The sequence below is a fragment of the Psychroserpens burtonensis DSM 12212 genome (genome assembly GCF_000425305.1).
Taxonomy (GTDB): domain Bacteria; phylum Bacteroidota; class Bacteroidia; order Flavobacteriales; family Flavobacteriaceae; genus Psychroserpens; species Psychroserpens burtonensis.
Window position 1 is genome coordinate 230,687 of the sequence record NZ_AUDE01000001.1, and the last position, 57,671, is coordinate 288,357.

The 57,671-nt window shown below is 34.0% G+C and carries 50 protein-coding genes (2 of these 50 running past the window's edge); 14 read left to right on the top strand and 36 right to left on the bottom strand.

Features of this window, described 5'->3' with window-relative positions; all coding sequences use genetic code 11:
* A protein-coding gene (locus H593_RS0101090; protein ID WP_028870709.1) for an NAD-dependent epimerase/dehydratase family protein crosses the window boundary here: on the bottom strand, positions 1-85 show its start. 881 nt of this gene lie to the left of the window's left edge; 85 of the gene's 966 nt are visible here — the first part of the coding sequence; its start codon is at positions 83-85; its stop codon lies off the left edge, out of view.
* A gap of 152 nt (positions 86-237) precedes the next feature.
* Here H593_RS0101090 and H593_RS0101095 point away from each other — a divergent pair, with 152 nt between their 5' ends.
* Both H593_RS0101095 and H593_RS0101100 read left to right on the top strand, forming a co-directional pair.
* Positions 238-762: a hypothetical protein gene (locus H593_RS0101095; protein ID WP_028870710.1), complete on the top strand. Its 525-nt coding sequence runs from the start codon at positions 238-240 to the stop codon at positions 760-762.
* Positions 763-875: 113 nt separating this feature from the next.
* Positions 876-2,939, top strand: a complete 2,064-nt coding sequence (locus tag H593_RS0101100; protein WP_028870711.1) for a M13 family metallopeptidase — start codon at positions 876-878, stop codon at positions 2,937-2,939.
* Positions 2,940-3,031: 92 nt separating this feature from the next.
* Here H593_RS0101100 and H593_RS0101105 read toward each other — a convergent pair whose 3' ends face one another.
* The gene (locus H593_RS0101105; RefSeq protein WP_028870712.1) at positions 3,032-3,730 is read right to left on the bottom strand and encodes a hypothetical protein; all 699 of its coding nucleotides are present in this window, start codon (positions 3,728-3,730) and stop codon (positions 3,032-3,034) included.
* 70 nt (positions 3,731-3,800) lie between these two features.
* A complete protein-coding gene (locus H593_RS0101110; protein WP_037051130.1) occupies positions 3,801-4,607 on the bottom strand; it encodes an NAD-dependent epimerase/dehydratase family protein in 807 nt (268 codons plus the stop codon).
* Positions 4,608-4,718: 111 nt separating this feature from the next.
* On the opposite strand from H593_RS0101110, the gene H593_RS0101115 reads away from it, so the two are divergent.
* The gene (locus tag H593_RS0101115; protein ID WP_028870714.1) at positions 4,719-5,186 is read left to right on the top strand and encodes a CBS domain-containing protein; all 468 of its coding nucleotides are present in this window, start codon (positions 4,719-4,721) and stop codon (positions 5,184-5,186) included.
* A 5-nt stretch (positions 5,187-5,191) separates the two neighbouring features.
* Here the strand turns inward: H593_RS0101115 and H593_RS0101120 are convergent, their stop codons facing one another.
* From H593_RS0101120 to H593_RS0101130, 3 genes are all read right to left on the bottom strand, one after another.
* Complete coding sequence (locus H593_RS0101120) at positions 5,192-5,797, bottom strand: DUF4898 domain-containing protein (protein ID WP_028870715.1); 606 nt, start codon at positions 5,795-5,797, stop codon at positions 5,192-5,194.
* Positions 5,798-5,917: 120 nt separating this feature from the next.
* On the bottom strand, positions 5,918-6,268 hold the full coding sequence (locus H593_RS0101125) for a hypothetical protein (protein WP_028870716.1): 351 nt from the start codon (positions 6,266-6,268) through the stop codon (positions 5,918-5,920).
* Between the two features lie 35 nt (positions 6,269-6,303).
* Positions 6,304-6,948, bottom strand: coding sequence for a fused MFS/spermidine synthase (locus tag H593_RS0101130; RefSeq protein ID WP_028870717.1), 645 nt, complete (start codon positions 6,946-6,948; stop codon positions 6,304-6,306).
* 250 nt (positions 6,949-7,198) lie between these two features.
* Between H593_RS0101130 and H593_RS0101135 the strand changes: the two genes are divergently transcribed.
* Entirely contained in the window at positions 7,199-7,531 is a 333-nt protein-coding gene (locus tag H593_RS0101135; protein WP_028870718.1) for a single-stranded DNA-binding protein, read from the top strand.
* Between the two features lie 90 nt (positions 7,532-7,621).
* Here the strand turns inward: H593_RS0101135 and H593_RS0101140 are convergent, their stop codons facing one another.
* The 9 genes from H593_RS0101140 to metG all read right to left on the bottom strand — a co-directional run bounded on the left by H593_RS0101140 (position 7,622) and on the right by metG (position 22,237).
* Positions 7,622-10,015: a hypothetical protein gene (locus H593_RS0101140; RefSeq protein ID WP_157588745.1), complete on the bottom strand. Its 2,394-nt coding sequence runs from the start codon at positions 10,013-10,015 to the stop codon at positions 7,622-7,624.
* 117 nt (positions 10,016-10,132) lie between these two features.
* On the bottom strand, positions 10,133-12,523 hold the full coding sequence (locus H593_RS0101145) for a hypothetical protein (protein ID WP_028870720.1): 2,391 nt from the start codon (positions 12,521-12,523) through the stop codon (positions 10,133-10,135).
* A gap of 5 nt (positions 12,524-12,528) precedes the next feature.
* Positions 12,529-14,925 carry a hypothetical protein gene (locus tag H593_RS0101150; protein ID WP_028870721.1) on the bottom strand — a complete coding sequence of 799 codons (2,397 nt, stop codon included), beginning with the start codon at positions 14,923-14,925 and terminating at the stop codon, positions 12,529-12,531.
* A 105-nt stretch (positions 14,926-15,030) separates the two neighbouring features.
* Positions 15,031-15,933: a histone deacetylase family protein gene (locus H593_RS0101155; protein ID WP_028870722.1), complete on the bottom strand. Its 903-nt coding sequence runs from the start codon at positions 15,931-15,933 to the stop codon at positions 15,031-15,033.
* The gene (locus H593_RS0101160; protein WP_028870723.1) at positions 15,934-18,060 is read right to left on the bottom strand and encodes a Tex family protein; all 2,127 of its coding nucleotides are present in this window, start codon (positions 18,058-18,060) and stop codon (positions 15,934-15,936) included. It abuts the gene before it with no gap.
* On the bottom strand, positions 18,060-18,692 hold the full coding sequence (locus H593_RS0101165; protein WP_028870724.1) for a methyltransferase domain-containing protein: 633 nt from the start codon (positions 18,690-18,692) through the stop codon (positions 18,060-18,062). The genes H593_RS0101160 and H593_RS0101165 overlap by 1 nt, the downstream gene beginning before the upstream one ends.
* A gap of 111 nt (positions 18,693-18,803) precedes the next feature.
* Entirely contained in the window at positions 18,804-19,508 is a 705-nt protein-coding gene (locus tag H593_RS0101170; RefSeq protein WP_028870725.1) for a YiaD family glycine zipper/OmpA-like lipoprotein, read from the bottom strand.
* Positions 19,509-19,518: 10 nt separating this feature from the next.
* Positions 19,519-19,989, bottom strand: coding sequence for a lipocalin family protein (locus H593_RS0101175; protein ID WP_028870726.1), 471 nt, complete (start codon positions 19,987-19,989; stop codon positions 19,519-19,521).
* A gap of 190 nt (positions 19,990-20,179) precedes the next feature.
* Positions 20,180-22,237 (bottom strand): methionine--tRNA ligase, encoded by a 2,058-nt coding sequence (gene metG, locus H593_RS0101180; RefSeq protein ID WP_028870727.1) that lies wholly within the window; start codon positions 22,235-22,237, stop codon positions 20,180-20,182.
* Between the two features lie 86 nt (positions 22,238-22,323).
* On the opposite strand from metG, the gene H593_RS0101185 reads away from it, so the two are divergent.
* A complete protein-coding gene (locus tag H593_RS0101185; RefSeq protein WP_084142235.1) occupies positions 22,324-23,337 on the top strand; it encodes a S66 peptidase family protein in 1,014 nt (337 codons plus the stop codon).
* A gap of 341 nt (positions 23,338-23,678) precedes the next feature.
* Here the strand turns inward: H593_RS0101185 and H593_RS0101195 are convergent, their stop codons facing one another.
* Positions 23,679-23,981 carry a hypothetical protein gene (locus tag H593_RS0101195; protein WP_028870730.1) on the bottom strand — a complete coding sequence of 101 codons (303 nt, stop codon included), beginning with the start codon at positions 23,979-23,981 and terminating at the stop codon, positions 23,679-23,681.
* A gap of 245 nt (positions 23,982-24,226) precedes the next feature.
* Here H593_RS0101195 and H593_RS0101200 point away from each other — a divergent pair, with 245 nt between their 5' ends.
* Positions 24,227-24,586, top strand: a complete 360-nt coding sequence (locus H593_RS0101200; RefSeq protein WP_028870731.1) for a YraN family protein — start codon at positions 24,227-24,229, stop codon at positions 24,584-24,586.
* A gap of 432 nt (positions 24,587-25,018) precedes the next feature.
* Here the strand turns inward: H593_RS0101200 and nadD are convergent, their stop codons facing one another.
* The 3 genes from nadD to H593_RS0101215 are packed head-to-tail and all read right to left on the bottom strand — an operon-like array spanning position 25,019 to position 27,077.
* Complete coding sequence (nadD, locus tag H593_RS0101205; protein ID WP_028870732.1) at positions 25,019-25,597, bottom strand: nicotinate (nicotinamide) nucleotide adenylyltransferase; 579 nt, start codon at positions 25,595-25,597, stop codon at positions 25,019-25,021.
* A gap of 3 nt (positions 25,598-25,600) precedes the next feature.
* Positions 25,601-26,191: a guanylate kinase gene (gmk, locus tag H593_RS0101210; protein ID WP_028870733.1), complete on the bottom strand. Its 591-nt coding sequence runs from the start codon at positions 26,189-26,191 to the stop codon at positions 25,601-25,603.
* A gap of 25 nt (positions 26,192-26,216) precedes the next feature.
* Positions 26,217-27,077, bottom strand: coding sequence for a YicC/YloC family endoribonuclease (locus H593_RS0101215; protein ID WP_028870734.1), 861 nt, complete (start codon positions 27,075-27,077; stop codon positions 26,217-26,219).
* A 104-nt stretch (positions 27,078-27,181) separates the two neighbouring features.
* Between H593_RS0101215 and H593_RS0101220 the strand changes: the two genes are divergently transcribed.
* Entirely contained in the window at positions 27,182-27,679 is a 498-nt protein-coding gene (locus H593_RS0101220) for an acyl-CoA thioesterase (RefSeq protein ID WP_028870735.1), read from the top strand.
* Positions 27,680-27,681: 2 nt separating this feature from the next.
* On the opposite strand, the gene H593_RS0101225 is transcribed toward H593_RS0101220, so the two are convergent.
* Entirely contained in the window at positions 27,682-28,584 is a 903-nt protein-coding gene (locus H593_RS0101225; RefSeq protein ID WP_028870736.1) for a DMT family transporter, read from the bottom strand.
* Positions 28,577-28,936, bottom strand: a complete 360-nt coding sequence (locus H593_RS0101230) for an arsenate reductase family protein (RefSeq protein WP_028870737.1) — start codon at positions 28,934-28,936, stop codon at positions 28,577-28,579. The genes H593_RS0101225 and H593_RS0101230 overlap by 8 nt, the downstream gene beginning before the upstream one ends.
* A gap of 75 nt (positions 28,937-29,011) precedes the next feature.
* Between H593_RS0101230 and H593_RS0101235 the strand changes: the two genes are divergently transcribed.
* The gene (locus H593_RS0101235; protein ID WP_028870738.1) at positions 29,012-30,259 is read left to right on the top strand and encodes a cation:proton antiporter; all 1,248 of its coding nucleotides are present in this window, start codon (positions 29,012-29,014) and stop codon (positions 30,257-30,259) included.
* Here H593_RS0101235 and H593_RS0101240 read toward each other — a convergent pair.
* Positions 30,256-30,978, bottom strand: coding sequence for a DUF3298 and DUF4163 domain-containing protein (locus tag H593_RS0101240; protein ID WP_028870739.1), 723 nt, complete (start codon positions 30,976-30,978; stop codon positions 30,256-30,258). The genes H593_RS0101235 and H593_RS0101240 overlap by 4 nt on opposite strands.
* A gap of 150 nt (positions 30,979-31,128) precedes the next feature.
* Between H593_RS0101240 and H593_RS0101245 the strand changes: the two genes are divergently transcribed.
* Positions 31,129-32,268 carry a cystathionine gamma-synthase gene (locus H593_RS0101245; protein WP_028870740.1) on the top strand — a complete coding sequence of 380 codons (1,140 nt, stop codon included), beginning with the start codon at positions 31,129-31,131 and terminating at the stop codon, positions 32,266-32,268.
* Between the two features lie 65 nt (positions 32,269-32,333).
* Here H593_RS0101245 and H593_RS0101250 read toward each other — a convergent pair whose 3' ends face one another.
* Positions 32,334-33,152: a THC0290_0291 family protein gene (locus tag H593_RS0101250; protein WP_028870741.1), complete on the bottom strand. Its 819-nt coding sequence runs from the start codon at positions 33,150-33,152 to the stop codon at positions 32,334-32,336.
* 220 nt (positions 33,153-33,372) lie between these two features.
* Here H593_RS0101250 and gdhA point away from each other — a divergent pair, with 220 nt between their 5' ends.
* From gdhA to H593_RS0101270, 4 genes are all read left to right on the top strand, one after another.
* Positions 33,373-34,716 (top strand): NADP-specific glutamate dehydrogenase, encoded by a 1,344-nt coding sequence (gene gdhA / locus H593_RS0101255; protein WP_028870742.1) that lies wholly within the window; start codon positions 33,373-33,375, stop codon positions 34,714-34,716.
* A 126-nt stretch (positions 34,717-34,842) separates the two neighbouring features.
* Positions 34,843-37,209 carry a type IX secretion system anionic LPS delivery protein PorZ gene (porZ, locus tag H593_RS0101260; protein ID WP_028870743.1) on the top strand — a complete coding sequence of 789 codons (2,367 nt, stop codon included), beginning with the start codon at positions 34,843-34,845 and terminating at the stop codon, positions 37,207-37,209.
* Between the two features lie 12 nt (positions 37,210-37,221).
* Complete coding sequence (gene recO / locus H593_RS0101265; RefSeq protein ID WP_028870744.1) at positions 37,222-37,941, top strand: DNA repair protein RecO; 720 nt, start codon at positions 37,222-37,224, stop codon at positions 37,939-37,941.
* 5 nt (positions 37,942-37,946) lie between these two features.
* Entirely contained in the window at positions 37,947-40,355 is a 2,409-nt protein-coding gene (locus tag H593_RS0101270; protein WP_028870745.1) for a TonB-dependent receptor plug domain-containing protein, read from the top strand.
* 57 nt (positions 40,356-40,412) lie between these two features.
* Here H593_RS0101270 and H593_RS0101275 read toward each other — a convergent pair whose 3' ends face one another.
* Positions 40,413-45,857, bottom strand: a complete 5,445-nt coding sequence (locus H593_RS0101275; RefSeq protein ID WP_028870746.1) for a choice-of-anchor D domain-containing protein — start codon at positions 45,855-45,857, stop codon at positions 40,413-40,415.
* Positions 45,858-45,978: 121 nt separating this feature from the next.
* Here H593_RS0101275 and H593_RS0101280 point away from each other — a divergent pair, with 121 nt between their 5' ends.
* Positions 45,979-46,452 carry a regulatory protein RecX gene (locus H593_RS0101280; RefSeq protein ID WP_028870747.1) on the top strand — a complete coding sequence of 158 codons (474 nt, stop codon included), beginning with the start codon at positions 45,979-45,981 and terminating at the stop codon, positions 46,450-46,452.
* Between the two features lie 52 nt (positions 46,453-46,504).
* Here the strand turns inward: H593_RS0101280 and H593_RS0101285 are convergent, their stop codons facing one another.
* The 12 genes from H593_RS0101285 to H593_RS0101345 form a co-directional block, all read right to left on the bottom strand.
* The gene (locus H593_RS0101285; RefSeq protein WP_028870748.1) at positions 46,505-46,996 is read right to left on the bottom strand and encodes a DUF6646 family protein; all 492 of its coding nucleotides are present in this window, start codon (positions 46,994-46,996) and stop codon (positions 46,505-46,507) included.
* Between the two features lie 102 nt (positions 46,997-47,098).
* Entirely contained in the window at positions 47,099-47,962 is an 864-nt protein-coding gene (locus H593_RS0101290) for a cupin-like domain-containing protein (RefSeq protein ID WP_028870749.1), read from the bottom strand.
* Between the two features lie 140 nt (positions 47,963-48,102).
* Positions 48,103-48,417, bottom strand: a complete 315-nt coding sequence (locus H593_RS0101295; RefSeq protein WP_037051142.1) for a DUF3784 domain-containing protein — start codon at positions 48,415-48,417, stop codon at positions 48,103-48,105.
* The gene (gene bioB, locus H593_RS0101300) at positions 48,418-49,512 is read right to left on the bottom strand and encodes a biotin synthase BioB (protein ID WP_028870751.1); all 1,095 of its coding nucleotides are present in this window, start codon (positions 49,510-49,512) and stop codon (positions 48,418-48,420) included. It abuts the gene before it with no gap.
* A gap of 34 nt (positions 49,513-49,546) precedes the next feature.
* Positions 49,547-50,515 (bottom strand): alpha/beta fold hydrolase, encoded by a 969-nt coding sequence (locus H593_RS0101305; RefSeq protein WP_028870752.1) that lies wholly within the window; start codon positions 50,513-50,515, stop codon positions 49,547-49,549.
* Positions 50,516-50,605: 90 nt separating this feature from the next.
* Positions 50,606-52,036: a flotillin family protein gene (locus H593_RS0101310; RefSeq protein ID WP_028870753.1), complete on the bottom strand. Its 1,431-nt coding sequence runs from the start codon at positions 52,034-52,036 to the stop codon at positions 50,606-50,608.
* Positions 52,005-52,655: a hypothetical protein gene (locus tag H593_RS18295; protein ID WP_051229583.1), complete on the bottom strand. Its 651-nt coding sequence runs from the start codon at positions 52,653-52,655 to the stop codon at positions 52,005-52,007. Before H593_RS18295 ends, H593_RS0101310 begins: the two co-directional genes overlap by 32 nt.
* 60 nt (positions 52,656-52,715) lie before the next feature.
* Entirely contained in the window at positions 52,716-53,876 is a 1,161-nt protein-coding gene (locus tag H593_RS0101320; protein ID WP_037051146.1) for a beta-ketoacyl synthase N-terminal-like domain-containing protein, read from the bottom strand.
* Between the two features lie 149 nt (positions 53,877-54,025).
* Positions 54,026-55,291: an adenosylmethionine--8-amino-7-oxononanoate transaminase gene (gene bioA / locus H593_RS0101325; RefSeq protein ID WP_028870755.1), complete on the bottom strand. Its 1,266-nt coding sequence runs from the start codon at positions 55,289-55,291 to the stop codon at positions 54,026-54,028.
* 359 nt (positions 55,292-55,650) lie between these two features.
* The gene (gene bioD / locus H593_RS0101335; protein WP_028870757.1) at positions 55,651-56,268 is read right to left on the bottom strand and encodes a dethiobiotin synthase; all 618 of its coding nucleotides are present in this window, start codon (positions 56,266-56,268) and stop codon (positions 55,651-55,653) included.
* 7 nt (positions 56,269-56,275) lie between these two features.
* On the bottom strand, positions 56,276-56,716 hold the full coding sequence (locus tag H593_RS0101340) for a putative signal transducing protein (RefSeq protein WP_028870758.1): 441 nt from the start codon (positions 56,714-56,716) through the stop codon (positions 56,276-56,278).
* A 28-nt stretch (positions 56,717-56,744) separates the two neighbouring features.
* Positions 56,745-57,671, bottom strand: partial view of an aminotransferase class I/II-fold pyridoxal phosphate-dependent enzyme gene (locus H593_RS0101345; RefSeq protein WP_028870759.1) — the 3' portion only. 225 nt of this gene lie beyond the right edge of the window; only the last 927 of its 1,152 coding nucleotides appear in the window; the start codon falls outside the window, past its right edge; it ends in the stop codon at positions 56,745-56,747.

Below are 57,671 nucleotides of genomic sequence, written 5' to 3' on the forward strand. Positions count from 1 at the left end.
TTTCTGGACCATACAGTTCTCTTAACTTATACGTGAGCTCAGATCCTATTTGACCTCCAGCACCAATAACTAAAATTCTAGGCATATTATATTATTTATTCTTACCGTCAAAAATAAAGAGAATAAAAGCAGTAAAAAACTTATATACGTAAAATTATGGCCTCTTTATTTTTTGTTAATTGCATTTAACATATATTGGCTTTGCTTATCTTTACTTCAAATTGAATTTTACTAATTATGCGCATAGTATTACTAGCTTTTCTAAGTTTTTGTTTTTCAATTACAAGTTGTAAAAGTGATAAAGTTTCCGAAGTTATAATTGAAACACAAGAGCAACTAGAGGCAAGAACTATTTCTCAAAAAGATATTGAATCTATACGCTATGACGATTTTGGGTTAAGCCCAGATTCTCAAAAGGCAGCAAATGATTGGCAAAAATTCCAAGAATTAAATACTCAAATAGAGGTATTGAAAAAAGGAGATTTAGCTTATTTTTCTGGTGATCCTTTAATTATCAAAACATTAATGCAAGAACTAAGAACAGAAATACCTAAGACGCTTCAAACCAATGAGATTTCTGCTAGAATTACGGCGTTAGACACAAAAACACAAAAATTAAATAGTCTTCTAAGACTTGCAAATATTAATAAAGAAGAAAAAATAAATGTTATAAAGGAGTTTTTGACTACAATTTCGAACCTTAATCTACAAATAAATAAAAAGTTTGAATTTGAGAATAACGATGTTATTAAACCTGAATAGACAGCTATTTTAACGTATTAGACTCTTAATGTTTTGTTAATATGTAACAAATTAGGCGTTAATGCTTCTAATTATTAATTAATTTTATTCGAACTTAAATTACTAAGCACATTATGAAAACCAATATTAAAAGTATTTTGGTGGTTTCTGTATTAGGCCTTTTTGCATTTTCAGGATGTAAGGAAGACCCTAAAGCGGATACTGCGATGGTTGAGAAAATTCCTGGAATTAACCTCGACAACATGGACACAACGGTGAGTCCAAAAGATGATTTCTATAATTACGTTAATGGGAATTGGGCAAAAACAACAAGCATTCCTGACGATGAGACAAGATGGGGAGGATTTGGAGTATTACGTAAAGACACTAGGCAAGATGTTCTAGGGATTATGAATACTTCAAAAGAGCTTGGAAAGTATGAAGAAGGTACAGATCAAAAAAAGGCACTTCTGATATTTGAAACTGAACTAGATACAGTTGCTAGAAACAAAGCGGGTATCACTCCATTACAACCTTTATTAGATAAGATTGATGGTATTTCAGACCTTAATGATATGCAAACTGTTTATGCAACTACAATTGGTGTTTCAGCTCCTTTTGTTGGAATTGGTGCTAATGCCGATTTAAATAACAGCAGCATGAATGTGGCGTGGGTTTACCCTTCTGGATTAGGATTACAGCGGGATTATTATTTAGATCAAGATACAAAGTCAAAAGAAATAAGAGAGCAGTACAAGGCTCATGTTTCTAGAATGTTACAATTTATCAATTATAGTAAAGAGGATGCAGATGACGCGGCTAAAAAGATTTTAGCAATGGAGACACAGTTAGCTGAGCCTAGACTAGACAAGGTCGCTATGAGAGACGCACGTAATTATAATAATCCAACGTCATTGGAGGACGTACAAAAAATGGCTCCTGCTCTTAATTGGAGTAAAATGATTAAAGATTTAGGGATAACAGCAGAAATGGAAACTCTAAACGTTATGCAGCCAAAGTACATGGCTGCAATGAATGATTTTTTAATATCCACAGCTATTGACGATGTCAAAACTTTGATTGATTGGAGTACGATTAACAGTGCGTCAGGATTTTTAACTACAGAAATTGAAAAAGCAAACTGGGAATTTTACGGTAAAACCCTAAACGGTTCTATAAAAATGCTTCCAGCAGATGAGCGTGCACTTGGGACTGTAGATGGTGCAGTTGGAGAAGCTATTGGTAAATTATATGTAGATGCTAAGTTTCCACCAGAAGCTAAGGCGAAAGCAGAAAAGATGATTGCTAACGTGATTACGGCGTTTCAAAATAGAATCCAGAATTTAGAGTGGATGACTGAGGATACAAAGAAAAAAGCTGTTGAAAAATTAGATAAGTTCACAGTAAAAATAGCCTATCCAGATGAGTGGGAAGATTACTCAAAAATGATGGTGAAAGAAGGTAATACATATGTTGAGAATATGATGGCTGTTGGAAAATGGTCAAGTGATAAAAATTTGTCTGAAATTGGACAACCTGTTGATAAATCAGAATGGGGAATGCCACCACAAATGGTAAATGCTTATTTTAATCCGTTAAACAATGAGATTGTTTTTCCAGCTGCAATTTTACAACCACCGTTTTATAATTATACTGCTGATGAAGCAGTGAATTATGGAGGAATAGGTGCTGTAATTGGTCATGAAATTTCTCATGCTTTTGATGATTCTGGAGCTCGTTTTGATGGCGATGGAAATTTAAAAAACTGGTGGACAGATTTGGATCTTGAAGAGTTTACAAAACGTGGAGATGCTTTAGCAGAACAATACAGTGCGATTGAAGTCATGGATAGTGTTACAATCAACGGTAAGTTTACTTTAGGTGAAAATATTGGAGATCTTGGTGGCGTACTTGGAGCTTATGACGGATTACAACTTTACTACAAAGAAAACGGAAGACCAGAAAATATTGACGGTTTTACGCCAGAGCAACGTTTCTTTATGTCTTGGGCTACGGTTTGGAGAACATTAACTAGAGAAGACGCATTGAGAACACAAATCAAAACAGATCCTCACTCTCCAGGAATTCAAAGAGCAACACAACCGCTTAAAAATATAGATGCATTTTATGAAGCATTTGATATTAAAGAAGGTGATAAAATGTGGTTAGCTCCCGAAGAGCGTGTTAGAATTTGGTAACATATGGCATTGACATAAATTAAAATGCACCCGATTGGGTGCATTTTTTTATTCCGAAGAAAAAACAATACCTATTTAATTTAAAAATGTGTTTACTCCTTCGTTGCTTCTTTTACTTTTCTAGCTTCTAGTGCTTCCATACTTAATTGTGCCACATTAAAATTAGGATCCATAGTCACTGCTTCGTTAAGCAAAGCAATGGCTTGATCTAAATTATCTTTTTGGTTCATATTAAATACAATTAAAGCTTTCATATACGTTAATGCACCTTTAAGAGAGACTTCATAGGGTTGTTGAGATTCGTAATACGCACGTTTCATTTCTGGTTTTACATTAGTCAAACCATAATCTACTTTTGCTTTTGCACTACCAAAATCTTGTAATTGGGTTTTTAAGTCTGCAATTTCATAAGCGACATATGAATTTGCTCGCCTCTTAAACAACTCCTCATAAAATTCTACAGCGAGTTCAGGTTGATTCATCGCTTTTAATGCGATGGCTTTAACTTCTGTATTCATGTCTGAGTCTGATACGTTTTTTTCTATACCAATTGTATTTAATGCTTCAAGATTTCTGCCCTCTGTGACATAAACATAAGCGAGTGTGTCTGATCTTTGTTGGCTTGGCTGGATCACGTTGAGGTGTGTCATTGCGTTAATAACACCTTGAACATCACCTTGATCTTTCATCTCTTTGTAATAAGATTCAAAGTGTTTTAAAAGTTCAGATTTGGTTTGTGCAGTGACATTAAATGTCGTTACAACTGCTAAAAGGAAAATAAGTTTTTTCATTGTTTTTATTAATTAATTGCGCCAAAACTAAAAAATTATCTGGTATTTGTTCTTAAAAATCTGCTAATTATTAAAGTTTTATTTGAAAGTTATAGTTTAAATCGTGTATCAATTTTCGAGAATCTATAATTTTACCTGTACTAATTGAGTCGTTATCAAATTCAGGGATTACTAGTCCTGTCAATTGACATGCCTTTGTATAGAATTCCTTTTTGTTGAGTTTAGTGCTGTTAGACGCATTGAAAACCGCGTTCCAAATATTGTTTTCTATAATTGAAATGATAATTGCAATACAATCATTTCTATGTATTAAATTAACGGGAGCCTCAGGGTTTTTAATATTACTTTTTCCAGAGAGATACGTTGCTGGATGACGTTTTGGGCCATATAAACCGCTAAAACGTAAAATTGTGGTTTTGAATTTTTTGTTTCTTTGAAATAGGGCCTCAACCGCAATTAATTGCTTTGGCGCACTAGCTTTTGAAGTCGGAGAATTTTCGGTAATTACAGGAAAGTTCTCTTCATCCTCATATACGGAAGTAGAACCAATAAACACTACGTTTTCTATGGAAGAATTTTCGATATAATTTACAAAAGACTCCATTTTTTTAACGTAATCACTTTCCGGATTTTTTCTCAAACCGGGTGGGATATTCACAATAAGTATTTGACACTCCTTAAGACAAGATTTGAGGTTTCCGACAATACCTTCCGAAGTAAATTGAATTAAAAATGGAATAATTTGTACCGCTTCCAGTGCTGATAATTTGGCCTTTGAAGTTGTGGATCCATGCACTTCATAGTTGCGTTTTATTAATTTTTTTGCTAATGGGAATCCCAACCAACCACAACCAATGACAGAAATTTTAGGTTTCAATAGTGTTATTTTTTAGTGAATTCAAATTTACGAATTATTGAACGGATTATTGTACTGGTATAATTGGCTAATTTTTAGTAACTTTAAGTTCACGCAAAAAAAACATGGGTTATGGGTATTAAAAGTTTTCAAGGAGCCAGAAGGCAACAGCAAAATACGACAGAGGTTAACGCATTTAGGGTCTGTGACTTTATGTCTCGTGATTTAATTACGTTTAGGCCTGAGCAATCGGTTGAGGAAGTCATTCAATCTCTTTTAAAAAATAAAATTTCTGGAGGACCTGTTGTGAACTCCAATAATGAATTGGTTGGAATAATTTCTGAAGGTGATTGCTTAAAGGACATTAGTGAAAGTCGCTATCATAATATGCCAATGGAGCAACATACTGTTGAAAGTAGAATGGCAAAAAATGTTGAAACTATTGATGGTAATATGAATGTTTTTGATGCAGCCAATAAGTTTCTAGAGTCTAAAATTAGACGTTTTCCTATCGTTGAAAATGGAAAGTTGGTTGGGCAAATTAGTCAGAAAGATATTTTAATAGCTGCTCTAGATTTGAAAGGGCAGAGTTGGAGGTAGAGGTTTTATCTGCGGTTTCTATTAGGTAGCATCTCTGGTAAATCTGTAATAATTAGTTTTTGTTTACCCTCACTTTCTAATGTTGCAATTTTAGAATATGGATATTCTAGAAATGGCTCACTTAGTGATTTCCATTTCGCAATTCCTGCAACTGTGATGCGCTCACCAATTTCTATGATACCTTCTTCGTAGCGCAAGGTTTTATTAAACCCAAAGTACGTTTCAGGTTCTATATTATAGCGTTTTAATAACGCAACAAATCTTGGAGTAGAATCATTAAACGTACCCGAAGATTGGCTTTTATCTGTAACCAAATGACAGATATAATTTCTAGGATAGTCCTTTGGTTGTATAATTACAAAGTCACCATTAGTATCTACAAAGAAGGCTTGAAATTTTTCTTCGGAAACTATGGTTTTCCAATGTGAACTCTTACCGTTACTTACTTTTTTCTGAATTTTCATTTGATAAAACACACACGTTCTGCCAGAATAAGGCGCTATCAAAGGGGCTTCAACATGAAGGGCTTTACCACTTACTTTTGAAAGTTCATTTGTTTTTAAGCTGGAGGTTGATTTTTGATAAGGTTCGAATGATGACTTGTTTCCCATTATAATAATAGATTAAGAATCCAATAATAGCGACTGCACAAACAATGAGAATTACAATAATAGGAGTTATCATAGTTATTATAAACTATAAGTCCTATAAGCGATTAAAATGTTACCGTTTTATCTTTCTCTCTTGACTAGAGCATAGTAATCACCTTCTAGAGGTAAATACCCTTGATCATAAACAAAATAATACACTGTACCAGCTTTGGTCGTATAGATACTAGTGAAGTAATTAAAGTCAAATCCTTTTTCTACTAATCGTGCTCTAGAAATTTTTTTCTTTTGGTCTGGATTGAGCTCTTCGAGAATGCGATAGTTTTTCCGGAGTCGGTTATTAGTGTTTCTAATGAGGTTTTTATTGTCCTTATTAATGTTATTATTGAAAGCGTTTCGGCACCCATCACTGCAGAATTTTTTGTCGATTCTGCCAACTATTTTATCACCACATTCTGGACATTCTTTTTGCATAATTTGATTTGCTTGTTCTTACAAGATATAAATTATTATAACGACTGGGTAATAACAAGTGTATTGACCCTATTTATTTTATCGTAGACCTCTACTTTATAAACTTTTGATTTCAAAAATGCGATCACTTTTTTTAAGTTTTGACTCTTCTCTTTTTCTAAAGACCCATTAAATAAGATAACACCATTGCTAGATTTTGATTTGATAATAGCCTCCCAAAACGAGAGCTCTAAAAATTGTTTTGGGACATCAATATCAATAAATAAATCAATGATAATAAGATCAAATTGTTGCGTGTTTTGATTGATATATTGAAGTGCATCTTGGCAAATTATTTTTAATTTTGAATTGTTTTCTAGTCCAAATTCAGTTTTAGCAATATCAATTATTACAGGATCAATATCTACTGCAGTAACATGTTTTTGGAAGTTGAAATCATCTCGAAGTGTATGGATGACACTTCCACCACCAAGCCCTAAAAGTAATATTGAATTCACCTTTTTAAGATCAATTTTATCTAAACCAAATTTTAAAATTAGTTGTAAAGCACCATAACTATAGTTCGCGTTTTTAGTATTGAGGTGTTTTTTACCGTTTTTGGTTGTGATTTCTAGTGGACCACTAAATGTGGATATTACGGTTTTTGTTATGGGGTATATATAGCTTAGAGGTCTTGTCATTGTTCACAAAGATACGAAATACTAATTCAAAATATAAACAACAACAAACGACAACAAGCATTTACAAACGAATTTAAATAGGTAACTACCGACTAACACTTGCAACCCATCGCATATTTGCACTGTTGAATGATTGCAGTCAAATTTAAGACGATTAGAAATGACTACTTGAGATTCATCACGACGTAAAAAGATTCTGAAATACATTCAGAACAAAGCATTAACTGTTTAACATTAAAATTTAGAACACATGAACACATTAAGAAACAAAGTACAGTTGATTGGAAGATTAGGACAAGATCCAGAAATCATTAATTTTTCCGATGGAAACAAAATGGCAAAATTCTCTTTAGCTACAGATGACAGCTACAAAGACAAAGAAGGTAACAAAGTAGAGCGTGCCTATTGGCATAATATTGTTGTGCGAGGCGGACTTGTAAAAGTTGTAGAAGAATACATTACAAAAGGTAAAGAAATTGCTATAGAAGGCAAATTAACAAACCGCTCTTGGGATGATAAAGAAGGGACGAAGCGTTACACCACAGAAATTATTTGTAACGAATTATTGATGTTGGGTAAATAGGAAATTAAAAATATTCAAAATAAAGGAGGCTTCCATTGTGGAAGCCTTTTTTACATATTGAGTGCTAGTTTAAAACTGTGGAAAATTCTCTTAATTAATTGTAATTACTTTTTCTTCGGAAATAAAACGACCTTCATTAGTAACCCCTTCAATGCACAATTTAATTTGCTTCGTTTTTGTGTCTAGGATTTTTAGATTAATGGCATTCGTTTTATCTAAGGTAATATTTGGAATCCAATCAATTACACCATATTCTCTAAAGAAATTACTATCGTAATTCACGTATTTTGGGGCGTAAAAAGTTTTTGGAGATGTAAAGGTTAATGGAAGGCTCACTTTTTGATTAAACCCTTTACGTGTATCATTTTTGAATCTTAGTCCTGGATTTGTATTGATATGAATAGTACCACCATTTCCAACATTACTTGCATCATATTGTTTAATCGTTTTATCTAAAGCTACGTAGTCTATATCACCCATATTGAAATTTAATAAAACGTCTATATCCATTAATACCTGATTGTTTAAATAAATTTTAGGAATTTCTCGCTTGCCAAAACGAAGAATAGTGAGTTCCATTTTTCCATTTGGCAACATTAATACTATATAACCTTGCTTGTTTAAATAGGTCATCATGTCTATTTCATGAATTCTTTGCTCATCATCAAACATGTCTAATTTACCTGTTGAATAATAAGTTATTAATTTATTAATACGTCTTTTCTCTATGTTGGCTTCAATAAGAACTTCATCGAGTTGTTCAACTGTATTCCATTTAGTATCAAAAACAGTATCCGAACCATTTGCTTCAAAAACAGTATTTTCTTTGAGAGGTAATACGTTAATAAAATTTTTAATATTTGGAACTTTTGATGGAGAGAATTGCAGGTGTAAGCTTGGTTTTTGCATAGTGGTTTTACCAGTAACTTGAGAAAATTCTAATGGATTATTATCTTCTATAAAATAGTTGCTATGGCTAAATGAACTTTCCTTTTCATCGACAATAAAAGCTAAAGCATCATGGTGTTTTGAGGAATGTAAAATAAATCTACCTTTATCGCTATACGTACTGTTTCCTATAAATGAGATGCCAGTTTCAAAGAGATACACTTGTTTTGGAGGCGTATTGAATATGGTATTCCAATCATAACTACTCCAGCCTTGGGTTAATAAGAGATTATCGAGATCATATTCTTTTTTACTGTCGTTATCTATAAAATAATATTTAGCATTTTCGATATTACTTTTAATATAAGGCTGTACAAGTATATGTGATAGTATATTATGATCTGCATTATATGATTTCGTGTCGTTAGGTAGTATAGAAATACTTAAGCGCGCTATGTCCAATGGTTTCATACCACTTAGGGGAACTTGAATTGCTATTGAATCTTGATATTTTTCTACAAAGGCATCTACCGTTTCTAATAACTCAACCTCATTGCGGTTAAAGAAAAGTCGCTCGAGAATAGGTACATTATTTTCATTGAATAGGGTTAATATATTTATACCACTAAATAGATTTTTAAACGCAATAGCTTTAACGAGTGTTGTGCTGTTTTTAAATGTAATTGGGATCGTTTTTGATTGACTTCCATTGTGAATAAACAGTGTGTATGGTTTGTCCTTAATAGTCGGTAAGGTCTCTTTATTGGTTCTAAAAGTTAATGCAATCTTAGAATCTATTTGATTAAGTGTTATATTGACGCCTCTTTTTTCTATTGTATTTAAATCAAAAGTTTGAATTCTATTTCTAAAATCTAATTCTACTGTATATGAGGTTTTGCTTTCGTGAATGAAAAGAAATTTACCAAGGCCTACTTGATTCGTTTTAAAAGTAGATACGACTATATTATTGTCGTTTAAAATCCTACCAGTAATATTTGGTACACCATATCCAAGTGTATCTTTAATAACAACACCAACGGTATTCTCGGTGTCAGCAACTAGGTGACCACCTTCTGGTAAAAACTGGGCATCTAACTTAGAACTTATAATGTTTTTTGAGACATCAGTTGTTGCATTAGGATCTATAATTTTAATATTTTGTGTGTAGAGGTTTTGTTCATCAAAATTCTTCATCCAATTGGTATAGGCTTTAAAGGTATAGTTACCATTGGCAAAGGTGCTATCAACGCTAAACGTACCATAGCCTTTACCGTCTTTAGTCCAAATAAGTTGCTCTTTAATAGTATTGTTATTATCATCTGTAATGACGGTATACACATTAGTTGTTTTTGTAGATGGTTTTTTAGTGTTTTTGTCTAATACATAAATACTAAACCCAATAGTTTCACCTTTGAGATAAAGCGATTTGTTGAGATGTGCAAAAGCAACTTCTCTCGGGAGATTAACGTACTTGTCAAAAGAAGATTCTAAGTCTGTTTTATCTTGACCCATACTAATACTAAAGCATAGCAGATTGAATACATAAATAAATAATTTGGTGGTAATTATTTTTGAGATAGCGTATTTTTTTTTCACGTAGAGGATTTTCAAAAATGATTAACTGCTTTTTTTACAAAAAAAAATATAGCAGCAAAAAACATACCATTTGTTAAATTCTCATAAAACAAAACTGAGTATCAATTCTATATGATTTTAATTGAACGTTATGATTTTTTCTTCGGAAATAAAACTTCCCTGGTTAGCAGTACCCTCAATAAATAATTTTATTTGCTCTATATTTTTATCTGCAATTTTAAAGATGAGATTGCCATTATTATCTAGCTTACCATCTGGAATCCATCCAATAACGCCATATTGATTAAAAAAGGCACTTCGATAGCTTGAGTAAAGTGGGGTATAAAATTTTTTAGGTGATGTAAATGTCAAAGGAATTTTCGCTTCTTGTGAGACATTTTTCGAATAATCACTTTCAAATTGTATATTTGGGTCTGTAAATATTTTGATGACACCAGCAGACCCTCTTAATCCCTCACCGAAGCCCGATTTGTCGACCACTATATAATCTACGTTTCTCATATTAAGATTGAGTAAAACACTAAAATCTGATAGCATCATTTTATCAAGATAAATTAATGGCGTTAAATTGCCAGAAAGTGTATTTCTTCTTTGAGTTGTTATACTTAGGGTTACAGCGCTTTGGGTAACATTAAACCCTTGAACGCCTATGTAAGAGGCAAAATCAATATATCTATTACGTGCATTTTCATCAAAAACGTCAACCCTTCCTGCTGGTTGTCTTCGTTTTATTTGATCAATTTTAGTTCTTGTTTTTTGAGCATTAATAACAACTAAGTCTAATTCTTGGGCATCAGAAATGGAGTTCTTATAAATGGGCTCTTTGATTTTAGAATCATAAATTGATTTTACTTTAAGAGGTAGTATTTTTATGAAATTATCTATTGTGGGTATCGATGACGGTGTAAACTGTAAATAGAGACTGGGTTTTTCAACGTCTTGTTTTTTACCTATAGACCCAAAAATAACTTTTTCGTCATCTACTGGCAGTAGACCTTTAATGGTAAATGATTTCTCCTTTTTTGGTACTTCAATAGTTTGAGTAGAACTATTAATCATGGGGTACATAATGAATTGATTACTCTTAGAGTTATTAATGTTTGCATTTACTGTAATTCCTTTTTCAAAATCAAATTTTACATTGGGTTCATAGTTGAAAATTGAATTCCACTCATAGCTACTCCAGCCTTGAGTTAATAGAAGGTTGTCAAGCTCAAATTTTTTCTTTCTGTCAATTGCTGTAAAGTAATAGCGCGCGTTCTCAATATAGCTCTTTACATAAGGTTGTAAATAAGTATATGATACTATGTTGTGATTAGTATCATAAGACGAGGTGCCCGATGGAAGAACAGAAACACTTAAATTATGAAATTGTGAGGCATCGATGCTGTTAAATGGAACAGAAATCGTAATAGAATCAAAAGATTTAGTCGTGCTAGCTTTTTCAGAATTTAAAATTGAAATCCCATCATAGTTAAAGAACAAGCGTTCCAAAATTGGATTATTATCTTCATCAAAGAGTGTAATAATATTAATACCTGAGTATAAATCACTAATATTAATCAATTTTGTGATTTCTTGTGTGTCTGTAAAACTAAAATCTAATGATTTTATTAAGCTTCCATTATGAATGATAATTCTAAAATTCTTGTCCTTAATGTTTTGTAACGTATTTGCATTTGATCTAAAAGTTAATGCAATCTTACTACCTAGATTATTAAGGCTTAAATTTAATCCTGTTCGTTCTGCAGGTTTAATATTTACTTGAGAGGTCAGCTCATCATAGGTTATTTCTGCAGTATAATCTTTCCCTTCTGATGGAGTAAATATGAATTTCCCAATACCAAATTGGTTCGTTTTAAAAGTAGTAATGAGTTCTCCGTTGGAGTCTTTAATAGTGCCATCAGCTTCTCTTAATCCGTAGCCATTATCATCTTTAATAATAACGCCAACTACATTTTTAATATTTGAAATTAAGTGACCTCCTTCTGGTAAAAACTGAGTATCTAAAACGGGAGCGTCCATTGTTGTGGATACATCATTCTCGTCGTCAGTATTTATAATTTTAATATTTTGTAAATAAAAATTTTGCTCGTCAAAATTTTTCATCCAGTTAGTGTATGCTTTAAAGGTGTAGCTTCCAGAAGCGTAGGTGCTGTCTATTAAAAAACTACCATTTGCCACGCCATTCTCAGCGAGAATAAGAGCTTTATTTAAGACTCTCCCTTTGCTATTGGCAATCGAACAGTAGACGTTTGTGGTGACATCAGAGTGATTTTTACTACTCTTGTCAAAAACATATACACTAAAACCAATAGTTTCTTCTTTTAGATACAATGATTTGTTGAGATGAGCATAAGCAATTTCTCGTGGTAATTTCGCATAATTACTGTAGGAAGCAGATAACTTGTCTTGGTTTTGGCTTTTAGCATTAAAAAATGAAAACACACATAATAAAAGAAGTGTATATTTTATTTGAGAAAATTTGAGGCAATCGTTTTTAATCATTTTTTTTAGTTAATAGTTATAATTTTTTCTTCGGAAATAAAAGCACCGTCATTGGCGGTACCTTCTATAAATAATTTTATTTGTTTGATTTTAGTGTCTAATACTTTGAATCTTATGATGCTCTTATCATTGATTTCACATTTAGGAAACCAATCAATCACACCATAATTTTGATAAAAATCATTTAAATATGTGGAGTATAATGGTGTATAAAACTTTTTTGACTCAGAAAATGTTAAAGGAAATTCTATTTCTTGTCCGGAATCCCAAGACACATTGTACTCACGTGTTCTCAGCATATAATTAGTATATATTTTTATGACACCATTAGCGCCTCTTATACCTTCACCTAAACCAGACTTATCAATAATAACATAATCCATCGTGGACATGTCTATGTCCATTAAAATTCTTTGGTCATTGACCACTAAATCATTTAAGTAAATTAGCGGTTGAGAATTCATTTCAAATGAAGTTTTTCTAGGCAAATCTATTAATAATGATCTGGGATCTCTAAAATCCTGAAAAACACTGAAGCCTTTTGTGCCTATGTAAGATGCAAAGCTCGTGGTATTTTTACGTCTAGAATCATTAAATACATCGACCCTACCTTTATTAAAACGTTTTATTTTTTCAATACGTTTCTCCTCTTTTTTTACTGATAAAAGGACGGTATCTAATGCCTCAATTTTATTCCAAGATTCATCAAGTATGGGTAAGGATGCATCATATTTAAAAGCGTTCTTGTTTTTATACTTCAGCGATGTGTATTTATGTTCTAAACTTGGAATTTCCATAGGTGAAAATTGAACATAAAGATTTGGTTTTAAAACACGATCCTTTTTATCGATAACGCCAATTTTTAGGGGTTCATTTTCTAAAGGTAAAAGTCCTCCAGCAGAGAAATTACGTTCACCGTTTTTTATAGTTAGAGTAATACTGGGCGAATTTTGTAGTGGAGAGAATAAAAATTTGTTGCCTTTTGTATTATTCAAGCTCGCATTTATGGTAATGCCATTTTCAAATTCAAATTGATTGGTAGGTGCAGTATTAAAAATAGTAGTCCAGTCATTACTGCTCCAACCTTGAGTTAATAATAGATTATCTAATTCTGATTTCTTATTATTATCAATATTAGTAAAATAGTATCGCGCATTTTCAATACAACCTTTGACGTATGGTTGTAATAATGTTGATGAGAAAATATTATGATGATGATTATAAGATTTTGTTTCGGCAGGTAAAACCGAAATACTCAAATTATTAAATTGCTTTGTATTAATGCTAGCTGAAGGAATTGTAATTAATAAAGAATCCTTTAATTTCTCAACACTTGGAACTCCTATTACAATAGATTTAATCCCATCATGTTTAAAATATAAACGCTCTAGTACAGGTTTGTTATTTTTATTAAAGAGTGTAATAATGTTAATTCCAGTATTAAAATCTATTAGATTAATTAGAGCCTTAATTTCGGTTTTATCTTTAAATGCAATATCAGACACATTTAATTGACTGCCATTACCAATAGCAAGTTTAAATGATTCGTTTGCGATATTTGGCAATGTGCTTTCGTTAGTTCTAAATACTAAAGCTACTTTATCATTTAAATCTTGAAGACTCATATTAACGCCTTGAGGTTCTCCAATATCAAGTGTGATTGTTGTGGCTTCTTCATCACTAAGTTCAACGGTGTAGACTGTTCTGCTTTTTGGAGTGAATTTAAATTTTGAGATCCCGTGACTATTCGTTTCAAAGTTGGCTACTTCTTCACCATTAGTATTTAAAACGCGACCTTTTAAATAGGGCACACCAAAACCATAATCATCTTTAATAACCACACCAACGGTGTTTTTAGCATTGAGTAATAAATGACCACCTTCTGGCAGAAACTGTGCATCCAAGTCAAAATACTTGTCATCATCAGCATCTATAAATGAATGTTTATCTGGATTAATAACTTTTAAATGCTGCACATAAAAGTTTTGCTCTTCAAAATTGCGCATCCAATTGGTGTAGGCTTTGAAAACGTAGTTTCCAGATTTAAAGAGACTATCAATTTTAAAAATGCCCGATGCAACACCATTTTTGGCTAAAATCATTTTCTTTTTTATAATCTTGCCAGACCTGTTTTGGATGGTACAATACACGTTTTTTGTAAGTAAAGAGGATGTCTTAGTGTACTTATCCAATAGGTAAATTGAGAACCCTAAGCTTTCACCTTTTATTAAAGTAGATTTGTTTAAATGACCATAAGCTATCTCTCTTGGTAGTTCGGAGTAATTTTTATAAGCATCAAAAAGATACTCATCATTTGGTTGTTGCGAATTTGCGATGAAAAAAATGAGACTAAATAATACCAAGATAACATAGTTAGGCTTATGAGGTAGTACATTTTTCATGGCTATATAGTTGATAGTAAGTATAAATTTAGCCTAAAATGTTCTGTTTTCTTACAAGTGAAGTATTAATTTCTCGTTAAAATTTAGTGCTGTTTTCACTAGTATTTAGAAAAACAGATCTTGAGCCAACCTAAACGTATTTGCGTGAGCATCTATAATGATTTTAATATCTGGTGAATAACCTCCACCCATACTACACATTACGGGGATTTTATGATGTTTACAGATCTCTAAAACAAATTGATCTCGTCGTTTGCAACCATCAATAGTCATGCCTAGTTTACCTAGTTTGTCACTTGCAATGACATCAACACCACATAGGTAATAAATGAAATCTGGCTGTTCTTGTTTTATTAACTTTGGAAGTGTCTCATAAAGTAAATTGAGATAGGTCTCATCATTAGTATCATTTTCTAGAGCAATATCTAAATCGCTAATTTCTTTTTTAAAGGGATAATTACCTTTTCCATGCATAGAAAATGTAAATACAGAAGTGTCATATTTAAAAATCTCGGCTGTACCATTACCTTGATGTACATCTAAATCTACAATTAAGATTTTATCAGCTAATTTGTTTTGCTGAAGATATCGCGCTCCTATAGCTTGATCATTAAGTAAACAAAACGCTTCACCACGATTAGTATAGGCGTGGTGTGTGCCTCCTGCAATATTCATGGCGATACCATATTCTAAGGCATATTTGCTAGCTTTTATCGTACCATCTGCAATAATAACTTCACGTTGTACTAGAATATCACTTAAAGGAAATCCTATTTTTCGAGCAGCTCTTTGATCTAAAGTGAGTTGCTTTAAATCCTGAAAGTATTCCTCAGTATGTACTCTCAGTATATGTTTGTCATCTGGAATTCCTGGTTCAAAGAAATTGTCTTTTGTACAGGTGCCTTCATATAGCAATTGCTCTGGTAGCAATTCATATTTGAGCATTGGGAAACGATGGCCTTCTGGAAGCGGATGTTGGTAGATCGTATGGAAGGCTATTTTGAGCATTTACTTTGTTTGTAATTTCAACTGAATACGTTTTCTAGCAACATCTACCTCTAAAACCTTCACAATGATTTGTTGATGTAAATGCACATGCTCATTGACATCTTTCACAAAACTATCTGATAAATTTGAAACATGAATCAAACCACTTTCTTTAATGCCAACATCTACAAAGCATCCAAAAGCAGTAATATTATTGACGATACCAGGTAATAATTGACCTTCTCTTAAGTCGGTTATGGTTTTAATAGTTTGATTAAACGTAAATACTTTTGCCTGTGCTCTAATATCTAAACCCGGTTTTTCTAGCTCTTTAATAATATCTTCTAAGGTTAACAATCCAATAGTAGATGTAACATAGTTTTTTAAATTGATCTTTTGAAGAATGTCTTTATTTCCTATTAATTCGGAAATTGATACACTCGCATCTTGCGCCATTTGTTGAATAATAGGGTAGCTTTCAGGATGTACAGCAGAATCATCTAACGGGTTTTTACCGCCTTTAATTCTTAAAAACCCAGCACCTTGCTCAAAAGCTTTATCGCCTAGTCTAGGTACTTTTTTAATGTCTTTTCTCGAAGTGAACGAACCATTTTCACTTCTGTAGCTAACGATTTTTTCTGCTAATTTTGGTCCAATTCCTGAGACGTAACTTAATAAACTATGACTGGCAGTATTAATGTTTACGCCAACCGAATTCACGCAATTTTCTACAACAACATCTAATTCTTTATTGAGTTTATTTTGATCTACATCATGTTGGTATTGACCAACACCAATAGATTTAGCATCAATTTTAACCAACTCTGCCAAAGGGTCTTGTAAACGTCGTCCAATCGAAACAGAACCTCTTACTGTCACATCATAATTAGGAAACTCATCGCGTGCAATTTTTGAAGCCGAATAAATACTTGCTCCAGCTTCGCTCACTACGAATACTTGAACGTCTGTATTAAATCTTATTTTTCTAACTAAAGCTTCTGTTTCTCTTGATGCGGTTCCGTTTCCAATGGCGATGGCCTCTATTTTATGAGCTTCAGTTAAAAAACTTATTTTCTTCATAGCACCAATCTGATCATTTTTTGGCGCATGTGGATATATGGTTTCGTTGTGTTTTAAATCGCCTTTTTCATCTAAACACACCAATTTGCATCCTGATCGAAAGCCAGGATCTATTGCTAAAACACGTTTTTCACCTAGAGGAGAACCAAGTAATAATTGCTTTAAATTTTTAGCGAAAATTGAAATCGCAGCGTCATCTGCTTTGTCTTTTGCCTTTTGAAGCGCTTCGTTACTTAAAGAAGGAAATAATAAACGTTTATAAGCATCAGAAATAGCAAGTTCAATTTGACCTGAACAGTCGTTTTGATTTGTAATGATTTTATGCTCAATTCGCTGTAGAGCATGATCATTGTCAATCTCAATTTTCACACGAATGAACCCTTCTTTTTCTGCTCTTAAGATAGCAAGTAATCTGTGTGACGGAATGCGACTTAATGCTTCTTCCCATTCAAAATAATCTCTAAATTTTTGAGCATTATCATCGTCCTTTTTTGATTTTATCACTTTGGTCGAAATCATGGCGTGACGTTCTAGTTGGGACCTAAGATTTGATCTTATATCTGATCGTTCGTTAATCCACTCAGCAATAATATGTCTTGCGCCTTCTAAAGCATCTTCCGAAGAAGAAATCGCACCTTTTACATAACGTTGCGCAGTAGATTCTAGGTCACTATTATTTTGTGACATAATAACCTTCGCGAGAGGTTCCAATCCGTTTTGGCGCGCAGTTTCTGCTTTTGTTTTTCTGCTTTTTTTATAAGGCAGGTATAAGTCTTCAAGTGTTGCGCTGTCTTGACAAGCGTTTACTTTGGCTTTTAATTCTGATGTTAATACCTCTTGATCTTCTAAGGCTTTTAAAATGGTAGTTTTGCGTTTTTCTAAAGCCTCAAATTGCGCTTTGTATTTCACAATATCTCCAACTTGAACTTCGTCTAAATTTCCTGTGGCTTCTTTTCTGTATCTCGAAATAAAAGGAATTGTACAGTCTTGATTTAGTAGATTAACTGTATTTTTTACTGAAGATTCTAGTAATCCTGTCTGAGAGATTATGAATTTTAATACGTGCATTATTGTTTTTGAAATAGTGTATAAATATAAGGGCGTTCACTTCCAAAGGGATTTATAAAGGTGTAATTAAAATTATCTATGAGTTTAAAAGCATTACCTAATTGTTGTTGTAACATCTCAACATTATAGCGTTTCAAATCTAATCCACAGCATTTTTCTGCACCATTAAGTGCAAAAACAGCAATAAGAACAAAACCGTTTTTTGCAACAATTTTTTTAATGAGATTGAAATATGCATTTTGCTGGTCTTCTTTTAAAAAGAAATGAAGTACAGCTCTATCAATCCATAAATCCACATTTTTAAGATGTTGTAATTCCGAGGGGTTAATTAAATCGTCTGGAATACAATTTAAGTTATAATTATGTGATTTTTTAACGCGATCTTTTAGCTTTTGCAAAGCTAACTCACTTAAATCATTTGCTATAAGATTAGTGTAACCGTTATCTAAAAGGATATCAATTAATGTTGTGGTTCCAACACCTACATTTAGTAGTGTAGCATCTTTGGCTAAATTAGTTTTAGCAATAAGATTAAGGGTTTGAGTTGGGTCTTCTTCAAACCAGCCTAATTGGTTGTCGGCCTTATTATAGGCAGTATCCCAATGTGTTTTTAAATTGTTAGAATCATTCATTTAATAACCAATATGTTTCTCAGTTTCTATATTTAAAACTAACAGAAAATAAAACTCGTCTTCAAAGTAACATTGAAAACGAGTTTTAAACAAATTTTTCATCTATTAAAATTAATTTCCAGCTTGTTTTTGAGCGTCTTCAATCATTTTTTCATTTGGTAAAATAGCAATATTAACACGTCTGTTTTTTGCACGACCTGTAGCTGTTGAATTATCATGCATTGGCTGGGATTCTCCAAACCAATTCGTATTAAAACGTCCGGAATTTAACCCTTTTCCTGTTAAATAGTTAGTAACAGCATAAGCTCTGTTTTTAGAAAGTGTCCTATTATAATCTTCTGCTCCAGTACTATCTGTATGTCCAACTATAAGTATATTGGTGTTTGGGTATTCTCTAAATATGGCTGCTAATTTATTTATTGTTTCCTGTGACGCAGAGTTAATATTGTATTTATTGGTATCAAAATAAACACCACTATTCTCATCAAAGGTCACCACAATACCGTCATCTACGCGCTCTACTACTGCACCTGGTATTTCTTCTTCAATTTTTTGAGCTTGTTTATCCATTTTGTTCCCAATTAGCACACCAGCTCCTCCACCAATGACTCCGCCAATAACGGCTCCTAATTCTCCGTTGCCTCCTTTGCCAACATTGTTGCCAATTATAGCACCTAAAATAGCGCCACCAGTGGCTCCAATGACAGCACCTTTCTGTTTGTTGTTAGCATTTTTAACTGCTTTACAATTGGTCAAACTAAAGGCAATTATTAATGTAAAGAGTATAATGCTGCTTTTATTTATTATTGTTTTCATAGGTTTGGTTTTATAGTTTAGTAAAGTTCATTGTAATCGTAAAAGGTTTTCCTTCTACCGTAAGCGTTTGCTTCCATTGCATTTCTGTTTCTGAAAGCATTGAAAGATTTAGTCGGAATCCTTGATTGGTTTCTGATTTATTCTTTGCATTTGTTGGTTTTAATAAGACGTCATAAAGTCCAGTTGTGTCATCTACTTCTTGAATTGTAAATACAAAGTTACGTTCACCATTGGAGCAATTAGAACTATTTATGGTGTAAATACCAGTGTTGTTATTTGGTATGAATTGCCAAGTGCTGGCCTCAAAACAAGATTTAGACGCGTCATCGAGTAAAGTGACGTTGTATGTTCCCTGTTGACTATAGGTAATTGTATTTAGCGACCAATTACCTTTAATTATTTTTTTAGATGCTCTTACGGTTTTTGAAGCACCACAAGACATCATACTAATTGAGATTAGTAATAGAAGTATTCGTTTCATATGCTATTGTATTTTAGTTAATAATGGTACTATTATATACGAATTTAAAGCGTCGTTAGACGCTTGTATATGGGGAGTACTAAAACGTTCTGTTTTAATAAACCAAAACAATTTATTGCTTAGATCATTGGCGAACAGTTGTTTAAAAAAATAGTATCATAAGTAATCTTGGAGAATTTTTAATAATAAATTAACTTATTTGTAAACCACTTTTAACTGTAGTATCAGGATTTACAAAAACCAGTTTCCCTTCCGCAGTTTCGGTCATTAAAATCATGCCTTCACTCTCTACGCCTCTTAATGCTCTTGGAGCTAAGTTGACTAAAACGGTTACTTGTTTTCCAATAACGTCTTCTGGTGTAAAACTTTCTGCAATACCAGACACTATCGTTCTTATATCAATACCTGTATCGACTTTTAATAGGAGTAGTTTTTTAGTTTTAGGCATTTTTTCTGCTTCGAGAATGGTTCCAACTCTCATATCGAGCTTCGTAAAATCTTCAAAAGTGATGATCTCTTTTTGAGGTTCTAAAGTTTTGTTGGCGGCTTCGTTTGCTCTTTTACTAGCTTCTAGTTTTTCCAATTGTTCTGCTATTGTTTTATCTTCTATTTTGCTAAATAATAACTCCCCTTTTTCAATTTGATGTCCAGATGGTAAGAGCACATTTTTAGTCGAAATATCAGACCATTGATTCTCGAATCCGTTCGAACTGACAGAGAGAATACCTTTTAGTTTCGTGGATGTAAATGGTAAAAATGGTTCACACAATGTTGCTAACGCACTTGAAATTTGAAGCGCGACGAACATAATTGTTTTTGTGCGAACTTCATCGGTTTTGATTAATTTCCAAGGTTCTTCATCTGCTAGATATTTATTTCCTAAACGTGCTAAATTCATCAACTCTTGACTTGCTTCTCTAAAACGGTAACGTTCAATAGAGCTTTCAATCACTGCTGGATATGCTTTTATAGCAGCTAAAGTCTCGTTATCAATTTCTGAGAAATCTGAAGCTTCAGGTACGACACCTTCGTAATATTTATTGGTCAAGACGACGACTCGATTTATAAAATTTCCGAAGATAGCCACCAACTCATTATTATTACGTGCTTGGAAATCTTTCCAAGTAAAATCGTTATCCTTACTCTCGGGAGCATTTGCAGTCAAAGCATAACGTAAGACATCCTGCATATTTGGAAAATCTTCCAAATAATCTGGTAACCAAACAGCCCAATTTTTTGAGGTCGATAATTTTTTGCCTTCTAAGTTTAAAAACTCATTGGCTGGTACATTGTCTGGTAAGATATAAGATCCTTCTGCTTTTAACATCGCTGGGAAAATAATACAGTGAAATACGATATTATCTTTACCAATAAAGTGGACTAGTTTGGTGTCTTTATCTTTCCAATAGGGTTCCCAATCTTTACCCTCTCTTGCAGCCCATTCTTTAGTTGAAGAAATATAACCAATAGGCGCATCAAACCAAACGTAAAGCACTTTGCCTTCTCCTCCAGAAGCTGGAACAGGAATTCCCCAATCCAAATCACGAGTTACTGCTCTTGGACGCAAACCATCATCAATCCATGATTTTACTTGTCCGTAGACATTAGGCTTCCAGTCTTTTTTATGTCCTTTTAAAATCCATTCTTTTAAAAAGTCTTCATGTTTATCTAGTGGTAAAAACCAATGTTTTGTTTCTTTTAAAGAAGGAACATTACCCGTAATTGCAGATTTTGGATTGATTAAATCTGTGGCATTTAAACTCGATCCACAACTTTCACATTGATCACCATAAGCTTCTTCATTACCGCATTTTGGGCAGGTTCCTGTTACAAAACGATCTGCCAAAAACTGATGCGCTTCTGCATCGTACAATTGCTCAGTAACGTCTTCTATAAATTCACCTTTATCATTAAGTGTCTTGAAAAACTCTTGAGCAGTATCATGATGAATTTTCGCAGAGGTACGTGAGTAGTTGTCAAACGTAATACCGAAGTCTTCAAAGGATGTTTTAATATTCGCATGATACTTATCAACGATGTCTTGAGGTGTAACCCCTTCCTTTTTAGCTTTAATTGTAATAGGTACGCCATGTTCATCGCTTCCGCAGATGAAAGCTACATCATTACCTGTTAATCTTTTATAGCGTGCATAAATATCTGCAGGCACATAAACACCCGCTAAATGTCCAATATGAATTGGACCGTTGGTGTATGGTAATGCAGCAGTAATCGTATAGCGTTTAGACATCTTATATTCGTTTTAACAGGCTACAAAAGTACGCATTTTGCAAGGGATATTGAAACGAGGATTTATAAATTTTGTACATTTACAAGATGTCGAAAATTCGTTATTTATTAGTCTTGATTTGCATGTCTTTTTTCTTCGGAAATGTAACCGCTCAAGATAAACCTATCCAACAAAAAGAAACTGCTTTGATACAACCACCATTCCTTAAAGCTGGAGATACCGTTGCTATTGTAGCACCTTCAGGAATTTTAAAAAATAGAACTAGAGAAGTTGATCAAGCTGTTGCGCTTTTGAAAAGTTGGGGTTTACATGCTGTGGTTGGTAAAAATGTATTTAGTAATGGCAATCATTTTGCAGGTACAGATGAAGAGCGCTGTGAGGACTTTCAAAACGTATTAGATGACCCTAAAATTAGTGCGATTTGGTGCGCTAGAGGCGGTTATGGAACTGTTAGAATCTTAGATAAATTAGATTATACTAAGTTTAAGGAGAATCCAAAATGGCTCATTGGATATAGTGATATTACAGCATTACATAATCAATTTCACAATGAAGGTTTTCAATCGATACATGCGTTAATGTGTGTGAGTTTGCCAGAAGATGTTTCAGAAATAAAAGAAACTATAGCAAGCTTTAAATCTACAATTTTCGGGAAACCGGTTGATTATATTTTAACAGGTTCAAATTACAACAGAGTAGGAGAAGCAACAGGGCCTTTGGTTGGAGGGAACTTAACAATACTTCATACGATGTTAGGATCAAAGGAGAGTCTTGATACGCGTGGTAAAATCTTATTTATAGAAGACATAGGGGAATATAAATACCATATAGATCGCATGCTCCAAAGTTTAAAACGTGCAGGCTATTTCGATAATTGTGCAGGTGTTTTAGTTGGTGATATGAGCAGAATGCGAAAAAACACAACACCTTGGGGAGCTTCTGTAGAGCAACTTATTTTGGATGCTTTGTCAGATTATGATTTTCCAATTGCATTTGGTATGCCTGCTGGACATGAGAAAGATAATCGTGCTATGGTTCTAGGGCAGACCATAAAATTAGAAGTCCAGAAAGATAAAAGTACTATGGTGTTTTTAAAATAAGCGTTTTTGAAACACAAGAAAAAGAGTAGCGCCTACAAAATAGAGGCATACATCAATTAAATCTCCAGTATATCTTTCGTTTATTTGAGGCAATACCCACTCGAAATAAACCGTATAAAAAAAGGTTAATCCATAAACAATTGTGATAGGAGCATAGAGATTATTTGCTTTTTTATAGAGTCTTACCATTGCGAGGCAAACACTAAGTACAATGGGCATGCACAGTAAGTCGTTGAGATAAAACACCACCCAAGATGGTAATTTAATAGGTAGCCAACTTGCTAAATACACTAAAAGTGCGGCGAGGCATAAAGCTAAGACTATTGAGTTTTTAAGAATTTTCATGCTGCAATTGCTGAAACAAGCCAAGCGATAAACACACCCACTGCGACAAAGGCCAACCAAATAGAGCGAACAGTTTTAGCTAAAACGCGAACGATTAAAAAACGATGTTTACTAAATCTTTCAATCCAAGACACCGCCTTTTCTTCTTCAAGATTCCTTTTTTCTTTACGTACTTTTTCTTGTGCTGCAAATTGTAACTCACGTCTCAATTTAGAGGATAAAAGGGTATTACAATTGGTGCAATAATCTACGTTCGTATTATAAATTCCACAATTGGGACATTTAATTTGACTAACCATTTATAGCATACTTTTGATGAACTTTAAAGTTACAGTTTAATTGAAAATTAGTATGCGTTTTGAATGCTCTTAACATTTTTTTAAACATCTTCTTTTAGTTTTTAATAGTGTGATTTTTCAGTTTTAGATCAATAGAAACTAATTGCCTATATTTAGGAGGAGTGCATATCACACTAATCTGTCTTTTATAGAAATCCGTAATATTTACGACTGCCAATTTAAGACGATCAACTGAATCCTTAATTATGGCACAACACAATGAGTTAGGAAAAAAGGGAGAAGAATTAGCCACAGATTTCTTGCTAAAAAAAGGCTATGAAATTATTATTAGAAACTATACCTATCAAAAGGCAGAAGTTGATATCATTGCAAAAAAGGAAAACATATTAGCAATTGTTGAAGTAAAAACGAGGACTAGCGCCAGTTTTGGGGATCCGCAAGAGTTCTTAAAACCAAAACAAATGCAACGCATAATTAAGGCAGTAGATTTTTTCGTTAATGATAATGAAATGGAAATTGAAGTACGCTTTGATATTATCGCTATTGTATTAAATAAAAAAGGAATGAGTTTAGAGCATTTAGAAAATGCTTTTTATCATTTTTAAAAAATGACTGAGATGTTCGCTAATACGAGTGAATAATAGAATACGTTTATCACTTTATTCTTATTACTTAAGGTTAAATATCATTTTGAACTCTTCTCTAACTAGTTTTGATTTTAGACTAAATGATATAATTATTACAACTAAAAAGATGAACCAATATAAAGAATCTGGATAATTTTTAAAGTAACCCGTAGGTATATAAGTGACTACTATTAGTAATGAAATAGTAAATTTAGTGCTTTCTCATTTATTAAGATTTATACAGCTTATAACTTTGAATATCTAAAGGGAAACAAGAAAAAGGCCTATAATCAGTGTCATATTCACATAAGCTTATAAAATTAGATAATAAAAGTAGAAGTGTTTTTACTTTACTATAGTTTATGATTTTATGCAATTTGTGAGCACAACGTTTTTTTAAAATATGACATACTATCTGTAAAAATTCATTTCATCTAGGTATTCCCAAACATGTTCTGGGAGCATTGGTCTTACGTTTTTACGTTCTTTGATAGATTTGCGAATAAATGTTGATGATAATTCCATAATAGGTGCATTTACTTTATGAATCTTATCATGATTTTCAAATTGTGTTTCTATTTTTCCTCCAGAAATTCTTGGATAGACATAAATGTTATAATGCTCTAAGATAAGTTCATGGTTTTTCCACTTATGGAAATTTTTCAAGTTATCCTCACCCATAATCAATGAAAACTCATGGTTAGGGTGTTTTTCCTGAAGATATGTTAACGTGTTTATAGTATAATTTGGCTGAGGTAAATCAAACTCAATATCGCTAGGCTCTAATTTTTCATAGTCTTCTGTTGCGCGATAGACCATTTCAAATCGCTGACGATTATCCAACAACGAACTTTTCTTTTTAAACGGACTATGCGGAGTTACAACAAACCAGATTTTGTCTAAATCACTATACTCAGCAAGATGATTTGCAATCGTTAAATGTCCAATATGAATCGGATTAAAAGTCCCAAAATACAAACCAATCTTCATAATTTATTCGGCAATAAAATTAGAAACTAAGGTGTAAGCATCATCGAGTGCTTTATCTAAATCTTTGTTAAGCACAATTTTGTCAAATAAAGGCGCAGTAGCTAGTTCTGCTGGCGCTTTTGCAACTCGCATATTAATTTTATCTTCGCTTTCTTCACCTCGTTCCTTAAGTCTTATAATAAGTTCGTTAAGATCTGGTGGTTTAATAAAAATAGCGATAGTTTCATTTGGAAATTTCTTTTTTATACGTAAACCTCCAGAAACATCGATATCAAAAATGACGTTTTTTCCTTTACCCCAAATACGCTCAATTTCAGTTTTTAAAGTGCCGTAAAAATTATCACGATAGACTTCTTCCCATTCTAAAAACTCATCATTTTTGATTCTGTTTTTAAAATCCTTAATATCTAAAAAATAATAATCTTTTCCATGAACTTCATTTCCCCGTTTTTCTCTCGAAGTTGCAGAAATTGAAAACTCAAGATTAAGTTCTTTTTGTTTTAGTAAATGTCTTACAATAGTTGTTTTTCCAGAACCTGAAGGTGCTGAAAAGACTATTAATTTACCTCTGTTTTTGTTTTTTATTTCTGACACATGTTTACTTTAATAGGTTCTGAAATTACAGCACATTCAATAATTGCTCCTTAATTTTCTCTAGCTCATCTTTCATTTGCACTACTAATTTTTGCATGGGTGCATGATTTGACTTTGAACCAATAGTATTGATTTCTCGTCCCATTTCTTGAGAAATAAACCCTAGTTTTTTTCCGTTAGAATCATCAGATTTTAAAGCCTTTTGAAAATATTCTAAATGGTTTTTTAGCCTTACTTTCTCTTCTGTGATGTCAAATTTTTCTATGTAGTAAACCAGTTCTTGTTCAAAACGATTTTCGTCAACTTTTTCTTTTATGTCAGCAACACCCTTAGTTAAGCGCTCACGAACACCATCAATACGATCTGGATCCATAGCAATGACAGCATCTAAAAGACTAGAGATAATGTTTACACGACCTATAAAATCGTCCTCCATCATTTGACCTTCATCTAATCTATATTGTTGGATTTTTTCTAAACTACTATCTATTATCGCTGCAATTTCGCTCCATTCATTTTCATCAATCTCTTCACGTTCAGTAGTTAAGGCATCTGGCATGCGAATGGCCATTTTAAGATATTCAGTCTCTTCTCCTGTGTTAATAACGTCTTTTAATTGTTTAATGTATTGTTTAACTACAGTCTTATTGATTTGTGTTGAGATTTCCTCGCCAGTAATTTCTATGTAAAGTGAAAAATCTATTTTACCCCTCACCAATTTAGATGCAATAAGTTTTCTAATTGCCAGTTCTTTTTCACGATACATGGAAGGCATGCGTGTATTTAGATCTAAATTTTTACTGTTTAGAGATTTGACTTCTATAGATATTTTTTTCGTCGGAAGCTGCAGTACAGACTTACCATAACCTGTCATTGATTGTATCATGAGCGCATTTTAAAGTTGCGCAAAGGTAACGAAAATCATAAAGTTATAAAGCGCTTCGTTAGGCTTTATAAAAATCAATAACTTTGCAGACTTAAATTTAAGCGATGTATAAAAAAGATTTTGAAATAAGATGGAGTGATGTTGATGCAAATGGTCATTTGGCTAATTCTGCATATTTAAATTTTATGAGTCACACACGAGTAGGGTTTTTGAATGAACATGGGTTCTCGATGAAAAAACTTATAGAACATGGTATTGGTCCTGTGGTATTTTCTGAGCAAATTCATTATTTCAAAGAATCGTTTCTAGGTCAAACGTTAACCGTTACATTGGCAGTTTCAGGATTGAGCGAGGACGGGATGTTCTTCAAATTTGAACATAATTTCTACAATCAAAAAGGAAGTCATGTTGCCACTTGTGATATTTTGGGTGCTTGGATGAATTTAAAAACGAGAAGTCTAACGGTTTTACCAGACCAGCTTAAAAGTCTAGTTTTAAAATTTCCGAAGTCACCAAATTTTCAAACCCTTACAAAAGAAGACACACGTCAATCTGGAAAAAAGCCTCAAGATCTAATATCAAATGAACTTCAAAAGGGTTGAAGCTAATTGATCGTGTTTGATACTTTAGGTTTTTTTGTTACTAAATAAACACCAGAAAAAATTAAGCACATGGCCATAATTTTAATGGAATCAATATTATCTGCTCCCATAATAATTGCAAAAAGGCCTGCAATAACTGGCTGTAGATAAATAAACACACCTACTGTTGACGCTTTGAGAGATTTTAAGGCTAACGGGTTTAAAAAGTATGTTCCAAAAGTTGCTCCAATAACTACAAATAATACCGAAAACCAAATGTATGGTGAAAAGCTATTCCAGTCGACCTCTGTAATTTCAGTATACCCAAAAGGAAGCACTAAAATTAGTCCGAATAAAAAGAGCCACTTAATAAAAGAAAAGGGATGGTATTTGGCGGTTAATCTTTTAATAATTATGACATAAATACTATAGGAAATAGCATTGATAAATATAAACATATTACCCAATGCAACGTTGTCTCCTAAGCGGTCAGATTTGCCTAAAGCAGTTAATAAAATACCTCCACAAAATGCTAAAACAATACCTCCTATTTTTAGTTTAGTCAGCTTTTCGCCTAAGAAAAAAATAGACAATATCATGATGATAACTGGTATAATTGTCATGATTACAGACGCATGAATTGGAGATGTAAATTCTAAGCCTTTTAAAAAGAGGAGCATGTTTATACCAACACCAAAAACAGCAGCAAAAAAGATAGTGATGAAATCTTTTCGCTCTATTTTTTCACTTTTAAAGACAAATCCCATTAACCAAAACAGTACCGTTGCTCCAACAACCCTAAGAAGTACAAATCCAAAAGGTTTTATGAAGTTCTCATTCATAACGGTTTTGGCAAACGTGTAATTTAAACCATAGAGAAGTTGCACCAAAAAGAGCGCAACTAAAGCAAACGTTCTACTATTCATTAGTTTGAATAAAAGCTTTAGCTGCTTCTACTGTTTTAGCACTATTACCGATAAAGATTTGGTTTTTATATACTAGTACTGGACGTTTTAAAAAGGTATAATGTTTCAAAAGGTAGTATTTAAAGTCATCCTCAGTAAGGGTTTTATCTTTTAGGCCTTCAGATTTATACAATTGTGCGCGTTTAGAAAATAAGGCTTCATAACTTCCAGCTAAATCTTTTAAATTATGGAGTTGTTTCTCACTAATTTGTTCTGATTTAATCTCATGCATAATCACATGACGTGGTAAGTTTAAGTCTTTAATAATGCGACTACAAGTACTACAGCTTTTAAGATGAAAAAATGTATTCATAAGTTGGCTTTTGAATTGCAAAGTAAATAGATTTCAAAGTAAAATTACTTACTTTTATTGAAAATTTAGATACCTATGGATTATTATGCAATTGCATCTGTATTAATTGTACTATCGGCACTTTTTGGCTATATCAACGTGAAGTTTTTGAAATTACCAATAACTATAGGCTTAATGCTCATTACTATTGTATTTACAATTATAATAGTCGCAATCGGTCAATTTGATGATACCTTATTACTTCGAGAAAAGGCACTCATTTCGCAAATTGATTTCAAGACTGTTTTGTTAGATATTATGTTGAGTTTTCTATTGTTTGCAGGCGCTTTACATACTAATTTCAATCAACTTAAAATCCAGCGATGGCCTGTATTTGTCTTTGCAACTCTAGGTGTATTAGTCTCTACTTTTTTAGTAGGAATTTTAACCTTTTATGTCTTGCAAATACTAGGGCTTGATGTGGCCTTTATATATTGTCTATTATTTGGAGCACTAATTTCTCCAACCGATCCAATTGCAGTTTTAGGAATTTTAAAAAAAGCAGGAGCTCCTAAAAAACTGGAGACTAAAATTGTAGGAGAATCCTTATTTAATGATGGTGTTGGTGTCGTTGTATTCTTAACCATTTTTGCAATTGCAGCAAAGCCTGATGCAGCAATTGAGTTAAATGAAATCGCTAAATTATTTGGGCAGGAAGTTTTGGGAGGAGTAGCACTCGGTCTCATTTTGGGATATATTACCTATAAACTTCTAAAATCTATAGATGATTATGAAGTTGAGGTTATCATTACCATGGCGACTGTAATGGGTGGAAGTTTGCTGGCACATCACTGGCATTTATCTGCGCCATTGGCTATGGTTACTGCTGGGTTAATTGTAGGTAATGATACTGTTAGAAAAAATTCTATGTCAGATATTACTGAAATTTATGTAGATAAATTTTGGGAGCTAGTTGATGTTTTACTCAATACCGTTCTTTTTGTGATGATAGGTATGGAAATGCTCGTACTTACATTTAGATTTGATTATATATTGGCTGGAGTAATTGCTATCCCTTTAGTTTTACTGAGTAGATATGTGTCATTGTGGTTGCCCATTAAATTCTTTGATAAACGATTAGAGTTTGTTAAGCACACTAATTTAATTATGACTTGGGGAGGATTAAGAGGTGGTATTTCTATCGCTTTGGCACTAAGTTTAACGCCAGAAATGTACCGAGAATTGTTTTTGGTAATTACCTATATCATCGTCGTATTTTCAATTATAGGCCAAGGTTTAACTGTTGGGCCAGTCATTAAAAGATTGTCAAAAGATGCAGATTAATTTAATTTTAAAAATTGCTTTACTTCTAAAAATGGAATAGTAAATTCTACGATTCCTTGAGAATACGATGCAATTTCATAAGGATTATATAGTACGGTTAAGCCGTCGTCGTTATAACCTAAAGTTTCTGGGAGTTGAAAGTCTTTTCCGAAGAATACATCCTCAATAAGTTGATGGTTATTATCTGCTTTAATGTCTTCTTTTAGCTTTTCTTCGATAACTTCGGAAAGTCCTTGCATATTGCTAACCAGGTCTTTTTTAGTATACTGATTACCAGTTTGTGGATTAAAATTAAAAAACCTTACGTTGGTATTACCATGAGCACCACCAGTATCTAGATATGATGTTATGGCAATACTGATAATCTCGGGAGAGCGATAAGTAACTTCTCCATCTATGAAAACTTCCCATTGCTGAGCCGACTCCGGGAAATTATTTTTGAATCTTTTATACTCGTAGTTAAATTTTGCGATAGCATCGTATAAGTTTCCATCTGTATCATCATTTTTAGATACATTTATTTGATTTGTAATGTAGTTCTCGAGAGTATGGTTAATACCTTTTACTATAGCCTCAGTACCCTCTGCTTTAGGGAAATTAAGAGCTATTTCGGCTCCTTCTGATGTTTCAATAATTTCTTGTGAAAAATCAATTTTCACTTTTTTTTCACAAGAAACAAGAAATATAAGGAGTAAGATAATTAGACTTGCTTTTTTCAAAATTCAGAGTTTATTTTAGACAGTACATAAAGGTATTATATAGATTTGAATACAACGAATTAAACCTTAGATTTGTTAATAACGTTTACATTTTGAAATTATTTGAGTTCATTTATTGTCACGTAGTTTTAGAAATAATAGAAAAGGATTATGAAATTTAATACAAAGACAATACATGGCGGTCAAGAACCAGATCTGGCTTATGGTAGTGTTATGCCTCCAATTTATCAAACATCAACTTTTGCGCAATCTACTCCAGGTGGTCACAAAGGGTTTGTATATTCTAGAAGTGCGAATCCAACAAGGAATGCTTTAGAAAAATCTTTTGCTAGTATAGAAAATGGTGAATTTGGATTGGCTTTTGGTTCTGGATTAGCTGCTATTGATGCGGTTATAAAACTATTAGAGCCAGGAGATGAGGTTATTTCAACTAATGATTTGTATGGTGGAACGTATAGACTATTTACTCGTGTTTTTGAGAAATTTGGTATCAAGTTTAACTTTATAGGTATGGAAAAAGCCTCAAATATTGAGAACTATATCACTGACAATACGAAGTTGATTTGGGTAGAAACACCTACAAATCCAATGATGAATATCATTGATATTAAGACAACTGCAGCAATAGCGAAGAAGTATAATGTGCTTTTAGCGGTAGATAATACGTTTGCAACGCCCTATTTACAACGCCCTTTAGATTTAGGAGCAGATATAGTAATGCACTCAGCAACAAAGTATTTAGGTGGCCATAGTGATTTAGTCATGGGAGCACTAGTTGTTAAAGACAAAGATTTAGCAGATCGGTTGTATTTTATTCAAAATGCAAGTGGAGCAGTATGTGGCCCACAAGATAGTTTTTTGGCTTTGAGAGGAATTAAAACTCTACACATTAGAATGCAACGCCATTGCGAGAATGGTAAAGCGGTTGCAGAGTATTTAGCAAATCATTCAAAAATTGAAAAGGTGTATTGGCCAGGATTTAAAAGTCACCCTAATCATGATATTGCAAAAGCGCAAATGAATGATTTTGGAGGGATGGTATCCTTCACTGCAAAAGGGAATAATTATAACGAAGCGATTAAAATCATTGAAAACCTTAAAGTTTTCACATTGGCAGAATCTCTTGGAGGTGTGGAGTCTCTAGCTGGCCATCCCGCAAGTATGACGCATGCCAGTATTCCTAAAGAAGAAAGAGAAAAAATAGGTGTTGTGGATTCGTTAATTAGATTGAGTGTTGGTATTGAAGATGAAGAGGACTTAATTTCAGATTTGAAACAAGCTATTGGATAATAAGCCATATCATAATACTAAAAAATTAAGTATAACTTGGTCTTTTGCTTATTTATAGGTGTGTTTTAATCAAGATAGTAAATATATCCAAAGTTGAGCCAAACAAGCCAATCGTTGGCTTTATTAGAGGCAAGGTTGTGGTCTAATCCATCAACTTTATCATTGAAATAATATTGCCACCTTAGGTCGATCATTAAATCTGAAAGCACAGTAAGTTTATACCGTGTGCCAATACTTCCAACTACAGACCAGGCGGTTTGATTTCCATCGAATAAAAAAGAATCAGTATTAAAATCTGGGTCTGTAGCATTTACCCAAGGTTGATAAAAATTATTAGAATCATCAATATTAGTAGAGCCATTATAAACTGTTTCGACATCTGGATTAGAGGCGGTTAAATGCACGCCTAAACTTACAAAAGGAGCAAAAGAATAGCCAAAGGCTTGGAATGAGCGAATGCTTTTAGGGAAGAATTCTATTTGAGTACCAATGTCAAAATTTTGTGCAGTACCAGAGTGTGTTCTTAAACGTTCTGCATTAGCCCCAGTTTGAGAGGCATCTGCCCATTGCCCAAAATGGTTGAGTTCTGTTTTATTCCAAGAAATTTCATTACGTAATTTAAAATGGTCGTTAAAAAATGTATCTGTAGAATAACAGTTACAATCTGCTCGGTATGCAAAATTAATGTAGTGCACAACACCAATACCAATACCAGTATTTCCAGAGTTAGTAGCAAAATCACTTCGCTCTCCAAAATCTGATTGAAAAGCAACTGGACCAGCAATGACACCAATCTCGTTAGAAAAACCAAGTTGCGAGTAACATTTGTTTATGCCTAGTATAAAAACGAAAATAAAAGTTAATTGTTTAAAATTAAGCGTCATGGGTATTTTTCTTAGGGCTTATTCCCTAGCAAATATATAAAAAGTGGATGAACTATCAACTAAATAGATGAAATGTAAAAAATACCCGAAGAACGACAGTTTGATAAATAAACACTCAAATAAGTTTTCACTGAGAATATTGAAATTAATAGACGAACATTTTAAAGATAATGTATCTTTGTACTACAAAAATCAACATAGATTATTAATACTTTAATAGATGAAAGATAAAATTGAAGCTTTTTTAAAACTTGTAGAAGACAAAAACAGTCATGAGACTGAATTTTTACAAGCTGTACACGAGGTTGCTGAAACAGTTATTCCTTTTATTGAGGATAATCCCAAGTATCAAGGGAAAATGCTCTTAGAGAGAATGGTTGAGCCTGAACGTACCATAATATTTAGAGTGCCTTGGATAGATGATCAAGGTAATACTCAAGTTAATAGGGGATTTAGGGTAGAATTTAATTCTGCAATTGGACCTTACAAAGGAGGATTACGTTTTCATCCATCTGTAAATTTAAGTATTCTTAAATTTTTAGGATTTGAGCAAGTTTTTAAAAACTCGTTAACCACATTACCAATGGGTGGTGGAAAAGGAGGAGCCGACTTTAACCCAAAAGGAAAGAGCGATAATGAAGTTATGCGTTTCTGCCAGTCATTTATGTCAGAATTATTCAGACATATAGGAGCCAATACAGATGTTCCCGCTGGTGATATTGGAGTAGGTGGTCGTGAGATCGGGTATATGTTTGGTCAATATAAAAGATTACAGAATGAGTTTACAGGAATTTTAACTGGTAAAGGTATCAGTTATGGAGGCTCGTTAATTAGACCAGAAGCTACAGGCTATGGTTGTGTCTATTTTGCTAAGAATATGTTGGCTACTAGAGGTGATTCTATTAAAGGAAAAACCGTTGTTATCTCTGGATCAGGAAACGTAGCGCAGTATGCTTGCGAAAAAGTAATCCATTTAGGTGGAAAAGTAGTTACAATGTCTGATTCTGGTGGATATATTTATGCTCCGGATGGAATTCATTCTGAAAAATTAGACTTTATAATGAACCTTAAGAATGTAGAAAGAGGAAGAATTAAAGAAGTTTCAGAAAAATTTGAAGGTGTTGAATACTTCGAAGGAGAAAGACCTTGGTCTGTTAATTGTGACATAGCACTGCCTTGTGCAACTCAAAATGAATTAAACGCTGATGAAGCAAAACAATTAATAAATAATAATGTAATTGCTGTTGTAGAAGGGGCTAATATGCCTACAACACCAGAGGCTATGCAAGCTTTGCAAAATGCTAAAGTATTATTTGCTCCAGGAAAAGCATCTAATGCTGGAGGTGTTGCAACGTCTGGGTTAGAAATGAGTCAAAACTCATTAAGATTAAGCTGGACAAGAGAAGAAGTTGATGAAAAACTCAATAGAATAATGGACGACATTCATGCTTCTTGCGTAGAATATGGCACAAGAGATGATGGATATGTTGATTATGTAAAAGGAGCTAATGTTGCTGGTTTTGTAAAAATAGCAGATGCAATGCTCGCTCAAGGTGTCGTTTAATACTTTATATTTTATAGAAAAAAGCTCTCAAATTTAATTTGAGAGCTTTTTTTATATGTACCACTTATATTATAAGTAGTTAAAAAGTCGTTAGATATAAATATATTTGACAAAAAAATAATTGATATGTTTAAAAGAATAGCATTTATCCTTTTAGCTTTAATATCCTTTGAAGGTGTTTCTCAAGATTTCTCATCACTTTGGGAAGGCTATTTTTCATATTTTGGAATTAAAGATGTCTCTAGAGGGAATGATAAAATTTTTGCAGCCTCAGAAAATGCTATTTTTACTTATGACGTTTTTTCAAATGAAATAAATAAAATAACGACTATTGAAGGGCTTTCAGGCGAAACAATTTCTACCATTTCATATAGCGAATATTTTGGTTTATTAGTAGTGGGATACGAAACAGGTTTAATAGAAGTCGTTTTTGATGATGGTGAAATATTATCTGTGGTTGATATTCTTGAAAAAGAAAGTATTTCTCCAGTATTAAAAAAAATAAATCATTTTAATGAAAGTGAGGGGCTTTTGTATATCTCTACAGATTATGGAATCTCTGTATATGATTTAGGTCAATTACAGTTTGGGGACACTTATTTTGTTGGAGATGGAGGAAGTCAAATTTCAATTAGTCAAACAGCAGTTTTTAATGGTTTTATGTATGTAGCAACGAGTTCAAATGGACTAAGGAAAGCCGATGTAACAAACCCTAATTTGATTGATTTTCAACAGTGGACAACAATTGTTAGTGGCAGTTTTATTGCGATTCAAAAAGTGGGTAGTAAACTATATGCTGTCGCTCAAAATAAAGTTTTGTCTGAAGTTGTGAGTGATAATTTAAGCCCATTATTTACTTATGCAACATTACCTGAGGATGTACGATCTATTAATTTAAATTTGGTCGTTACTCTTAAAGAAGATGTTTTTGTTTATGATGAAAATTTTAATCAAATACAAACAGCATCTACAAATGAGGAGTTTGACACAGATTTCACATCGGCAACGATATCTAATGATAATATTTATATTGGAACAACCACTAGTGGTGTTTTGAAAACAACTCCCGAGAATTCACAAATATATGACGTCATATTGCCAGATGGACCAACAAGTAATGCTGCATTTAAAATCCAAACTGGAAATAGTGAGTTATGGTTAACTTATGGTGAGTACACCGTATCATTTAATCCCGGTCCGCTGAACTCTAGAGGTATAAGTATTTTGAGGGATTCTGAGTGGAAGAATATTCCTTATGACAGCTTGCTCACTGCAAAAAATTTAGTGGATATTGCCATTAATCCATTTAATCCAAGTCAAGTATTTATAAGTTCTTTTCAATTTGGAATTTTAGAAATGAATAATAATGAAGCAACTGTGTTATATGGTCAAGACAACAGTGGCTTAGAATCTTTAGTATTACCTAATAATCCAAATTTTGTAAGTATTCGTCAGACCGCTTCCAAATTTGATAGAACAGGTCTAATGTGGACACTAACTTCAAAAGCAGATAGAGCTTTGAAGTCTTATGACCCAGCTACAAATCAATGGGAAGGCTATAGTTTCTCAGAATTAATACCTAATGCGCGAACAGGAGAGCAAGGTTTTGCTGATTTAGAAGTGGGCAATGGAGGTATGAAATGGTTAGCATCTTATAAAAATGGAGTTATAGGGTATAACACTGAAACAGAACAAATTAGTAATGTGTTTTCCGAAGAACAAAATATGCCATCTGCTCAGGTCAGAGCAATTGCTTTAGATAGCAGAAATCAACTCTGGATCGGCACAAATAAAGGATTAAGAGTATTATTTAATACTTCTAACTTTATTAATGATCCAGATCCTAGCGTGAATGAAATAGTGATTTTAGAAGATGGTATACCAACGGAGCTACTCTCTAATCAATTTATTACAGATATTAAAGTAGATGGATCAGATAATAAATGGGTTGGAACTTTAGATTCTGGAATATTTTATTTCTCTGCAGATGGGCAAGAAACCATATATCAGTTTACTACAGATAACTCTCCATTACCCTCTAATGCAATATCTGATATTTCTATAGATTCAGAATCTGGTAGGGTTTATATCGCTACAGATAGAGGTTTGGTGTCTTTTTCATCTGGAGGGACAAAGCCGCAAGAAACACTAGAGGAAGCCTACGTTTATCCAAACCCGGTACGGCCAGAATATGATATTTTAGGTTTTGACGACTTAAATAATATTAATAATGGTGTCAAAGTATCTGGACTTACCGAAAATGTAAATGTAAAAATTACTGACATCGCAGGAAACCTTGTTGCCGAAGCTCAATCTAGAGTCAATCAAAGATCCTCAAGGCAAAATTATAATTTTGCTATTGATGGTGGTACAGGAATCTGGAATGGTAAGAATTTAAGAGGAAATGTCGTGGCTTCTGGAGTATATTTGTTTTTAATATCAGATTTAGATTCGTTTGAGACGAAAGTTTTAAAATTACTGATTGTTAGATAACCAACTCCCAATATGCTTAATAAATCAAAAGTTATTGTGCTCTCTAAACTTAAATATAGAGACAATGACCTTATAGTAAAATGCTTTACACGGCATCGAGGTGTTGTTAGCTACTTACTTAGAGGGGTTTTAAATACCAAGAAAGGTAGTTCGAAAGCCGCATATTATCAGTTATTATCTCAACTTGAGATAGAAGAAAATTATAGGCAAACTCAATCTTTACAATACATTAAAGATGTTCGCTTAGATTATAATTACACCACACTACATACTAATTTATTTAAGGGTTCTATAGTGATGTTTCTTTCAGAGGTGCTGTCTTCGGTACTAAGAGAAGAAGAAGAAAACCAACCGCTCTATCATTATTTAGAAACGACATTGAGATGGCTAGATACCAAAGATGAATTTTCAAATTTCCACTTGCTCTTTCTGCTAAACCTAACTAAGCATTTAGGGTTTTATCCAGATATTTCAGATACAAATCAGAGGTATTTTAATTTAAATAACGGTCTTTTTGAATCTAAAAAACAAGATGTTTACAGTATTTCCGGTGAAAATTTAACAATTCTCAAACAGTTGTTAGGCACAAATTTTGATGCCTTGGATGGTATTAAATTAAGCTCAAAACAAAGACAGTCATTTCTAGCAATGCTATTGCTATATTTTGAATTACATTTGGGCAGTTTTAGAAAGCCAAAATCACTAAAAATTTTCAATCAGATATTCAATTAAAATGTATGACGTTAAGACTTTCAGTTTTATTTATTTTTTCTTTCATAATAGGCCATTCTCAAACTGTAACAGTTTTAGAAGAGGGTACAAAAAAACCTATAGTTGGTGTTACTATTTTTAATTTCGAAAAAGATAAATTTGCTATAACTAATTTAGAAGGTAAAGCCTCATTAGAGCGTTTTGATATTAATGAGACTATCTATTTTCAAAACTTATTATACAAGAAGACATCTATAAAGATTGTAAAGTCAGGTCTTGATTTCACGGTGTATTTGGTGTCTAAAATAGAAGGTCTAAATCAAATTGTTATTTCTGCATCTAAGTTTGAGCAAAGTAAACGCGATATACCGCAAACTATAGTTAATATTAGCACAAAGGATATTGAATTTGAAAACCCACAAACTAGCGCAGACCTTTTGGAGAGTACAGGTAATGTCTATATTCAAAAAAGTCAATTAGGAGGAGGAAGTCCGATGATTAGAGGGTTTTCTACAAATCGATTGTTAATTACAGTAGATGGTGTTAGAATGAATAATGCCACATTTAGAGGCGGAAACTCACAAAACGTAATTTCTATTGATCCATTTACAATTCAAAATACAGAAATAACTTTAGGAGCAGGTTCAGTAGTTTATGGAAGTGATGCCATTGGTGGTGTCATGAGTTTTTATACCCAAAAACCGCAATTATCATATAAAGATTCCTTGTTTTTTAGTGCTAATACAGCGGTTAGATACGCTTCTGCTAACAAAGAAAAAACAGGACATTTAGATTTAAATTTTGGGTTAAAAAAATGGGCCTTTTTGACCAGTTTGAGTTATACAGACTTTGATGACCTTAGAATGGGAAAACATGGGCCTGATGATTACTTAAGAACAGAATATGTTGAAACCATCAATGGTGAAGACGTTATCGTTCAAAATGAAAACCCTCGCATTCAAACGCCGACAGGATACGATCAAATCAATGTTTTACAAAAAGTTAGGTACGAACCAAAGGAAGATTTAAGTTTTGATTTAGGACTGTATTATACAACAACATCTAGCTATCCAAGATATGATAGGTTGCTGAGGTATCGCGATGATCAATTACGTTCTGCAGAGTGGGATTATGGACCGCAACGTTGGTTTATGGGTAATCTTCAAGTGACCAAATTAAGTAGTAGTTCAAACTTGTATGATAAAATTCAAGCAACAGCTGCATATCAAAATTTTCAAGAAGGTAGATTCGATCGAGATTTTCAATCAAGCATTAGAAATGTAAGGGAAGAAGCAGTAGATGCGTATTCTCTTAATGTTGATTTCGAAAAAGGCTTGAATGAAAAGAGTAAACTGTTTTATGGCTTGGAGTATGTTTATAATCATATAAACTCAACTGGAGAAGAGGTCGATATCGTTACAAATACGGCGAGTCCAACAGTATCGAGATACCCAAATGGTTCTAATTGGCAATCTTTAGCGGCTTATGCGAGTTTTAAATACAAACCAAATACCACGTTTGTGTTTCAATCGGGTTTACGCTATAATCATGTGGTTGCTAATGCCGATTTTAGTGAGAATAATGAGTTTTTAAACCTCCCTTTTAATTCAGCAAAACTTGATGCAGGAGCGTTAACAGGGACTGCTGGTATAAGTTGGATTCCTAGTGAGATGATACAATGGAAATTAAATGCATCTACGGCATTTAGAGCTCCAAATATAGATGATATCGGTAAGGTGTTTGACTCTGAACCAGGTTCTGTTGTTGTACCAAATCAAAATTTAAAACCAGAGTATGCTTATGGAGTTGAATTAGGTCTAAAGCTTAATTTTGACAATATATTCGTTTTAGATATGGCAACGTATTATACGTTTCTGGATAACGCTCTCATAAGAAGAAATTATACTTTAAATGGAGAATCTCAAATTTTATATGACGGAGAATTGAGCAATATACAAGCGATTCAAAATGCTTCTAAAGAGTGGATTTATGGATTTGAAGTAGGAATGAAATTAAATATTTCTGATAAACTAAGATTGACATCACAATATAATATTATAGGAGGTACTGAGGAAGATGATGGTGTTGAGGTTCCAGTGCGACATATAGCTCCAAATTTTGGAAACACACATATTACATGGGAATCTGGTAGATTTTTAATAGATGCTTTTGCAGAGTACAACAATGAATTATCATTCAATAAACTAGCTCCTTCAGAGCAATCTAAAGATTTTATATATGCTTTAGATGCTAATGGAAATCCTTATTCGCCTTCATGGTACACGTTAAATTTGAGAACTAGGTATCGCTACTCTAAAGTGCTAACAATAACAGCTTCTTTAGAGAATATGACAGATCAACGGTATAAAACCTATTCTTCTGGTATTGCAGCGCCAGGAAGAAATTTAATTATTTCTCTTAGATATAGTCTATAAAAAAAGAGGTTTTAGTGTCGACCAAAACCTCTTTTTTTTTAAAACATAGTATCTGTTTTAATTTGTTTTTACAGCCTTTTTAGTAATCGTTTGTCCGTTAGATAGCCTTACTCTAGCGATATAAGCAGCCTTACTTAATTGCGATAAATTATACGTTTCAGTATTATTTTGACCTCTTAGTTTGTAGATCGTTCTCCCTAAAATATCTAGGATTTCAACAGCATTGATAGTCATATTCTTCCCTACGGAAAATTTCACATCTCCATTACTTAGTTCTATAATGGTTAAATCGTTAGGAGATACCTCGTTCTCGTTTATTGAAAGTGATTCGGGTTGAAAAACAATTTCAAAACGGTCGTTGAATTCTCCAGTTTCCGAAGTAAATGTATAATCATTTGAGCTTAAGTTATGAGTGATATTCATAAGCATATCTTTAAGATAAACGGTGTTAGTCGTCATGAATTCACCTTCTAATTGATAAATAGAGAAAGTATATAATGTGGCGTCATCAATTGAAGTGTAAAAGCCAATAGGTATAATTTCCTCAGTGTCTAAACTGTTTGGTTCTTTACCTTGAATTGCAAATTTTGTAGGAGTACTATTTTCAATTATAGAATAAATTATTGAGTTAGCGTTTGTTGAAAGGTTTTTAGAGGCATCAAAATACATACCATCATTACCATCTGTCGCGCCATCTATGTAAGCGACTAGAATTTGATTAAACACACCATTATCAGACGTTAAGTTTAACCAAATTTTGTTGTCTTGATTAGCACTATTGTTTCTAAAGAATTGGTCGTTATTTCCAGTAACTCTCATGCTATTATTGAAAATTACATCTGTTGTTCTAATGGTGCCGGTGCCACCTACCAAAGTTGAACTAGAGCCATCATCCATAGATACAAAGAATCCTTGTCCTGAAGGGATATGTCTTGTTGGCATAAGTAGATCTCCACCCATAGTTTGCCCAGATCCGTTTATAATAGCATAATCACTTTGTGAGTAGTTTAAGTTTTCATTACCATTGGTAGTGCCATCAGCATTAGTTTTGTGCGACCAAAAGAAAATAGCACCACTGGTAGAACCTACTGTTTGATCTATACTTGTGTTAGCCGTTAAAAACAAATCGGCATCTATTGCAGAAGGGTAGGGGTTACCAATAAAATTCCAGTTGTTGTCCATAGTTTCAACATCATTCCTGTAAATAGGAACAGTAATGATACCATTGTTGAATGGTCCTTGGAAGTCATACTTATATCTTGCTGGAAAAGTAAACAGGAATGATTTAAGTGTGGAAGCGTATCCCACACCAGCAAGCATTGTGCTAGCAGCAGCAGCAGGTGTCCAATCATTAGCATCATCATCTATGTCATCTTGTCCATCTAATGTAGCGTCATCGTTATTCGTTTCTTGGGTTTCGTCTAAATAGTTTTGGGCATTAAACCAAAAGCGTCTTACAGCAGAAGCTTCGTTTAAACCGTCTTCAATAGTCTCTCCAGAAACGGGAGATGACCAATACGTATATTCTTGATAAGTATTTAAAAATGCGGTTTCTTTTTCAACAGTTATTTTTGTTTTATCAGTCAAAACATCTCCATCAACGATGGCTAAGTCATCAACTTGTACAAAAGAGCCGTCTGTTTTAATGATGATATTTCCATTAACCGTTAGATTATTTTGAACTCTAACAAACGTATTATTTTCTATGCTTAAAGTATGTCCTGTATTAACAATTAATTGACAGGCTTCAAAGCTCGTCTCGTTATTTGGTCCACCAACACTGGTGTCATAATCACCATCAATAAACACAATGCTATCAATAGCAGGTGGAGAAGACCAATTAGTGCCATCCCAAACAGATTTACGGATATCTAAAAGAACAGCGTTAGTTGCAATATAGCAAGTAATATTATCTTCACGCACTTGACAGTAATATTGATAGTCATTGAAGTTAGACGTATCTAATATATTTAAAGTTACAGATTGTTGACCAGTGTAACTTGTATTAGATGTTAAGATTTCATCCCAAGTATTTGATCCAGGTGCATTAAAAAACCATCTGTATTCTAAATCTTGAGTATCTGTTGGTTCGTCAAAGCCTTCTATTCCCGCTATCGTTAAACTTGCTGAGAAGTTACATGCAAAAGTTGGATCAATGGGTTGTAAAGTAACTGTTGGTGCTACACCCGTAGAGAAGTCATAAGCTCCCATCGTAGAATAATCAACATCACTACAATCTGTATCATTCCAATCTGTTATTATCCATGCTGTAGCTATAAAATTCGGATCTGGGTTTGGTATTATTGAAGAGGTATCTCTTTGGAAATTAGCACCTTTATTATTCAATCCTAAACCAGTGGCCCATGTTTCATCTCCAGAAGTTCCCCAAGCATCAACGATTCCATTAGGATTAGCACCAGTAATAGCAGCTGGTGAGTTTAAACTAATAAAATCATGTCCCAGATTTGGGTTATCTACTCCAGAAACCTCCCTAAAGAAGTTAATACTTGCGCCTACTAGTGATTGTTCTATTTGAGCTAAACTACCATCGCCACCTGCAACAGCGCACTGAGAAGATGCTGGTAATACGCCCATTGCTATGACATAGGTACTATTATTAGTAACAGAGCCTGAGTCCAAGACTAGTGTTTTTGGTGCCGTTCTATTTCCATTGTTGTAGAGTACTATACTGTAATTGGTCGTTGCAAAATTGATTGTTGCTCCAGTAGCATTATATAATTCAACATAAGTTAAACTGCCCGAAGGAGAATCAGTGACTTCACTAATAAATAAGTCTGACACTGTTGCACTAGTGCTTGTTTCACAACCAGAAATAGTGTCATTTAAAAGCGTGAATGTATTACTGAAAACACAACTGGTAGTAAGCTGAACACTCAATGGTCCACCTACAGTAATTGTATTAGGCAGTCTTACAACAAGCTCTGCAGTTGTATCTGAGATTGTTGTAAGGGCAACACCATTTAAAGTGGCAGTGGCTCCTGTTAAATCATTTCCAGGAGAAAGGATTGTCACCGTTGTACCTGCAGGACCCTCAATAGGAGATAATGTTCCACTTACTGATGGACAATTTGCTGTTCCTCCCACAACAAATGTGTAGGGATTTTTATTGGGATCAGAGTTAGCTATAGACACCGTAACACTTCTAAATCCAGATAATGTGGTAGGTTGAAAAGTAATTGTGAAATCTTGTGAAGTTTCAGCTGCAAAAGGGTTTGTAAAACTTGAAGTCACAAAAAAGTCTGCTGTATCTCCAGTGAGTGTTATATTAGAGACTGTTAAATCTGCTGTTCCTCCTTCATTTCCAACCCTAAAGGACTTTGTTTGTTGTGTTGCATTAATAGTTTGTTGTGCGTATAATGTATTGTTAAATCCTAGTGTTGATGTACTACCATTCGCAATAGTTGGATTACTACCTGTCACTCCTCTAACTATGATATTAGGACTAGGCGTAAACCCCTCTCCTGTTAAATTGACAATACATGAACCTTCGTCAATATCATTATTATTGATTATTAAAACGCTTGTCAATATGATATCAGAAGTTGGTGTAAACTGTACTGTTATAGTTTGAGAATTCCCAGCAGTTAAAGTCAATGGCGCTGTTGGAGAAACAATAGTGAAATCTCCAGCAGTTAAATTTAGTGACGAGATATTTAAATCTGCAGTTCCATTATTTTCAATATCAAAAGTTAAATTTGAAGAACTTCCATCACTAGCTAAGCTACCAAAATCAATGGTATAGCCACAATTTTGATTTGACGCTGTATTATCAACTAATTGAAGTTCTGGGTTCGGAGTACCCGTATAGCAAGTCCAAGATAAATTAGAAATAAGGGTTCTATTTCCAGAATTTCTTAATTCGATATCTATGGTTCCAGTTACGTTTATGGTTGCTGTAAAGGTGCTTGAGGTAGTATTACTTACTGTTATATTTCCACCATATTGTGTTCCTCCAACAAAGACTTGTAATGTAGAGTTTCCTGTGAAAATTCGAGCATAATCAAATGTGATAATACCACAACCTCCTGGAAAAGAAGTATCGTTAGTTAACGAGCCAGTTCTTAGCATTATAGCTTCATCACCATTCAAATCTTGATCAGACCTTGAGTCTGTGGCAGTCCAATCTATACTATTATCACCAGTCCAGTTTTTTGTGTTATAAGTACCATCATCACTAACGTTAACAAAAGATTCACTAGCACAAGGTCCAGTAATCGTGGTTGCATTAGCGGTTAAAGGATTAGTGCTATTGTAAGCAGGACCTCCTGCACAAGGAGAATTGTTATATGCAAAAACGAAAAAATAATATTGAGTTGTTTGTGATAATCCAGAAGCTATAAATATTGTAGCGTTAGAGCTTTGCACGACAGTTCCTCCACCTAACGGGTCTCCATTTGTATATATAGTTCCATCAACAGGGTTTCCACTTAGAGTAGCCGATGTACTTACAATAATTAAATATTCATCAGCAGTTGCTGCGGTAAAAGAACCATCAATTGATGACCCAGTAATGTTTGTTAATGTTAAACCTGTTGGCTGTCCTGAAGGGGCGACACAAAGTGCTTGTGTCACTTCACCACTCACATTTATGGTTGGTGTACTAGATAGTCCTGGTGTGGTATTGGTGATTGAAATCGAATTACTGTAAGTGTTTTCAGTAAGACCAGCTACTAATCTAGTATAAATTGTAGTTGTACCATTTAGTGTTGCAGCAGGTATGTTTACAGCATTAGCATAACCACCAACAGCGGTAAGTGATACTTCAAAATCTGTAGAATTAGAAGTTACTGTTGTTGTTGTTCCAGCAACTAATAGGTCTCCAGTAACATCAAAACTTTGTGAAGCGGATGGGCCAGAACCAAAAGCATAGTCTAAATTATTAATAGTTGTTGGTGTGGCTGTGATGTTGGGAGATGGAGTGGCAGTCGTTCCTTCTAAAATAATATTATCAAAAGCTCCAAAGTCAGGGCCATTTTGTTTTGCAGATAAAACAATTCTAACATCAATTGTCGCATCAGGAATAGTTATAGTTTCTGTTAGCCATCCACTAGTCGTAAAATTATCAGTTCCATCAACCAAAAGCACATCACCTTGGCTTAAATTATCAAAAAACACTTCATAAAGGATATCATCCCCATTGTCAAATCCGATAATATTATAATCAAACGAAATTGTTTTGCTTATGTATGCCGATGTATCAAAATTTGGTAAGGATATAGTTTCAAAATCGTTACCACCACAATTCCCGTTTAAATCTGTAATTCCCCAAAATTGAGGACCATCACTGGGGTTTATTGCACTTAACGTAGTCGAGTAATCCCATCGATCATCTCCATTTGTACAAGGAGGAGTCGAAAAAGTTAAAGGAGTCCATGTGTCTCCTGAAGTTTCAAAACTTTGTTTAGCAAATGTCACTTGCCCATAACCAGACCATACTGCACACAAAAATGCAATTAAAACGAGGGCGTAATTCTTTTTCATAAGGATGAATTAATTGTAATATATATGCTAACAATATACGCGCACAAAATTACGCAAATATACGTACTACTGAATCAGTTAAGGTATGACTTTTATTAACAAAACGTTATATATTTGCCCTATGAATCTACAAAAAACATATACCGTCGATGAAGCGCAAAAAAAGCTAGAGCATTATTGCGCCTATCAAGAGCGTTGTCATAAAGAGGTCACCCAGAAATTATATGATATGAAAATGATTCCTGAGGCGAGAGACAAGATTATTGTACACTTATTACAACATAATTTCTTGAATGAAGAGCGTTTTGCTCAGGCTTATACACGAGGGAAGTTTAGAATAAAAAAATGGGGCAAACAGCGCATCCAGATAGAACTCAAACGACGAGATATTAGTAAAACCATAATAACCATTGCGCTCAAAGAAATTAGTGATGTGGATTATTACAATACGTTTCACGCTTTAGCAGAAAAAAAAGCAGAGACCATTAGAGAAACGAATGCTCAAAAGAAACGAAAAAAATTAGCAGATTACCTTTTTTACAGAGGTTGGGAAAGCCATTTGGTGTATGATAAAATACGAGAGTTAATTCCATAAAAAAAGCATCTTAATTTAAGATGCTTTTTGATTCTATGTTTTAACTTGTAACTTATAAATTAAATACAGCTCCAATATTTAAAGCGAACTGATTGTGAATGTAATAGCCAGCATCTGACTTGTCATTGCTGTATTTTGCTAATGGAAAAGTAGCTTCTGTAAATACGCCAAAACCTTCAGAAAAGAAATAACGTGCACCTAAATGACCACCAAAATTCTTTAGACTTATGTTTAGACCAGGATATAAATCAAAATTATCATCAATATTCAATACATTACCTAGGTTAGCACTAAATCGTCCTCTTAAGTCAAAACGATCGCCAAAATCGGCATCTAATCTGTCATCAATTCCTAAGGCATAACTTGAAGAGATTCCTACTGAAATATTTTCTCCTAAACCATAATCATAAGTCACATTGATTCCTGTTGCTTCATCTTGGATGTTTGCTCCAACTTGAAATTTTTGATCTCCTTTACCTGTAAATGCTTGCGCGTTTAACAATGAAACAGAGACTAGCGCTAAAATTAATAGTATGTTTTTCATTTTTTTAAATTTTCAATTTAAGTGTTTTATCGACCGCCAGTCACGGCTCTTTTTTAATTTGAATATGCAAATATATTACAACTTTTTAATACTCAAGTGTTTTTATTTAAAACTCTTATGGGTACGAGAAATAGCCTGTTCGTTTTTCCAATCAATCCAGGTTTGTCCTTTTATACGTCTCATGAGATTATCATAATTGCGCATAATGACAAGATTATATATGGCCTGGCCAAAGTTTTTGGGACGTCTCGCAATAGCACGTAAACTCATTGAAAACCCTGGAGTTAGGTATTTCATATAATGCCAATAGCCTTCTGGCATGTATAATACTTCGCCATGATTTAATTCACATTGCCAGCCTTTTGCATGTTGGAGTGCAGGCCATTTTTTGAAATCTGGATTTGAAAAATCAATATCCTCTCGAGTAATTAATGAATGCGGAATCTTATATAAATACTCGTTTTGTTTCTGGTCAAATAAAATGCATTCTTTTTTGCCTTCAAAGTGGAAATGAAAGATATTGGCTAAGTCAATATCATAATGCATGAATGTATGGGAGTTTTTACCTCCAAAAAATAACATGGGAAGACGCTTCATTAATTTTAAACCAAAATCAGGAAACGTATAATCTTTTTGTAATTGCGGGATTTCCTTTAAGAGATTCCAAAGAAAAATACGGTATTTTGTGGGCTCAGATTGGAGTAAGGTAACGTACGCACTCATTTTCATTGTCGCATGAGGCTCATTAAAGCCATCTTTGTAATCTACAGGACGGTCATCATACAAAGGTACGGTAAGATCTCCCGCAACATCTTTAATGTAGTCTAAACTCCATTTATTATATGCAGGCCAGTTTGTTATACCCTGCTCAATCACCACAGGTTTTTGTGGTTTAAAGTAATCCTGTATAAAGTCCTCTTTACTAATGTTTTTAACACGAGGAATATCCTGAAGATTGAGTTTCAAAAGAGGAAAAATTTAGATTTCAAAGTTAAGCAAACGTTACCAAATGAAATTAATTGTTTACTAAAATGTATACGTTTCAATCAAGATGACGGTTTTTGGAAGGGGTTAATTTCCGAAGAAAAAATAATACGTATGCATTATTAATCGTTCTTGATTTTATATTTATTCGAGTTTGAGACGATCAGTATATAAGGAAGCCCAATGGCAATGGATAGAAAAAATAGATATAATTCTATACGATCATCTGCAAGCCATAGAGACAACGCAGAACCTAAAAGCAGTAATGCAGCCATTCCAAACATCCCATTTCTAAACACACTGGCAATACCTCGAATGTCTACTTTTTTCTGTTCTTCTTTAGACATGGTATGATAACCTGCAATAAGCATATAGAGTTTGCCATATTTTATCAATAGGCCAAGAACTATAAAAATTATAGCAACCATTATATTCATTTATTTCAAAATTTTAGCTTTTTGTTTGGCCTCTTCATTACGCTCAATTTTGTGATTAGGACGTGTCCATTTTGGTTTTTCACCTAGCGTTTGATATTGAGAATCAGTGGCCTCAATCGTTTCTGGTTGCGTTTTTTTGACGAATGGTTTTTGCGGATTTAAACCTAATAGTTTAAACATTTCCATATCCTCACCTACATCTGGATTAGGTGTGGTTAATAGTTTATCACCAGCAAAAATAGAGTTAGCACCTGCAAAGAAACACATGGCTTGACCTTCACGAGACATTTCAGTTCGTCCAGCACTTAATCGCACTTGAGTTTCTGGCATCACAATTCTAGCAGTAGCAACCATACGCACCATATCCCAAATAGATACTGGTTTTTGGTCTTCAAGAGGGGTTCCTTCAACAGCAACTAAAGCATTGATTGGAACTGATTCTGGTTGGGGATTCAATGTCGCTAGAGCGACTAACATGCCCGCTCTATCTTCAATATTTTCACCCATACCAATAATGCCGCCAGAGCAAACCGTTACATTGGTTTTTCTTACATTATCAATAGTTTCTAAGCGGTCTTCATAGCCACGGGTAGAAATTACTTTTTTATAATATTCTTCACTAGAATCTAAGTTGTGATTGTAGGCATATAAACCAGCTTCGGCCAAACGCTGTGCTTGATTTTCGGTAATCATACCAAGTGTACAACACACTTCCATTTCTAGTTTGTTAATGGTTCTCACCATTTCTAAGACTTGATCAAACTCTTCGCCATCCTTTACATTACGCCAAGCTGCTCCCATGCAAACGCGAGAGCTTCCCGAAGATTTTGCACGCAACGCTTGAGCTTTTACCTGTTGTACGGTCATGAGATCATTACCTTCAATATCGGTATGGTATCTTGCTGCTTGCGGACAATAACCACAATCCTCAGGACAACCACCAGTTTTTATAGATAATAATGTAGACACTTGAACCGTATTTGGATCGTGATGCACCCGGTGAATTGTGGCAGCATCAAAAAGCAAATCCATTAGAGGTTTGTTGTAAATCGCTAATACGTCTTCTTTGGTCCAATTGTGTTTCATCTCGCTCATAGTAATGGGTTAGTCTTATTAAAATCAAAAATACTTATTTTACACCCATAAATTCATCAAAAATCGCATAAAATTTTTCAGGTTCTTCTAGGTAAGGGTTATGGCCACTTTGTTCAAACATTTCAAATTGAGCTTGAGGCATGTAAGTTTTATAGTGTACTGCAAACTCTGGTGTTGATACACCGTCATATCGTCCAGCAACAATTAATGTTTTAGCGTTCACATCTTTTAATTGTTGTCTATAGTCTTGATTAATCATACTCCCAGAGACATCAAAATCACCATCATTTCCAATAATTGCAGTATAGACATCTCCAGCCCAACCTCTGTATTTTTTCTTCGGAACTTTTGATCGTAACGCCGTATTATGATAGTAGATGTATTTTGTAGGGAAATCTCCATAAACTGTTTTTAGTGGGTCTTGACTAGATACGTATCCTAATTTCCGAAGAGAATCTACAGCAACCCATTTCTCAGGAAAATGCGTTTTAGCATAATGGTTATAGCTATCACAATTGGCTTGCCACATGGCTCCAGAATGGAACCCATTTATGAGTACCATATTTTTCACATTGTCTTTATATTTTATAGCATAGGCTTGCGCAGGAACGGTTCCATAAGAATGTCCAACAAGTGAGATTTTGTCAAATTTTAGAAGCGTTCTCAGTTTCTCAATGAGTTCAACATCTGCTTCTACACTGTATTCAGTAGTGTTTTTGGCGTCATCACTCATACCGCGACCCAACCAATCAAAAAACACAACGGTATTGGTTTTATAATACTGCCCAAAAGCACCTTGCATATAATCATGAGAATTACCAGGACCTCCAGGAAGAAAAAATATGGGATCGCCTTCACCTAGAACTTCTACATTGATGTTGTAACCATCAATGTTATAAAACTCGGATTCAAATTTATCGAAGATATTGGGATCTGTTTGTGAATAAACTGTTGAAAAAGTAAAACAAGCAAAAACAAATAAAACTTTTAGTGTAGAGGTCATAATGATGAGTTTATTGTACCTGTAATTATAAAGAGCGTGACAAAAAAAACCCGCTAAGAAGCGGATTTTTATAATGAGGTACTCACTCTATTAACTCTCGTTGTCTTCTTTTTTATTCGGAAGTGTTTTCGTGTCTGCTGCAGCTGCTTTGTCTTTACCTTTTAAATACTCAGGCAAATCCATACCAGCCATATTAAACATGTCCTGTAATGGCGGAACCGATTTGTACATACCTGATAAAAAATTAGCTGTAGACGATTTTCCGTTTTCGCTAGTGGCACCGCTATCCCAAACAGTCACTTTATCGATTTTGATATTTTTGATAGCTTCCGCTTGTGTTCTTACTAATTCTGGTAATTTATCAGCAATCAATAATAAGACAGCATCTCTGGTGCTATTTCCAGCAGCCTTTACAATTTGTTCCATACCAGCAGCTTGTTTTGTTAAGATTTCATACTGACCTTGCGCTTCGGCTTGTGCTTTAAACAGTATCGCATCAGCTTCTCCTTTTGCGCGTCTTCTAATACGCTCAGCCTCTGCTTCTGCATCTATTTCTACTTTGCGTTTATCAATTTCCGCAGGAATGATAATATCTGCCATTTGAGATGAACGCTCACGCTCTGCTCTAGCGACTTCTGCTTGTTGTTCTGCAGAGTAAGACTCTTCTAGTGCTTTTGCCGTTTGAACTTTTTCAGATGCTATAGCCACACGTTCTGCTTCTGCCTCACGTTGACGACGTAATGAATCTGAATTTGCAACTGCGATTTTTGCTGTATTTTCTCCTTCTACAGCTTTTGCATTGGCTGCAGCAACCTGTGTTCTTTCATCCTGTACAGCATTGGCTTCACCAATAGATCCATCTCTAGTTTTTTCAGCAACCGATTTACGTGCTGCGTTAATAGCATGCGCTGCAGCTTCTTTTCCTAAAGCTTCAATATAACCAGACTCATCAACGATATCTGTAATGTTTACATTGATTAATTTTAAACCAACTTTCTTTAGTTCCGTTTCAACACTTTGAGAAATATTAGTTAAGAATTTGTCACGATCATTATTAATTTCTTCAATATCCATTGAAGCCACTACTAAACGTAATTGGCCAAAAATAATTTCTTGAGCTAATTCTTGAATTTCATTTTGACCTAGGCCTAATAAACGCTCAGCAGCATTTTGCATGACACCAGGTTCTGTAGAAACTCCAATAGTAAATCGTGATGGTACGTTTACACGAATATTTTGTTTAGAAAGTGCATTTACAAGGTTTACTTCAATAGATATTGGTGTTAACTCTAGAAATTCATAATCCTGAAATACAGGAATGATGAATGCTGCTCCACCATGAATACATTTGGCAGATTGACCGCCACCTACTTTTCCATACACGACTAAAATGCGGTCAGAAGGACAACGTTTGTAGCGTTTTATAAGAATGATTAGAAAGACAAAGACGAAAAGTAATGCAGCAACTGCTGCAATAGGAAAGCCTAAATCAAAGCTTTGTTGTATCACTAGGTAGTTCATAGGTTTTTGTTTTAACTGGTTCTATTGTTTTAATTGGTTCTATTGGCTTTTTGGTGTGTTCTACTATTAATATGCCATTGCTGGTGACGTCTACAACTTGAATGATGCTTCCTGATTTTAGTTCAGAAAGTGAATCTGAAAGCGCTTCAAGTTCTCTTAAAGTTCCTTGAACTCTTACGCTTACTTTTCCCATCCTTGTGCGATTTGCGCCAATGGTAAGATATACCTCACCTATGGCATTAATGGCATTTTTGTAATCTAAAGTTCCGCTATCTGTTAGTTTTTTCATCCCATAAAACATAGCGCCCATGATACCCATCATTAGTAATCCGCAACCTAAAGCAACGATGACACTTACAGGTTTTGAAAACCCTACATTGATACAAGCAATACCGATCCATCCAAAAATGGTAAGGAAGCCAACGAGATTTTTAAACGTGATAAATTGAAACCCGATACCTCCATCAGCATCAATTTCAGAATCTAGACCATCAAAGTCATCACTACCATCCATTCCAAGAAAGGTCGTTATGATTACAAAAACGAAAATTAGAGAGCCGATGAGCGCAATAATCCAAAAGAATTTAGAGAATCCATCTAAAGCTGAAAACCATTCCATAGTCGGTTAGTGTTAAAAATTAATACTTAAAGATAAGACGTTTAAAAATGTCTTACAATTTTATTTTGAAAGTAAAATAGAGACTGCGTTGCCACCAAATCCTACGGCATTTACAAGAACATATTTGATATATTTTGGTGTTTTGGCTTTTAAGTAGGGTATCGCGATGAATTCTTGATGTTGTAACATCATAACTGCCATCTCAATATTTAAAAGTCCTGAGGCACCAAGGCTGTGACCTATCTTCCATTTATTAGTAGTCAATGCAGGGATTTTGTTACAAAAAATAGTTGTAATTGCATTAATTTCTGCCTGATCACCTTTAATAGTTCCCGGAGTGTGTGTGACGATAACGTCTATGTCTTCTGGATTTATATCGCCTAAAGCCATTCTCATTGACCGTTGAAAACAAATCGCGTTTGTTGATAATGACGCGTTATGTTCAAGGATTTCAGTAGCGTAACCAATACCAATAATTTGTGCTAAAGCGTTTTCGGTTGTTCCAGATTCTAGACAAGCCATTGCTGCACCTTCACCAAGAATCATGCTGTTTTCGGTTTTATTAAGGTTTAGGGCTTGGTTTGGGTAAAGCGTTTTGACTGCGCTCAAGGAGACATCGCTCTTGGCATAAATTTTTAAAGCCTGCATTTGTGCAATCGTAAACGCCGTTAAAGGCGCTTCACTACCACCTACTAAAAACTTGTCACACATGCCAGAATTGATCCAAGCAATTCCGTTGAGCATCGCATGTAATGCGGTAGAACAGGTTATAGAATGTGAGATTTCTGGACCTTGGGTTTGTAAATCATGAGCAACCCATGATGCGATATTTCCTAAGGTTGTCGTTGGTGAACTTAAGGTTTCTGCTTTCTTGTTTTTTAGAAATTCTTCATGATATGTTTCAAAAAGCGCTGTTGCACCTCTCGAGGACCCAATATTGATTCCAAAATTATCTGTCGCTTTCCATCCAGCACTTTTAATAGCGTTACGAGCAGAAAAAATAGCGTATAACACCGAATTGTCTAATGCTCTATATTTTGAGTTAGACTGCCGTAAATCTTCAATGTCTGCTTTTAATGCCTTCGGAAATGTAGCCACGAGAACACCGTCTTTTTCAGTGAAACAATGAGAATCATTCAAATAGTTATTCCAAATATCGATAGGCGTTTTTCCTAAAGGAGAAATGGATGCTAGTGCAGTTATGGAAATAGGGTGTTGCAAGTAAATTGGTTTTTGACAAAGATATTAATATCGCTTTATTTTCTTGTACGGTTTTAGAGTCTTATTGATTTTGATTTAGGGTGCTATCACATCGAGCGAAGTCAAGATGCTTAAGTGTCTCGACTCCCCTTGAAATGACGGATGAAAACCTATACAATCTCCAAAGCCTCTTCAATGACTTGATACACTTTTTTGAGCTGCGTATCTGAAATCACATAAGGCACTTGAATATAAATCGTATTTCCTAATGGTCTTAAAAAGACCCCTCGATCCATAAAGAATTTAAGGAGTTTATCCCTTAAATCACCATAACGTTCCATTTTGGTATGGAGGTCTAATGCAAAAATAACACCTATATGTCGTGTTGATTTTACGTTTGGATGGTTTTTAATCTTTAGTTCAAATGCTTCATGAGCTTTGGAGATTTGTTTGATGTTGTGTTGAATTTCCGAAGAAATTAAAAGCTCAATTCCTGCAATAGCCGTCGCGCAAGCTATTGGATTTGCCGAATAGGTATGGCAGTGAAAAAAGCCTTTAGCCATATCATTACTTAAAAAAGCATCATAAATAGCTTGAGTACAAGACGTAATTGCCATTGGGATTAATCCTGCAGTTAACGCTTTACTCAAACAGATAATGTCGGGTTTGGTCGTGATATGATCTGATGCAAAATAACGTCCTGTCTTACCAAAACCCGTCATGACTTCATCTGCAATAGTTAAGATTTGCTGTTGTTTACAATAGGATAGGATCTCGTTTAAACCATGGGCATCATGAATTTTCATTCCTGCAGCACCTTGGACTAACGGCTCGTAGATAAATCCTGCTAGATTATCTTGTGTACTGTAATCTTTAATGAGGTTTAATATGTGCTGAGTATTGTTCCCATCTGGTGTTGGAATCCTTTTAACATCAATCAAGAACTCTTCAAATGGACCATTATAAACCGATAAGCCCGAAACACTCATCGCTCCAAAAGTATCACCATGAAACCCGTTTTCAAACGCCATAAACACAGCGCGTTTGTCACCACTATTGAAGTGGAATTGCAATGCCATTTTGATGGCTGCTTCTACAGCAGTTGATCCGTTATCATTAAAGAAAATCTTGTTTTGACCGTCTGGCAGTATTTTTATAAGTTCTTCAGATAAGCTTATTGCAGGCTCATGTGTGAAATCACTAAACATGATTTGATCGAGTTGTTGCATTTGCTTGTAGGTCTTCTCGATGATATAATCGTTGCAATGTCCATACATGGAGGTGTACCATGAGGAAATGGCGTCTATATAGTCATTGCCATCTTCATCTGTAAGGATACAGCCTTTTGCTTTTATAATTGCAAGGCTTTCTGGATGCAGCTGGTGTTGCTTTAGTGGATGCCACAGGTGTTTTTTATCTCTTTGTTTTAGGGTCATAACATTTCCTGCAAAGGCAGGAATCTCTTTTTTATTAAACTTGGTTTTTTTGACCTCGCAGGTTTTGAAACCGGTGAAGTCTGCTTGCTTTTATGTTGTTGTAACAAAACTAATTGTTTTTTGTCATTCCTACGAAGGCAGGAACCTACTTCCTTTTTTATTCTTTCATTCCTTTTGTCTTGAAACAAACTGCGGAGCACATCCTGAGGACCATAAAATAAGAATAGACGAATAAACAAAACAAAAACTCAAGTTGAAATGAGGGGTTTTATAGTATGTATTTCAATGGTTAGTGCTTAGCATTGATTTGGGGTTTGAATATCCAACTTAATTACTGAGAACCCAAACGTCTGTTTCTTTTAAAGTGACTTTAACTGATCTCTAAATTTATCAGCATATTCCAAAATCACATTCTTGTCAAAATAAGGCTCTTCGGCAATACGTCCAATAACGTTAACGTTCGTCATTTTAATGATGATATCTTCTGATGTTTTATGCTCATTTCCGGAGAACATAAGAGCGATATCAAATCCTTTTTCTTTCAATAAATTAAGGGTTAAAAGGGTATGGTTAATGCTGCCTAAATAATGTCGAGATACCACAATCACCTTATAGTTTGGTTTGATAAGGTCTAAAATAGTGTTCTTTGTATTGATAGGAACGAAGACACCTCCAGCACCTTCAATGACTAAATTATTTTTAGTTTTAGGCGGTTTGATATTTTTCAATTCTATAGTAATATTGTCAATATCTGCAGCAGCATGCGGACTCATAGGCGTATGCAACGCATAACTATTGTCATAGAATTTTGTTGTTGTATTGGAGACCAAGCGCTTCACTTTTTTAGTGTCACAATTGTCTAAGTCGCCTGCTTGAATAGGCTTCCAATAGTCGGCTTCTAAAGCTTCAGTTACAATTGCAGAAACTATCGTTTTACCGACATCTGTACCAATACCTGTGATGAAATATGTTTGCATAATTTATTTAAACGTTGTTGCTATTGGGTTTAATATCTTCTTTTGAAAATTGAGTATTACAATTTTCACATTGGTATTTATATCGTGTATGAAACGGAAGCGTGCCAAATATAAATCCAACCAAGAAAGCGAAGAAGGATTTAAAATCGGTTATTGTCGAGAATAATTCAACGGTTCCGCTACTGCAATTTGGGCATTCAATTGGGTTACCGTCATCATCTATAGAATATTGGTTAATGGTACTTAATATATGTTTTGCTTTCATGGCATCTTTTGCCAATACTTGGAGTTTTACACCTCCAATGGCATTACTCACCAGTGGATCTGTATCTATTGTTAAATGATCTTTTAGAAAGACTTTTATACCATCTGCTTCTAAGCGACCTCTGATGATTTGTGCTTCAGTTGTGTATTGAAATCTTGCAATGGTTATAAATGTATCGCTCATTTTCCGAGGACAATAGTTTAATTTGATGTCAGGGTGTAAAGGTAGTGAGTAACTCTAAAACTTTGGTAATTTCTTTATGAGTATTATAACTATGTAAACAGAAGCGTAAACGTTCTTTTGCCTTTGGAACGGTAGGAGAGAGGATCGCTTTAACGTCAAAACCGTTGTTTTTTAATGCTTCGGAAATGTGCTTGACCAGATCATTGCCAGAGATGATACAACATTGGATAGCAGAATTACTAGTTGTGAATAACTGCTGAAGTTGAAGTCGTTTTATTTCAGCCTTGAAAAAACTAATGTTTTCTTGAAGTTCTATTTTGTCATGCTGAACCTGATTCAGCATCTCATCATAAGAAGCTTGGATGGTTGCTAAACTATGAGGAGGCAAAGCTGTGGTATAAATAAAAGCTCTCGAAAAATTGATGAGATAGTTTTTAAGATCACGATGACCTAAAATTGCTGCACCATGACAACCTAGTGCTTTACCAAAGGTTATGATTCTTGCAAAAACGAAGTCTTCGAGTTGTAGCTCGTTGACTAATCCGTTGCCTATTTCTCCAAAAATTCCAATGGCGTGTGCTTCGTCAATGATGAGGTTTGCTTTGTTTTTTTTGCAGATAGTGGCGAGTGTTTTTAGGTCTGGAGAATCACCATCCATTGAAAATACAGATTCTGTGATTATATACACGTCGTTTAATTCGCTTCTAGACGCCGCTCGAAGTGATAGTTGGTGAGTAAGATCGTTTAAATCATTATGTTTAAACTTAAACGCTTTGGCGTTACTCATTTTGATGCCGTCACGAATAGAGGCATGGCAAAATTCGTCATATAGAATACTATCATTTCGTTGCGGTACACATGAAAAGAAGCCTACGTTAGCATCGTAGCCAGAGTTGAAAATAAGAGCGCTTTCTGTGTTATGGAATGTGCTTATTTGTTGCTCGACTGTGGTATA

Coding starts and splice junctions, on each gene's coding strand:
- bioB (WP_028870751.1), bottom strand. CDS start 49,512: ATGAGCGAGATGAAACACAATTGGACCAAAGAAGACGTATTAGCGATT.
- H593_RS0101275 (WP_028870746.1), bottom strand. CDS start 45,857: ATGAAAAAGAATTACGCCCTCGTTTTAATTGCATTTTTGTGTGCAGTA.
- H593_RS0101095 (WP_028870710.1), top strand. CDS start 238: ATGCGCATAGTATTACTAGCTTTTCTAAGTTTTTGTTTTTCAATTACA.
- H593_RS0101100 (WP_028870711.1), top strand. CDS start 876: ATGAAAACCAATATTAAAAGTATTTTGGTGGTTTCTGTATTAGGCCTT.
- H593_RS0101295 (WP_037051142.1), bottom strand. CDS start 48,417: ATGAATATAATGGTTGCTATAATTTTTATAGTTCTTGGCCTATTGATA.
- H593_RS0101285 (WP_028870748.1), bottom strand. CDS start 46,996: ATGAAAAACATACTATTAATTTTAGCGCTAGTCTCTGTTTCATTGTTA.
- H593_RS0101155 (WP_028870722.1), bottom strand. CDS start 15,933: ATGCTCAAAATAGCCTTCCATACGATCTACCAACATCCGCTTCCAGAA.
- H593_RS0101115 (WP_028870714.1), top strand. CDS start 4,719: ATGGGTATTAAAAGTTTTCAAGGAGCCAGAAGGCAACAGCAAAATACG.
- H593_RS0101225 (WP_028870736.1), bottom strand. CDS start 28,584: ATGAATAGTAGAACGTTTGCTTTAGTTGCGCTCTTTTTGGTGCAACTT.
- H593_RS0101215 (WP_028870734.1), bottom strand. CDS start 27,077: ATGATACAATCAATGACAGGTTATGGTAAGTCTGTACTGCAGCTTCCG.
- H593_RS0101310 (WP_028870753.1), bottom strand. CDS start 52,036: ATGAACTACCTAGTGATACAACAAAGCTTTGATTTAGGCTTTCCTATT.
- H593_RS0101165 (WP_028870724.1), bottom strand. CDS start 18,692: ATGAATGATTCTAACAATTTAAAAACACATTGGGATACTGCCTATAAT.
- H593_RS0101230 (WP_028870737.1), bottom strand. CDS start 28,936: ATGAATACATTTTTTCATCTTAAAAGCTGTAGTACTTGTAGTCGCATT.
- H593_RS0101145 (WP_028870720.1), bottom strand. CDS start 12,523: ATGATTAAAAACGATTGCCTCAAATTTTCTCAAATAAAATATACACTT.
- bioD (WP_028870757.1), bottom strand. CDS start 56,268: ATGCAAACATATTTCATCACAGGTATTGGTACAGATGTCGGTAAAACG.
- H593_RS0101305 (WP_028870752.1), bottom strand. CDS start 50,515: ATGACCTCTACACTAAAAGTTTTATTTGTTTTTGCTTGTTTTACTTTT.
- H593_RS0101245 (WP_028870740.1), top strand. CDS start 31,129: ATGAAATTTAATACAAAGACAATACATGGCGGTCAAGAACCAGATCTG.
- H593_RS0101175 (WP_028870726.1), bottom strand. CDS start 19,989: ATGAAACGAATACTTCTATTACTAATCTCAATTAGTATGATGTCTTGT.
- H593_RS0101135 (WP_028870718.1), top strand. CDS start 7,199: ATGAACACATTAAGAAACAAAGTACAGTTGATTGGAAGATTAGGACAA.
- metG (WP_028870727.1), bottom strand. CDS start 22,237: ATGTCTAAACGCTATACGATTACTGCTGCATTACCATACACCAACGGT.
- gdhA (WP_028870742.1), top strand. CDS start 33,373: ATGAAAGATAAAATTGAAGCTTTTTTAAAACTTGTAGAAGACAAAAAC.
- H593_RS0101160 (WP_028870723.1), bottom strand. CDS start 18,060: ATGCACGTATTAAAATTCATAATCTCTCAGACAGGATTACTAGAATCT.
- H593_RS0101340 (WP_028870758.1), bottom strand. CDS start 56,716: ATGAGCGATACATTTATAACCATTGCAAGATTTCAATACACAACTGAA.
- H593_RS0101130 (WP_028870717.1), bottom strand. CDS start 6,948: ATGACAAGACCTCTAAGCTATATATACCCCATAACAAAAACCGTAATA.
- H593_RS0101150 (WP_028870721.1), bottom strand. CDS start 14,925: ATGAAAAATGTACTACCTCATAAGCCTAACTATGTTATCTTGGTATTA.
- H593_RS0101280 (WP_028870747.1), top strand. CDS start 45,979: ATGAATCTACAAAAAACATATACCGTCGATGAAGCGCAAAAAAAGCTA.
- bioA (WP_028870755.1), bottom strand. CDS start 55,291: ATGACCCTAAAACAAAGAGATAAAAAACACCTGTGGCATCCACTAAAG.
- recO (WP_028870744.1), top strand. CDS start 37,222: ATGCTTAATAAATCAAAAGTTATTGTGCTCTCTAAACTTAAATATAGA.
- H593_RS0101220 (WP_028870735.1), top strand. CDS start 27,182: ATGTATAAAAAAGATTTTGAAATAAGATGGAGTGATGTTGATGCAAAT.
- nadD (WP_028870732.1), bottom strand. CDS start 25,597: ATGAAGATTGGTTTGTATTTTGGGACTTTTAATCCGATTCATATTGGA.
- H593_RS0101250 (WP_028870741.1), bottom strand. CDS start 33,152: ATGACGCTTAATTTTAAACAATTAACTTTTATTTTCGTTTTTATACTA.
- H593_RS0101200 (WP_028870731.1), top strand. CDS start 24,227: ATGGCACAACACAATGAGTTAGGAAAAAAGGGAGAAGAATTAGCCACA.
- H593_RS0101270 (WP_028870745.1), top strand. CDS start 37,947: ATGACGTTAAGACTTTCAGTTTTATTTATTTTTTCTTTCATAATAGGC.
- H593_RS0101235 (WP_028870738.1), top strand. CDS start 29,012: ATGGATTATTATGCAATTGCATCTGTATTAATTGTACTATCGGCACTT.
- H593_RS0101170 (WP_028870725.1), bottom strand. CDS start 19,508: ATGAAAACAATAATAAATAAAAGCAGCATTATACTCTTTACATTAATA.
- H593_RS18295 (WP_051229583.1), bottom strand. CDS start 52,655: ATGGAATGGTTTTCAGCTTTAGATGGATTCTCTAAATTCTTTTGGATT.
- H593_RS0101195 (WP_028870730.1), bottom strand. CDS start 23,981: ATGGTTAGTCAAATTAAATGTCCCAATTGTGGAATTTATAATACGAAC.
- H593_RS0101120 (WP_028870715.1), bottom strand. CDS start 5,797: ATGGGAAACAAGTCATCATTCGAACCTTATCAAAAATCAACCTCCAGC.
- H593_RS0101125 (WP_028870716.1), bottom strand. CDS start 6,268: ATGCAAAAAGAATGTCCAGAATGTGGTGATAAAATAGTTGGCAGAATC.
- porZ (WP_028870743.1), top strand. CDS start 34,843: ATGTTTAAAAGAATAGCATTTATCCTTTTAGCTTTAATATCCTTTGAA.
- H593_RS0101105 (WP_028870712.1), bottom strand. CDS start 3,730: ATGAAAAAACTTATTTTCCTTTTAGCAGTTGTAACGACATTTAATGTC.
- H593_RS0101185 (WP_084142235.1), top strand. CDS start 22,324: ATGTCGAAAATTCGTTATTTATTAGTCTTGATTTGCATGTCTTTTTTC.